Source organism: Streptomyces sp. NPDC003635, from assembly GCF_053587635.1.
The window spans coordinates 340,557-397,931 of the sequence record NZ_JBSFOK010000001.1; the positions used below are offsets into that span (position 1 = coordinate 340,557).

Sequence of the window (57,375 nt, forward strand, 5' to 3'; positions counted from 1 at the left end):
CGAGGGACCGCTCTACAACACCTCTCTCGTCTTCTCCCCCTCCGGTGAGCTCGCCGCCGCCTACCGCAAGATCCACCGCTTCGGCTTCGACAAGGGCGAGGCCGTACTGATGGGCGCCGGGCGCGAACTGGTGACGGTACGGCTGGCCGGGACGACCGTCGGCGTGGCCACCTGCTACGACCTCCGTTTCCCCGAACTCTTCCGCGGTCTCGTCGACGCCGGCGCCGAGACCTTCGTGATCCCGGCGGGCTGGCCGGAGCGCCGCCGGGCGCACTGGACGCTGCTGGCTCAGGCGCGGGCGGTGGAGAACCAGGCGTTCGTGCTCGCCTGTGGAACGGCCGGGACGCATGCGGGGGTTCCGCAGGCCGGTCACTCGATCGTGGTGGATCCATGGGGCGAGATCCTCGCCGAGGCGGGCCACGACGAGGAGATCCTGACGGTCGAGTTCGACCCGGGGAAGGTCGCGGCGACCCGGGAGCAGTTCCCGGCGCTGAAGGACCGAGTGCTCTGACCCGGGTTCCCTGAGCCGGTCCTTCGACAGGGTCAGTCCCCCTCCCGCTCCTTCTCCGCCAGGTGGATCACGCACACCGCCACCGCGATCAGCAGCGCCGGATCCGCGTCCTCCCGGACGACGTCCACGCCGTAGGTGTCCCGGACGTGCAGCCAGCGCCGGGAGACGACCGCGAGCAGTTCACCGTCGTACTCGACGGCGAACTCCCGGTCGAGGATCTTGCCGCTGACGTCCAGCTCGGTGCTGCCGTCGGCCAGCGCCACCCGGTAGTGGTTGCGCAGCAGCGACAGCCGCTTGCGGCGGATCGTGGCCAGCGGCTCGCCGTCCCGCTCGATCAGCATGGTGTCCCGCAGGGCGAGCATCTTCTGCCGGATGTCGATCAGGACCCGCCCCTGGCGGTCCTTCAGCTCGAAGGTGTCCCGCAGCCGCATGGCCTTGCCGTCGACGAGGAACACCTTGTTTCCCTGGTCGTCCTCGATCCAGTAGTCGTCACCGAAGCCGAGGAGCCGGTCGCGCACGAGGAATCTCATGACAGCAGGGGTTCCCCGGCGCGGGGCCCGAAACGCCGCCGGTAGGCCGACGGGCTGAGCCCGGTCTCCCGCCGCAGCCGCGCCCGCAGGTTCGCCGCGGTGCCGAGCCCGCTGCGCTCGGCGACGATCTCCAGCCGCTCCTCCCCGCGCTCGATCAGCCGGCACGCCAGCGCCACCCGCTCCCCGGTCAGCCAGGCCAGCGGGGTCGTGCCGAGCTGGGTCCGGAAGCGCCGGTGGAGCGTGGCGGGCGACACCGCGGCCCGCGCCGCCAGCTCCGCCACCGTCAGCGGCTCGGCCAGCCGCTCCTGCGCCCACGCCAGCAGCGGCCCCAGCGACTCGTCCGGCACCTCGGGCACCGGCCGCTCCACGAACTGCCGCTGCCCGCCGTCCCGGTGCGCGGCGAACACGAGGCGCCGGGAGACGGCGTTGGCGATCTCGGCGCCGTGGTCCCGGCGCAGGATGTGCAGCCCCAGGTCGAGCGCGGCCGCGCTGCCCGCGGCGGTCAGGATGTCGCCGTCGTCGACGAAGAGCACGTCCGGCTCCAGCCGCACCCGCGGATGCAGCTCCCGGAACGCCTCGGCCCACATCCAGTGCGTCGTGGCCCGCCGCCCGTCCAGCAGCCCGGCCTCGGCGAGCGCGAAGCTGCCGGTGCAGAAGCTCAGGATCCGCGCCCCGCGCGCGTGGGTGCGCCGGATGGCGTCGAGCACCGGCGCGGTACGCGGTACGACGTTGTCGGGCCGCCCGGGCACGACGAGCGTGTCGGCGCGATCGACGGCGTCGAGGCCCGCCGTACCCGTCATCGTGAAGAATCCGTGGTTCATCCGGACCTCCGGCACGGGCGTGCACAGCACCACCTCGTACAGCGGTCCCGGCAAGGCCAGTTCGGGCCGCGGCAGCCCGAACAACTCGGTGGCGACGCCCACCTCGAAGGGATTGGTGCCCTCGTCGACGACGACGGCCACCCGGTGCGGCCGCGCTTGCGGCTGAGAGGATCCTTGCGCCATGTGCGATTCCTAGCACTCGCCCGGGCTCCCCGTCACCCGCACGATGACGGCATGACCAACGAACCCGTCTCCCTGCCCGCGGCCCTCGCCTCCTTCACCGAGCGGTGGAGCCCCCGCATCGCCACCACGGTCAACGACTACGACGTCCGCGTGACCCATGTGGAGGGCGAACACCTCTGGCACGTCCACGAGCACACCGACGAGTTCTTCCTGGTCCTGGAGGGCGAACTCCACATCTCCCTGCGGGAACCGGCTGGCGAGCGCACGGTGGTCCTCCCCCCGCTCTCCGTCTTCACGGTCCCCCGGGGTGTCGAGCACAAGCCCTACGCCCCCGTCCCCACGGACATCCTCCTCCTGGAGCCCACCGGCACCTCAACGGTCGGCGACCGCCACGAGGACGTCCCGGACCACGTCGACGAAACGACCGGCCACGCGCTGACGTGACGGCCGGCGCGGGGTGGCACCCTTGATCCATGAGCGATTCCGCACCCCGCCGTGCCCGTGTCCGTGCCCCCGAGCTGGTCGGCAAGGGCGGCTGGCTGAACACCGGAGGCAAAGAGCTCACCCTCGCCGACCTGCGAGGTAAGTGCGTTGTTGTGGATTTTTGGACCTTTTGCTGCATCAACTGCCTGCACGTCATCGACGAACTGCGCTCCCTGGAGCAGCAGCACCTCGACACCGTCGTGGTCGTCGGGGTGCACTCGCCGAAGTTCGTGCACGAGGCCGAGCATCAGGCCGTCGTGGACGCGGTGGAGCGGTACGGGGTGGAGCATCCGGTGCTCGACGACCCGGAGCTGGCGACCTGGAAGCAGTACGCCGTGCGGGCCTGGCCGACGCTCGTCGTGATCGATCCGGAGGGGTACGTCGTCGCTCAGCACGCCGGTGAGGGGCATGTGCACGCTATCGAGCGGCTCGTCACCGAGCTGGAGGAGGAGCACGCGGCCAAGGGCACGCTCCGGCGGGGGGACGGCCCGTACGTGGCGCCCGAGCCGGAGCCGACCACGCTGCGGTTCCCCGGCAAGGCCGTGGTCCTGCCGTCCGGGAACATCCTGGTCAGTGACACCACGCGGCATCAGCTGGTGGAGCTGGCTCCCGACGGCGAGAGCGTCGTGCGGCGGGTCGGCCAGGGGGATCACCGGGGGGCGACGGACAGCACCTCGGTCCGCTCGCGGTTCAACGAGCCGCAGGGGCTCGCGCTGCTGCCCGACGGGTCCGTCGTCGTCGCCGACACGGTGAACCACATGCTCCGTCGCTTCGACCCGGAGTCGGGCCGGACCACCACCCTGGCGGGCACCGGTCACCAGTGGATGCAGGGCGACGCCACCTGCGGGCCCGGCCGGGAGGTGAACCTCTCCTCGCCCTGGGACGTGGCCTACTGGCACGGCAAGGTGTGGATCGCCATGGCCGGCGTCCACCAGCTGTGGACGTACGACCCGGAGGACCGGACCGTCGCCGTCGTCGCCGGCACCACCAACGAGGGCCTCGTCGACGGGCCCGCACCCGAGTCCTGGTTCGCGCAGCCCTCCGGGCTCGCCGCGACCGAGGACCGGCTCTGGGTCGCCGACTCCGAGACCAGCGCCCTGCGCTGGGTCGACCTCGACGGCGCCGTCCACACCGCCGTCGGCACCGGGCTCTTCGACTTCGGGCACCGCGACGGAGCAGCCGAACAGGCCCTGCTCCAGCACCCGTTGGGGGTCACCGCGCTACCCGACGGCTCGGTCGCCGTCAGTGACACCTACAACCACGCACTGCGCCGCTACGACCCGGCGACCGGTGAAGTGACCACCCTGGCCACGGACTTGCGCGAGCCCAGCGGCGCCGTGCTCGTCGGGGACGACATCGTCGTCGTCGAGTCGGCCCGGCATCGGCTGACCCGACTGCGGCTCCCCGAGGAGGCGGTCCGGGTGGCCGCCGTCGCCCATCGCACCCAGCGCGCCGCCACCGACGTCGCGCCGGGCGAGCTGAAGCTGGACGTGATCTTCCAGGCACCGCCCGGCCAGAAGCTGGACACCCGGTACGGCCCCTCGACCCGGCTGCTGGTCTCGTCCACCCCGCCCGAGCTGCTGCTGTCGGGGGAGGGCGCCGACCCGGAGCTGTCCCGGGTCCTGCGCCTCGCCCCGGGCGTCGAGCAGGGCGTTCTGCACATCTCGGCGATGGCCGCCTCCTGCGACGACGACCCCGAGAACGCGTACCCGGCCTGCCATGTCCACCAGCAGGACTGGGGCGTGCCGGTCCGGGTCACGGAGGGCGGCGCGGACCGCCTGCCGCTCGTGCTCGCCGGCATGGATCCTCAGGCGCCGTAGCCGCCGCCGTATCCGTCCCGCCGGTGGTGGCCGGTCTCGTCGATGACCTGAGTCGTCGTCGGCGGCGGCACGACCACCCGGCGGCGCCGGGCGATGCTGCTGAACGTGGTGACGCCGATCAGGCCGACGATCATCAGGATGACGCCGACCAGGTCGAGATTGATTCCTTCCATCTCCCAGTCGGTCGCGAACGTGAGAATGGCTCCCGCGGCGATGAGGATGATGCATCCGCCGAGGCCCATGACCTCGCCTCCCCAGTTGATGTGTCTGTGGGAGGCGGGTACCCGGGCCCGCGCGAACTACCCCTCCAGGAACGCCACCAGTGTGTTCGCCAGCAGGAACGGGTCCTCGGCGCCGCACAGTTCGCGAGCGCTGTGCATGGACAGGATCGCCACGCCGATGTCGACGGTCCGGATGCCGTGGCGGGCCGCGGTGATCGGGCCGATCGTGGTGCCGCAGGGCATGGCGTTGTGGGAGACGAAGGACTGGAAGGGCACCCCGGCGCGCTCGCAGGCGGCGGCGAACACGGCCCGGCCCGAACCGTCGGTCGCGTAGCGGTTGTTGACGTTGACCTTGAGGATGGGCCCGCCGTTGATCCGGGGGTGGTGCGTCGGGTCGTGCCGCTCCGCGTAGTTGGGGTGCACCGCGTGCCCGGTGTCGGAGGAGAGGCAGACGGTCCCGGCGAAGGCCCGGGCCTTGTCCTCGTACGAGCCTCCGCGCGCGAACACCGAGCGCTCCAGCACGCCGCCGAGCAGCGGTCCGTCGGCACCGGTGTCCGACTGGGAGCCGTTCTCCTCGTGGTCGAAGGCGGCGAGGACCGGGATGAAGTCAAGGTCGCCGCCGGAGACCGCTGTCAGCGCCGCCACCGCCGCGTGCACGGACAGGAGGTTGTCCATGCGCGGGCCCGCCAGCAGTTCGCGGTCGCGGCCGAGGTAGGCGGGCGGTTCGACGGAGTGGACCATCAGGTCCCAGCCGGTGACCTCGCCGACGGCGAGTCCGCTCTCCTCCTCCAGGAAGGCGATCAGGTCGCCGTCGCGTACGTCGTCGCCGAGTCCCCAGACCGGCTGGAGGTGGCGCTGCTTGTCGAGCTTGAGGCCCTCGGAGGAGACCGCGCGGTCGAGGTGGATGGCGAGTTGGGGGACGCGCAGCAGCGGGCGGTCGACGTTCACCAGCCGGGTCGAGCCGTCGCGCAGGGTCAGCCGGCCCGCGAGGCCGAGGTCGCGGTCGAGCCAGGAGTTGAGCAGGGGTCCGCCGTAGATCTCCACGGCCACCTGGCGCCAGCCGTGGGCGCCGGAGTCGGGCAGCGGCTTGACGCGCAGGTTGGGGGAGTCGGTGTGCGCGCCGATGATGCGGAACGGGGTGTGGGGAGCGGCGCCCTCGGGCACGAACCAGGCCACGATCGCGCCGCCGCGGACGACGTACTTGCCGCCGCTCGTCCCGTCCCAGGCGTCCGTCTCGGCGACCTGGCGGAACCCGGCCTTCTCCAGCCGCTCGGCGGTGTTCGCCACGGCGTGGTACGGCGACGGGCCGGCCGCCAGGAAGGTCATGAGGTCGTCGGTGTGGCCGCGGTCGAAGCGGGAGGGTTCGCTCATGGGGTTCACCTTAACGACGTACCAGGGCCCGCCCCCCGTTGATGAGGAGGCGGGCCCTGGTGACGAGTGGATCCGGGACTAGAAGGCGGCCTCGTCCAGCTCCATGAGGTCCAGGTCGACGCCCTGGGCGAGCTTGCGCGCGCCGGTGACGCCGGGCAGGACGTTGGCCGCGAAGAACTTCGCCGCCGCGATCTTGCCGGTGTAGAAGGCCCGGTCCTTGGCGGAGGCCGTCTCCAGCTTCTCGGCGGCCACGGCGGCGCCCTTGAGCAGCAGGTAGCCGACGACGACGTCACCGGAGGCCATCAGCAGGCGGGTGGTGTTGAGGCCGACCTTGTAGATGTTCTTGACGTCCTGCTCGGTGGCGGCGAGGTCGGTGAGCATCAGGCCGACGATGGCCTCGAGCTCGACGGCCGCCTTGGCGAGCTGCTCACGGGCGCCGGCCAGCTCCTCGCCGCCGGTGCCGAGCGCCAGGAACTTCTTGATGTCCTCGGCCAGGCCGTTCAGGGCCGCGCCCTGGTTGCGGACGATCTTCCGGAAGAAGAAGTCCTGGCCCTGGATGGCCGTGGTGCCCTCGTAGAGGGTGTCGATCTTGGCGTCCCGGATGTACTGCTCGATCGGGTACTCCTGCAGGAAGCCGGAGCCGCCGAAGGTCTGCAGCGACTGGGCGAGCTGCTCGTAGCCCTTCTCCGAGCCGTAGCCCTTGACGATCGGCAGGAGCAGGTCGTTGAGCGCGTGCTCGGCCTTGGCGTCCTCGCCGGCCGCCTCCTTGACCGCGATCGCGTCCTGGATCGAGGCCGTGTACAGCACCAGCGCGCGCATGCCCTCCGCGTACGCCTTCTGCGTCATCAGCGAGCGGCGCACGTCCGGGTGGTGGGTGATGGTGACCTTGGGCGCGGTCTTGTCCATGAAGTTCGCGAGGTCCGGACCCTGGACGCGCTCCTTGGCGTACTCCAGCGCGTTCAGGTAGCCCGTGGACAGCGTGGAGATCGCCTTCGTGCCGACCATCATGCGGGCGAACTCGATGATGCGGAACATCTGGCGGATGCCGTCGTGCTTGTCGCCGATCAGCCAGCCCTTGGCGGGGTGCTGGTCGCCGAAGGTCATCTCGCAGGTGTTGGAGGCCTTCAGGCCCATCTTGTGCTCGACGTTCGTCGCGTAGACGCCGTTGCGCTCGCCCAGCTCGCCGGTCTCGAAGTCGAAGAGGTACTTCGGGACCATGAACAGGGACAGGCCCTTGGTGCCGGGGCCGGCGCCCTCGGGACGCGCCAGCACGTAGTGAAGGATGTTCTCCTCCATGTCGTGCTCACCGGAGGTGATGAAGCGCTTCACGCCCTCGATGTGCCAGGAGCCGTCCTCCTGCTGGATCGCCTTGGTGCGACCGGCGCCGACGTCGGAGCCCGCGTCGGGCTCGGTCAGCACCATGGTGGAGCCCCAGGTCCGCTCGACGGCGATCTGGGCGATCTTCTTCTGGACGTCGTTGCCCTCGTCGAAGAGGATCCCGGCGAAGGCCGGACCGGAGGAGTACATCCACACGGCCGGGTTGGCGCCGAGGATCAGCTCCGCGTACGACCAGATCAGCGACGGGGGAGCGGTCGTGCCGCCGATCTCCTCCGGGAGGCCGAGCCGCCAGTACTCGGAGTCCATGAACGCCTTGTAGCTCTTCTTGAAGGACGCGGGGACCGGCGCGGTGTTGGTCTCCGGGTCGAAGACCGGAGGGTTGCGGTCGGCGTCCGCGAAGGACTCCGCGAGGTCGTTCTCCGCGAGGCGGGTCATCTCATCGAGGATGGATTTCGCGGTGTCGGTGTCCATCTCGGCGAAGGGCCCGGTGCCGTACAGCTTGTCGCGGCCGAGCACCTCGAAGAGGTTGAACTCGATGTCGCGGAGATTCGACTTGTAGTGCCCCATGGCGACGGCTCCGTAGAGAGATCGGCGAGGCACTGGATCCTCGCGCTAGTTCACGTACCAACAAGTAGCTACGATGATGCTACCCGTCGGTAATAAGCCGCAACCCCGTTCCGGGCATCTGTGACGGGTCACACCGGAACCACCAGCGTGGCGGTGTATCCGGCCTCCGGGCCGCCCTTCACGGCCGCCAGCTGCCGGTCGTGGCCATCGCTGAAAATGTTGTCCGTCTCGATCGAGAGTCGGCTGAGGTTGGACACACTCTCGCTGTAGCCGTCGGTTCTGTACACCGTTTCGCACACATCCCGGGGGAAGGCGAGCTGCGACGTGCTTGTGACGGCGGTGGCGGCCGTGGCGTCGGCGAGGCTGTCCCAGACCTCGAAGTGGATGTGCGGCCAGCGGCCCGGGTAGCAGCCGGGGAAGACGGTCCGGAAGGTGACCCGGCCCCTGTCGTCCGTCTCCTGCACGCCCCGCAGATAGTTCTCGTCCGTGATCCCTTCCGTGTACAGGGAGTAGCCGCCGTCCCGGTCGGCGTGCCAGACGTAGACGGCGGCGCCCCGCTTCGGCGTATCGCAGCCCGAGGCGGCGTCCACGACGGTGAGCCGGAGGGTCAGTGGGACGCCTTCGGCGGTGCCGCCCGCCGAGTCGCCGAAACTCCGGGTGATGTCGCCGCGGACGACTCCGCTCCTCTCGAGGACGTTCACGCCGTTGGAACCGTCACCGGGGAAGGGACCGGCGGTCTCCTCGGGGACGGGGGCGCACTCGGCGGACGCGCCGGAGGAGGCGGCGGAGGAGGGCGACGCGGCTGAGGTGTCGTCGTCGCCGGAGCAGCCCACCAGCGGAATCAGCCCCGCTCCCGCCATCAGCCGGATCATCCGGCGGCGGGCGAGGACGGGAAGGTCGTGGGAGAGTCCCCGGTCGTGCTCGGGGACCTCGTCGTGGTGGTGGCTCGGCATGACACGACGCTACGAGCGGTGGGGGCGGCGTAGCCAGGGCGTGGGCTTGTCAAGTGGCTGTCGGTTCGCCGGAGCGTCGGTACTAGGCTTGCGGTCATGTATGGATACGGCCAGCCCATGGACGGGGGCGCCGCACAGCAGGGGTACGCCCCGCCGCAGCAGCCCATGGGCGGCGGCTACGGCCAGCAGCCACCGCTCTATCCCGAGCCGTCCCCGCCCTCGCTCGCGGACGCGGTGCGGGCCTTCACCACCGGGCAGATGTCGGCGGAGGACTTCCAGCAGGTCTTCGCGACCTCGAAGGTGTACTGCCCGCGCGGCGACAACCCCGGGTTCCTGGCGCTGCACAACACCCAGCAGCCGGTGATCCCGATGTTCACCTCGCTCAAGGAGCTGCGCCGGTACGCGGGCAAGGAGTCCAAGTACTTCGTGATCACCGGATCCGAGGTGATCGACCTGCTCCCCACCGGCTACGGCTTCGTCCTGGACATGGAGGGCGAGCACCGCATGGTCTTCGACGCGAAGGCGGTCGAGCAGATGGTCGACTTCGCGATGCGGCGCATGTACGGCTGAGCAGGCCTCCACGGAGGTACGGCTGAGCAGGCCCGCACGGAGATATCCCCTCCCTCGTTGTCACAGTCATGCCATAAGGTGCCCCTTGGCAGCCGCGCCCCGCACGCGATCGCGTCCCCGCGACCCGCGTCCGGGCGCCGCGCGGCGCTCTCATCTCCCCGGCACCGCCGGGTTCTCTGTGGGGGTTCATCACTGTGCGCATGCGCAGCACTTCGGCCGCGACGGCGCTGGCGGTCCTGTTCAGCTCGGCGGCACTCACCGTCGTGACGGCCGCCCCGGCGTCGGCCGCTTCCGCCGTGCTCACCCAGCCCGTGGGCCTGGTCGCCGACGGCGCGCTCCAGCGCGTCTTCGTGGCGGACCAGGACAACGGACGGATCCTGGCCACCGACTACAGCGGCACCCTGGTCGACGTGAACGTCGGCTTCGGCCGCCCCAGCGACCTCGCGCTCTCGGACGACGGGCTCACCCTGTACGCGGTGCTGCCGACGACCCACGAGATCGTCGCCGTCGACGCGGCCACGCTCGAGGTCCGGACCCGCTACGACCTCGGCGCCGGAGTCGACCCGCGGGAGGCGGCCTTCGCCGGCGGCCGGCTGTGGTTCTCCTACCGGGTCACGGGAGACGACGGCTTCTTCCACGGCGAGCTGGGTGTCGTCGACCCCGTCGCAGCCGACGCGGCCACGGCGGTGAGCCTGGAGCAGCTCCCGGAGGGTGTCGCCCCGTACTACAACGCCGGTGTCCTCGACGCCGACCCGTCCTCGCCCGGCCTGCTCGCCTTCCACGACAGCGGCGACCGCTCGGGCGCGATCAACCTCCTCGACGTCTCCGGAGCCGCCCCGCAGGTGGTCGCCAAGACGGACAGCGACCGCTGGACCATGGACCTCGACCTCATGCCCGGCGCCTCCCAGGTGCTGTGGAACGGCTACCGGAAGCTGAACCACGCCAACGGCGCCTTCACCGAGGTCGCGGGTCTCACGGAGACCGGCTGGTCCGCCGACGTCTCCCCGGACGGCCTGATCGCCCAGGCCTACGACCGGCACGTCAACGTCTACAAGGCGGGCTCCGACAAGCCGGTGCGCCGCTTCGACGCCGGAACGTCCAGCATGGGCGAGGTGGCCTGGGCCCCGGACTCCTCCCGGGTGTTCGCCCTGGCCGGCAACTCGGACAACACGTACACGCTGAAGGCGTTCACCGGCCCCGCGCTCAGCGTGCCGGCCCTCACGGTCAACGCGCCCGCCTCGGCGACCCGTGCCAAGCCGCTCACCGTGACCGGCAAGCTCACGGCGAACGTGCCCTTCACCGCCGGGACGACGCTCGCCGTCACCCGCACCGACCTGGAGAGCCCGAACGGCAAGGCGCTGCCCTCCGTCACGGTGAAGGCGGACGGCACCTACTCCTTCACCAACACCCCGCCGGCCGGCGGCAAGGTGAAGTACACGGTGAGGTACGCGGGCGACGCCACGCACACCGCGGTCAGCGCCTCGGACACCGTCGAGGTCTCCCGTGCCTCCACCTCGCTCAGTCTGAACAACAACGGCAAGGTGTACTCGTACGGCGCCGACGTGAAGTTCACGGCGCACCTGGGGACGACGTACAAGAACCGCTCGGTCGAGATCTGGGCCAACCCCTACGGCTCGGACAAGCCCAACAAGCTGATCAAGAGCGGCACGGTCAACTCCGACGGCAACATCGCCGCCTGGGTGGACATGACCCGGGACACCACCGTCACGGCGGTGTTCAAGGGGGACGCCCGCTACAAGCCGAAGACGGTGAAGGTCACCGCGGGCGCCCGGGTCAAGGTCTCCACCGCCGTCGCCAAGCACTACAAGACGGCGAAGATCGGCTCGACCACGTACTACTGGTTCCACAAGAGCACCGACCCGCTGCTCACCACCTCGATGAGCTACTACCCGGGCCGCATGCAGCGCTTCGACCTGCAGTTCTGGTACCAGGGCTCGTGGTACGCGCTGGACTCGGAGTACTTCGCGCTCGGCACCAGCGGCAAGTCTGCCGTGACCCTGGAGGCGCCCGGCGAGTCGGGCATCCGGGTGCGGATGCGGTCCGCCTACATCAACGGCTCGTCCGGTGACAACGTGAACTCGACGACGTACGGATCCTGGAAGTACCTGTACTTCAGCAACTGAGCGGCCGACTCGGACGAAGCCCGGAGGGAATGCCCTTCGGGCTTTCTCCGTTGTGGGGTGGCAGGAAGTTCAATGCTCAACTAAACTGGACGCACAAGGAGGTACCGACATGCCTGCAGTGACCGTCGAGAACCCGCTGACGCTGCCCCGTGTCGCCGCGCCCGCGGAGGCCGTGGCCCGTCCCGTGCTCGCCGTCACGACCGCGCCGAGCGGTTTCGAGGGCGAGGGCTTCCCGGTGCGCCGGGCGTTCGCCGGGATCAATTACCGCCATCTGGACCCCTTCATCATGATGGACCAGATGGGCGAGGTGGAGTACGCGCCGGGCGAGCCCAAGGGCACCCCCTGGCACCCCCACCGTGGCTTCGAGACCGTCACCTACATCATCGACGGGATCTTCGACCACCAGGACTCCAACGGCGGCGGTGGCACCATCACCAACGGCGACACCCAGTGGATGACGGCCGGCTCGGGCCTGCTCCACATCGAGGCGCCGCCGGAGTCGCTGGTCATGTCCGGCGGCCTCTTCCACGGCCTGCAGCTGTGGGTGAACCTGCCGGCCAAGGACAAGATGATGCCTCCGCGCTACCAGGACATCCGCGGCGGCAGCGTGCAGCTGCTCAGCACGCCCGACGGCGGCGCCCTGCTGCGGGTCATCGCCGGTGAGCTGGACGGACACGCCGGTCCCGGCATCACCCACACCCCGATCACGATGGTGCACGCCACCGTGGCGCCGGGCGCCGAGGTAACCCTGCCCTGGCGCGAGGACTTCAACGGCCTCGCCTACGTCCTGGCGGGGCGCGGCTCCGTCGGCGCGGAGCGGCGGCCGATCCAGCTCGGGCAGACCGCCGTCTTCGGCGCGGGGGGCTCGCTGACCGTCCGGGCGGACGAGAAGCAGGACTCCCACACCCCGGACCTGGAGGTCGTCCTGCTGGGCGGCCGGCCGATCCGGGAGCCGATGGCGCACTACGGCCCCTTCGTGATGAACACCCGCGAGGAGCTCCAGCAGGCCTTCGAGGACTTCCAGAAGGGCCGGCTCGGCACGATCCCGGCCGTCCACGGAATGACCGAGAGCGGGCCGCAGGCCTGAGCACCGGCGCCCCGAGGTGGCGCTGACACTCCGTCACCCGGGTGGGCCCGCCGAGGGGTGGGCCCACCCGGCGCGTGATCGAGTGGGAGGGTGGAGGCCCCCCGACAGCTGCTCCCCGAACCCGTGCGCCGGGTCGGTGCCTGGTGTGCCGTGATCCTGCTGGCCGCGGGGGTCGTGTACGTCGGCATCCGGCTCGCCGACGAGTTCCGCACCGCCGTCGTGCCCGTGCTGCTCGCGCTGCTCGGCACCGCCCTGCTCGGCCCCTTCCACCGGCGGCTGGTCAAGGCCGGGATGCACCGGTCCCTCTCCGCCGCGCTCACCTGCGTCGCCGTCGTGGCCGTGGTCGGCGGGGCCGTGTACATCGTCGTGGCCGCGCTGATCGACACCGGCGACCAGATCGTCGCCTCCCTCAGGACCGCGGCCGAGGATCTCGCCGACCACTTCGGGGCGGCCGGCACCTCGCTGGACGACCTCGCCTCCAACTCCAAGGAGTTGCTCACCAAGTTCGGCGGCACCGCCGCCTCGGGTGTCATCAGCGGGGTCAGCGTCGTCGGCGAGACCATCGCCATGGCCGTACTGGCGCTGCTGCTCGTCTTCTTCTTCCTGCGCGACTCCGACCGGGCCGCGGACACCCTGCGCTCGATGGTGCCGCGCGGGTCCGCCGACACCGTGGTGGCGATGGCGCGTCGGGCCTTCGAGGCGGTCGAGGGGTTCATGCGGGGGACCACCTTCATCGCGTTCATCGACGCGTTCTGCATCACCCTCGGCCTGCTGATCCTGGACGTGCCGGGCGCCGTCGGGCTCGGCGCCCTGGTCTTCGTCGCCGCCTACATCCCCTACCTCGGCGCCTTCATCTCCGGCGCGGTCGCCGTGCTGGTCGCCCTCGCCGACCGGGGTTTCGTGATCGCCCTGTGGGTACTGGGAATCGTCCTGGCGGTCCAGCTCCTGGAGGGGCACGTCCTGCAGCCGATGATCCAGAGCCGCACCGTGCAGATGCATCCCGCGGTGGTGATGGTGGCGATCACCGCCGGTGCCTCGGTGGCCGGCATCCTCGGCATGCTGCTGTCGGTCCCGCTGACGGCGGCGGCCTTCGGCGTCGTCCAGGAGCTGCGCACGCGCTACACGCCACCCGAGCCGTCCGATTCCGGAAAGGAAGCCGTATGAGCATCAGCCCGGCCGACGCCGTCGAGGCCGCGTTCCGCTTCTACCGGTCGCAGGACCGTGAGTCGGCGTTCCCGCTCTACGCCGACGACTTCACCTTCACCAGCCCCCAGGACGACCACATCGACAAGGCCGCCTTCTTCGAGCGGTGCTTTCCCACGGCCGACCGGATGCGCGAGCAGCGGATGCTGCATCTGACGCAGGCCGACCCGGAGGTCGTCCTCGCGCACTACGAGTACGTGCTGACCACCGGTGAGCGGTACCGCAACGTCGAGGCGATCACCGTCCGCGACGGCCTCATCCGGGAGGTCCGGGTGTACTTCGGCGGCCGGGCCTGAGATCTACGGGCCCGCGCCGTCCGACTCCGTCAGCTCGAACCAGATGCTCTTGCCCCGGCCCCGCGGATCCACCCCCCAGGTGTCCGCGAGCAGCTCGATCAGCATCAGGCCCCGGCCGGATGAGGCCAGTTCGCCGGGGCGGCGCTTGTGCGGGAGGTCGTCGCTGGTGTCGGTGACCTCCACCCGCATCCGGCGGGTGCCGGGCTCGCCGCGCACCTCGGTCAGCAGCAGGGCGTCGGCGTCGGTGTGGACCAGGACGTTGGTCAGGGTCTCGGAGAGCAGCAGCACCGCGGAGTCGACCTGGTCGGCGGAGGACCAGTCGTGCAGCAGCTCCCGCAGCTGCTGCCGGGCCACCGCGACCAGCTCGGGCTCGTCCTGCGCCACCGTCAGCATCGAGCGGCGCACGACGGGCCGGACGGCCACCGGCTCCCCGCAGCCGCAGCCCTCTTCCTCTCGGCGCAGCAGCAGTACCGCTATGTCGTCCTCGCGCCGGTCGGCCAGCGGGCCCGTGGTGTGGTGCGAGGAGGGCCCGTGCACCGCCTGGACCAGGGCGTCGGCCAGCTCCTCCAGTTCGCCCTCGTGGTCCTCCAGGATCGAGCGGAGCCGCTTCCAGCCGGTCTCCAGGTCGTGGCCGCCGGTCTCGATCAGACCGTCGGTGCACAGCAGCATCGTCTCGCCCGGCTCCATGGTGATCCTGGTCGTCGGATAGTCCGCGTCCGGATCGATGCCGAGCGGCAGGCCGCCCGCCGTCGGCCGGGTCAGCACCGTCCCGTCCGCCATCCGGACCGCCGGGTCCGGATGCCCGGCGCGGGCGATGTCCAGGGTCGCCGAGGCGGGGTCGACCTCGACGTACAGGCAGGTCGCGAAGCGCAGGTCGTCGGGGGTGTGGTCGGTCATGCCGTGCAGGAAGCGGGAGGCCCGGGAGAGCACGGCGTCCGGGCGGTGGCCCTCGGAGGCGTAGGCGCGCAGGGCGATCCGCAGCTGGCCCATCAGCCCGGCGGCCCGCACGTCATGGCCCTGGACGTCCCCGATGACCAGGGCGAACCGGCCTCCCGGCAGCGGGATCATGTCGTACCAGTCACCGCCGACCTGGAGGCCGCCGCCGGTCGGCACATAGCGGGCGGCGACGCTCATGCCGGGTATCTCCCGCCTGCCGAGCGTGGGCAGCATCGAGCGCTGGAGCCCGTCGGTGAGCTCCCGCTGCGTCTCCGCGGCCCCGGCCCGGGACAGCGCCTGCGCCAGCATCCGGGCCACCGTCGTCAGCACCGAGCGCTCGTCCGGGGTGAACGCCACCGGATAGGTGAAGGCCGCCATCCAGGCGCCCATCGTGCGTCCGGCCACCGTCAGCGGCAGGAACGCCCACGAGCGGCGGCCGAAGTGCTCCGCGAGCGGCCAGGTCACCGGGTAGCGGGAGCGGTACTGCTCCGGGGTGGAGATGTAGACGGCCCGGCCGGTGCGGACGACCTCGGCGGCCGGATAGTCGGTCTGCAGGGACATGTGCGTGAAGGGGGCCTCGTCCCCGGGCTGCTGCCCGTGGTGGCCGATGATCGTCAGCCGGTCCGCCTCCACCCCGAACACCGCGAGCCCGTCCGGCGAGAACCCCGGCATCGACAGCCCGGCCGCGACCCGCAGCACCTCCGCCGTGGACCGCGCCTCCGCCAGCGCCCGGCCGGCGTCCAGCAGGAACGCCTCCCGCGAGCGCCGCCAGTCCCCGGTCACCGCGCGCCGCCCGGCCGGGGTGCCCGGTTCGGGCTCGGTGACCTCCTGAAGGGTGCCGATCACCTCGTAGGCCCGTTTGTCCGGGTCGAAGGAGGGCTTGAAACGGGCGCGGGTGACCCGGACGACCTCGCCCCGCTCGTCCATGATCCGCACCCGTACCTCGCCGAGCGTGCCCTCGGCGACGGCGAGCTGGATCACACCGGTGATCTCGTTCCAGTCGACGGGGTGCAGCCGGGCGCGCACCTGGGCCTCCCGGAGCGTGGCCCGCTCCCCGGGCAGCCCGAGCAGCCGGGCGGTCCCGGCGTCGGCCGTGACCAGCCCGGTGGCGGTGGACCAGTGCCATTGGCCCGTCGCCAGGGCGGCGAGAACCTCCCCCGCGGCGGGCAGGGGCTCACCAGTGCGCATTGACCCACTCTAAGAAGAGGTGATCGGGGGCTGCCACCGAGAGCGCCACCGGTCCGCCCCGGCAAATGGTGGGGAGCCGAGCGTGAGGTGGCCGGTACCCTTGGGAGGTCCGGGCACCGGGCCCCGGAGATTCCCGATCCGCGAAGACTGGATGAACGACGATGCATCGGTACAGGTCCCACACCTGCGGCGAGCTCCGCGCCTCTGACGTCGAGAGCGACGTCCGGCTGAGTGGCTGGCTGCACAATCGGCGCGACCTGGGCGGCATCCTCTTCATCGATCTGCGCGACCACTACGGCATCACGCAGCTCGTCGCCCGCCCCGGCACCGCCGCCTACGAGGCCCTGGACAAGCTGTCCAAGGAGTCCACGGTCCGGGTGGACGGCAAGGTTGTTTCACGTGGGACCGAGAACGTGAACCCCGACCTGCCCACCGGCGAGATCGAGGTCGAGGTCGGCGAGGTCGAGCTGCTCGGCGCGGCCGCCCCGCTGCCGTTCACGATCAACACCGAGGACGGAGTCAACGAGGAGCGGCGTCTCGAGTACCGCTTCCTGGACCTGCGCCGCGAGCGGATGCACAAGAACATCATGCTGCGGTCGGCGGTGATCGCCTCGATCCGCTCGAAGATGGTCGCCCTCGGCTTCAACGAGATGGCGACCCCGATCCTGTCGGCGACCTCCCCCGAGGGCGCCCGCGACTTCGTGGTCCCCTCCCGCCTGAACCCGGGCAAGTTCTACGCCCTCCCCCAGGCGCCGCAGCAGTTCAAGCAGCTGCTGATGATCTCCGGCTTCGACCGGTACTTCCAGATCGCGCCCTGCTTCCGCGACGAGGACGCCCGCGCCGACCGTTCGCCGGGCGAGTTCTACCAGCTCGACGTCGAGATGAGCTTCGTCGAGCAGGAGGACGTCTTCCAGCCGATCGAGAAGCTCATGACGGAGCTGTTCGAGGAGTTCGGAGGCGGCCGTCACGTGACGTCCCCCTTCCCGCGGATCCCGTTCCGCGAGGCGATGCTGAAGTACGGCTCCGACAAGCCGGACCTGCGGGCCCAGCTGGAGCTCGTCGACATCACCGACGTCTTCGAGGGCTCGGAGTTCAAGGCCTTCGCGGGCAAGCACGTGCGGGCGCTGGCGGTGCCGGACGTCTCCGCGCAGCCCCGGAAGTTCTTCGACCAGCTCGGCGACTTCGCCGTCTCGCTGGGCGCGAAGGGCCTGGCGTGGGTGCGGGTGGCCGAGGACGGCTCGCTGACCGGCCCGATCGCGAAGTTCCTGACCGAGGAGAACGTCGCCGAGCTGACCAAGCGCCTGTCGCTGTCGGCCGGTCACGCCGTGTTCTTCGGCGCGGGCGAGTTCGAAGAGGTCTCGAAGATCATGGGCGCGGTGCGGGTGGAAGCCGCCAAGCGCGCCGGGCACTTCGAGGAGAACGTCTTCCGGTTCTGCTGGATCGTCGACTTCCCGATGTACGAGAAGGACGAGGACACCGGGAAGATCGACTTCTCGCACAACCCGTTCTCGATGCCGCAGGGCGGTCTGGAGGCCCTGGAGACCCAGGACCCGCTGGACATCCTGGGCTGGCAGTACGACATCGTCTGCAACGGCGTCGAGCTGTCCTCCGGCGCGATCCGGAACCACGAGCCGGAGATCATGCTCAAGGCCTTCGAGATCGCGGGCTACGACCGGGACACCGTCGAGGAGCAGTTCGCGGGCATGCTGCGCGCCTTCCGCTTCGGCGCCCCGCCGCACGGCGGCATCGCCCCGGGCGTGGACCGCATCGTGATGCTCCTCGCCGACGAGCCGAACATCCGCGAGACGATCGCCTTCCCGCTCAACGGCAACGCCCAGGACCTGATGATGGGCGCGCCGACGGAGCTGGACGAGGCGCGGCTGAAGGAGCTGCACCTGACGGTGCGCAAGCCGCAGCCGAAGTAGTGAGCAGCTGAGCAGAAGGGCCCGGAACCGAACTCCTCGGTTCCGGGCCCTTCGGTGTCGCCGAGGAGTCGGTCCTGGCCTCGGCCGAGGTGGCACCTCACCCCTCGGCGCCGGCGTCAGATCACCCAGAGCAGCCCGTCGCCGCCGAGCAGTGTGCCGTTGCTCTGGGGGAGACCGACCGAGGGCCCGGTGAAGACGCGGCTGCCGGTGCCGGTGGGCCGGGAAGCTCCGCCGGGCAGGACGAAGACCGCGCCGGTGGCGTCGTTCTCCTCGGGGGCCCCGACGAACAGCTCCGGCCTGCCGTCCTTGTTCACGTCCCCGGCGGACACCGTGGTGCCGAAGAAGTCGCCGGGCTCGGAGGTGCTCGGGACGCCCGAGCTGTCCTGGGTGAAGGTGTACGCGCCGGTGCCCAGGGCGCCCGAGGAGCGGCCGGGGATCACGGTGACCGCGCCGGCCCCCTGGACGCTGCCGACGTCCTCGTAGGGCGCGCCGACCACGATGTCCGCGAGGCCGTCCCGGTTGAGGTCCGCCACCGTCAGACCACCGCCGAACGCGTCGTTCTTCTCGCTCGCGCCGGGCACGCCCGCGGTGTCCTGGGTGAGCTGGACAGGCTTGGTGTCGCCGGAGATACCGGTGGCGGAGCCGTACCAGACCAGGACCCGGCCGCCCTTCGCGCCGTCCGTGCCCTCGACCGCGGGCTCGTCCGGGTCGCCGGCCACGAGGTCGTCGTAGCCGTCGCCGTTGACGTCGCCGGTGGCGGCGATCAGGCCGTTGCCCGCGAGCTCCGTACCCGACGCGAACGTCGTGTAGAGGCGGCCGCCGGTCAGGTCGCCGTCCCGGGCCGTGACGACGGCCGGGGCGGGCAGCCCGTCGCCGTCGAAGTCGCCGAGGGTGACGGACTCCAGGGAGCCGGTGTCCATGTTCAGCATGGCGACGCCGAAGGTGCCGGTGCGCGAGAAGGGGCCCGTGAAGTGCACGGAGGCGTCGTAACCGGCCGCCGCCACCCAGGTCTTGGACGCCGCGCCGAGGCTCAGCGCCGCGATGTCCTGTCCGTACTGGTGCGGGGAGCCGGACGGCGACGGCAGATCCGTCCCGCTCGTCAACCCGCTGCTGCCGCCCCACAGCACGGTCACCGCGCCGGAGTCCGTCCCTTTGGAGGTGTCCTCGTACGGGGATCCCACCACCAGGTCGGCGTAGCCGTCCCGGTTCAGGTCGGCCGTGGCGGTGGCGGCCCCGAACCGGTCGTACGCCTCCGCCGTGCCCGGCACCCCGGAGGTGTTCTGCGTGATCGTCCTGCGGTTGCTCGCGCTCAGCCCCGACTTCGAGCCGTACAGCACGATCACCGCGCCGGCGGCCGCCTTGCCCGACACGTTCGCCCCCGGCGCGGGCAGCACGGCGTCCTTGTAGCCGTCGCCGTTGAAGTCCCCCGGCACCGCGCCGTGCACGGCCTGCGCGGGGCTCAGCGTGCCCATCGTGAGCCCCGCCGCCAGCAACGCGGCCATACCCCATCTGCGCATCTGAACTTCCCTTCTAGGAAAGGAGCTTGTAGCCGCCGAAACCGGTCGCGATCTTCACGCGTCCGCCGAACGAGCCCTTGCCGTCTCCGCTGTTGCGCCACAGGTAGCCGCTCGTGTCGCGGGAGACGAGGTCCGGCCTGCCGTCGTCGGTGATGTCGCCGACGCCCACGACCGTGTTGTAGGAGGCACCCCAGTCGGAGAAGACCTTCACCCGGGCCGCGAAGGTGCCGTCGCCCTTGCCGTCGTAGCGGTAGAGGGTGTTCGCCTTGTCCTGGGCGAGGAGGTCGGGCCTGCCGTCCCCGGTGATGTCGCCGACGCCCACGATCTTCTTGTACGTCTTCCAGTTGTCGTAGAGCTTCACGCGGGCGGAGAGCTTGCCCGTGCTGGTGCCCGTGTACAGGTAGACGGTGCCGGTCGAGGCGTTGCGGACCAGCAGGTCCGGGCGGCCGTCGCCGGTCAGATCGCCCGGGGAGGTCAGGACGTCGTACTGGGTCCAGCCGCTCGACGCCAGCGTCGTGTACGACGTCGACGGCTTCACCGTCGCGCCGCAGCCCGGCTTGTACAGGCGCAGGGCGCCACTGCTGTAGCGGACCAGGACGTCGTTGCAGCGGTCGCCGCTCAGGTCTCCGAACGGGATCGCCTTGACGGTGGTCGACCAGCCCGTGCCGGTGGTCTTCTCGCCGAACTTGCCCGTGCCCGTGCCGGAGTGCCAGGTGAGGCCGCCGGAGGAGTTGAGGGTGAGCAGGTCGCCGCGGCCGTCGGTGCCGTCGGGGCTGGTGAAGTCGTGCCGGACCGGGGCGCCGCGCTGCAGGAAGACCTCGCCGCTGGTCACCGTGGTCGCCGCGGAGCCGCCGAGACCGGTCGCCTTGAGGGTCCAGGTCGTCCAGCCGTTGGGGAAGCGTGCCCCGCCCGCCGTCAGACCGTTCCAGGACGCCGACACGTCGGTCCTGGTCGCGCCGCCGGTGATCGTGCGGGTGGCCTTGCCGTTCGCGCCGCTCTGGACGGAGGTGAAGGTCAGGGACCAGGAGGTGACCGGGCGGGACACCTGCCAGGTGCCCTGCCAGGGCGCCGACGTCGAGGGTTCCGCGTAGCTCTCGGTCTCCGCCCGGAACACCGTCACGGCCGACGGGGTGACGCCGGTGGTGACGACCTGGGTGCGCTCGTAGGCGTCGAACCAGGCGACCAGGCCCGTGTACTCGTCCACGGTCCAGCGGTGGCGGCGGTCGACGGCGACGCCGCTGTCGGGGAGGTGGGAGGCGATCACCCGGGTGGTGCCGGTGGCCGCCTCGGTCAGGACCAGGGTCGCGGCCTCGTGGTCGTGGCGGACCGTGAAGCCGTCGCCGAGCAGCACGTCACCCGGGGCGACCGCCTTCGCCGTACCGGCCTTGGTGTCGTACACGCCCGCAGAGGTCGATCCGCAGGCCCAGTACACCCAGCGGCCCGCCGCCTGCAGCTCGCTCGGCACACAGGCGAGGCCCGGCACGGTCACCGTGGCGAGGGTCTTCTGGCTGGTGAGGCTGTACGAGGTCAGCTTGCCGACGGTGGTGGTGGCGCTCCACAGGGTGGGGCCGTTCAGGGCGGCGGCCCGCGCCGACCGCTTCAGCTGCTGCCCCTGGCCGAACTCGCCGACGTACTGGGTGGAGCCGGAGTTGTAGACGGCGTAGTCGTCGGAGACGTCGACGATGCTGCCGCCTCCGGTGCCGAACTCCAGGTCGCTGGCGACGACGGCGTTGATCCGGTCCGCCTTCTCCAGGCCGCTGCCGCCCTCGTCGCCGTCGTAGAACGTGCTGAGGTAGACGTCGTCCGGCTCGCTGCCGGTGTTGCCCCACAGCGGGATGCAGGTGGTGCTGCCCGCCGTCGGGCAGACCGCGGTGGACGACAACTGGGCGCTGTCCACGGCGGCGGACGCGCTCAGTTCGGTGGAGCCGTTCGTGGTCAGGGAACGCAGGGTCGTGTACCGGCCGGAGTCGACGACACGCAGGCTGCCCCGGCTGAGCGAGATGCCCCGCTTGGCCTTCTCCGTACCCGGGACCTGGGACAGCTTCTCCAGAGCCGGGGTGCCGTCCGCGGCCTGGGTCACCCGCTGGAGCCACCAGTCGTCGGCGCCGGTGCCACCGGTGACGAGGGCGCCGCCGGAGGCGGGGAGCGCGTAGTCACCCTTCGACAGCAGCGTCCGCGTGGAGCCGTCGGTGAGCGACAGGGCGACGACCTCGAGGCCGGACGGCAGCACGAGCCAGTCGCCGACCAGGACCGGATCGCCGTTGATCTCGTCGGGATACGGCAGCGTGACGACCTGCTCCGGGGCGGAGAGGTCGGCACGCGACTTCAGGTGCAGTTCGTGGGTACTGGCGTCGTACCAGCCGACCCGGTCCGCGCTCATCACGTAGTCGTCGGCGTCCGCGGCGAAGATCTCGGTGTTCACGGCCGAGTCGACGTCGATGTAGTCGATGCCGCCGTTGTGCGTCCACAGCACGCCCTTGGAGTCCGCGGCGACGATCTCCTTGTCCTGGATGTTCGTCGTCTCACCGGTCACCTTGCGGGTGCGCTGGGCACCGTCGACGAAGTCGATCAGGGAGTAGCTCGTGACGATCGTGCCGCCGGCCAGGGCCCGGTAGTTGCCGTGACTGGAACCGGTCCAGGTCACGGCCTTGGAGGTGGCCGTCGCCGGGTCCCAGAGGCTGACGGACGAGGCACTCAGCGCCGACGGCAGGGCGACCAGGTCGGTGTCCGACCCGTACCAGGCCGTGCGGCACTCGCAGGTGTCGGTCGGGGTGTAGACACCGCCGTCGGCCTTCCTGACGGTGGCCGCGTCACCGGTCGCGTAGTCCGTCCACAGCAGCCCCGCCAAGCCGGCCGCTTGGTGCAGATAGCCGCTCTCGCCCGCGACGAACGGGCGGTCCTCGCGCGGAGTGGCGGAGCTGGGGTCACTGAGCGCGATCCTGGTGGTGGCGGCCTCGGCCGCCTCCGCGGTGTCGCCGCCGTCCGCCAGGACGACCACGGACGTGGCCGCGACGGCGACCACGAGTGAGGAGACGGCGGCGGCCAGACCGCCCCGTCTCAGGGCGTGTCTGCCCACGTGAGGTTCCCTCCCCAGCGAGGGCCCCCGCCCTCGCACAAGTGGCCGGATGCTACCAGCGGTTGATCAACGTCGAGGCATCGGGCGTCAGCCCTTGTCGCCGGCCCCGGAGAGCTTGCGGCTGCGGCGGCGCAGGGCCGGGCCGAGGCGGACCAGGACCCGCTTCTCGATGCCCGCCAGACGCCGCTCCATGGCGGCGAGCTGCTTGCGCGTGGCCTCCAGCTGCCTGACCGCGGCGTCGAGCCGTTCGGCCGTGCCCGCCGCGCGCTTCTCGGCGGCGGTCAGCTTCGCGCGCAGGTCGCTGTTCTGCTTGGTGACCGTCGCGAGCTTCGTCGTGAGCTTGGTCTCGGACACGGTGATCCGCTCCCGCAGCCGGCTCATCCGGTAGCGCGTCTGGCCGTCCTCCGTGCCGTCCCAGACCTGCATCGAGGCGGGCAGGTCCAGGGAGGCGACCCGGGCTTCGTAGGCGGCACCGCCGTCGCCGTGCTGGTAGGCGTTGTCCAGGCCGTTGCGGGTGAGGAACGCGGTGATGCGCTCGAACCGCTCGCCGTGGCCCTTGATCATCGCCGACCAGTCGGCGGCCTCGTACAGGTCACGCGGGTCGGTCTCGGCGGACAGTCCGGAGAGCTGGCGGTGCGGGATGTCGAAGTAGCGGCACAGCTCCAGGGTGCGCGAGTCGTGGGTGAGGACGACGGCGGGGGTGCCGGCCAGCAGGGCGGCGATGTTGCCGTGGATGCGGGTGCCATAGGCGAAGTCGTAGCCGCGCAGCTCGTCGATCCAGGTCGCCGGGTCCAGCGGCATGCGCACCTTGTTCTCGCGCAGCAGGGGGTGGCTGAGCTGGAGCGGGAAGGCGTCCTCGAAGCCGGACTCGGGCGTGGTGTCGCCCCACAGCAGCAGCTCGGCGTCGACGAGGTTCTGCGCGTAGTAGGTCAGGTTCGGGTAGTGCGCGTGGGCGTACTGGGCGATGCCGGATATGGGGCCGACGGGTATGGCGTTCGGCGACAGGTTGATCGCGAGGCGCGAGTCGGCGGTGATCTCCGTGGCGCGGATCGCCGGGAAGGTGTCGCCGTACAGGAACATCGACGGGCAGCCCATGATGTCGACGCTGTCGGCCGGGGCGCCGTGGTCCCGCAGATAGCGGGCGGTGAGCTCGCCGCGGACGCCGATGGAGGCCGACCGGTCGAGGACGGCCTTCAGGAAGCGCTTGACGGAGGCTTCCATCGGCTTGAGCTCGGCGGTGGCGTAGTCGTCGGTGGTCTGGGCGCCGCAGCCGAAGACGACCACCGGGATGGTCAGCTGCTCGATCAGCGTGGAGAGCCGGTCCAGCGAGGCCTGGAACTGCGGGCGGAAGGCGTTGGCGAGGGGGACGACGAAGACGTCGTACTGCTCGTTGATCTCCGCCGCCCGTTCCGCGGAGTGGTTGGTGCGGATGCCGTTTGACGTCACCTCGGTGTCCGGGGTGGTCAGCATCTTGTGGGCGGAGTCGCTGAAGAGCAGGTTGCCGGTGTTCGTCCCGATGAGGTCCTGGTGGATGAACTCGGTCGGAGTGGCGACGCGGAAGGGGCTCTTCCCGGATCTGATCAGGATGCGCTTCACGGCAGTCCTCGGTGCTGATGCGTCGCGCGTTCCGCGAGCGGTGACAGGAGTAAGCGCACACTATATGCAAGTAAATGAATAGTGAAGGAGTTGTCACCGCCCGCTGAACAGCGGACCGCTAGCGCGCCACGTACTGCGTCAGGATCGCCTGGACCTCGTAGATGTCGACGCCCTTGGTGAAGGTCTTGGTGATCGGCAGCTGCGTGCCGGAGACCCAGATCTTCAGTTCGGCGTCGAGGTCGAAGGTGCCCGCCGTCTCCACCGCGAAGTGGGTGATGCTGCGGTAGGGGATGGAGTGGTACTCCGTCTTCTTGCCGGTGATGCCCTGCTTGTCGACCAGGATCAGGCGGCGGTCGGTGAACAGGATGGTGTCGCGGATCAGCAGGTAGGCGGTGTGCACGGTCTCCCCCTGACCGAGCAGCTTGGCGTAGTCCTGCGCGGCCTGCGCCGGGTCGATCGGGTGTGCGTTGCCGAAAAGAGCCATGAGAGGACCCCCCACTCGAATGTCACGCGGCCTGAGCCGGCCGCGTGATCATGGCCAGATATATCTGGTGAACGGGGGGTCCGAGAAGGGCTGTTACGCGGCTGTGTCCCCGCCGAAGCGCTCCTTGTACGTCTCCAGGTCCTCGTCCGTCAGCTTGGCGAACAGGACCGGCGGGACGGTGAAGGCGGTGCCGGCCGGGACGGAGGTCAGGGACCTCGCCTCGTCCGCCGAGACCCAGGTCGCGGTGTCGTCGGTGAGCGCGAAGGACTGGCGCATGGCGGCGGAGGTCGACGGGATGAACGGCTCCGAGACGACCGCGTACAGGTGGATCAGGTTCATCGCCGTACGGAGGGTCAGGGCGGCGCCCTCCTGGTTCGTCTTGATCTCCAGCCAGGGGGCCTTCTCCTCCAGGTAGGAGTTGCCCGCGGACCACAGCGCGCGCAGGGCCGCCGCGGCCTTGCGGAACTGGAGGGCCTCCATGTGCTCCTCGTACTCGGCGAGGAGGCGCGCGATCTCCTCGCCCAGACGGGCCTCCGCCTCGCCGGGCTCGCCGCCCGCCGGGACCTCCTCGCCGAAGCGCTTCTTGGAGAAGGACAGGACGCGATTGACGAAGTTGCCCAGGGTGTCGGCCAGATCCTTGTTCACCGTCGCCGTGAAGTGCTCCCAGGTGAAGGAGGAGTCGTCCGACTCGGGGGCGTTGGCGATCAGGAAGTAGCGCCAGTAGTCCGCCGGGAGGATCTCCAGGGCCTGGTCGGTGAAGACGCCCCGCTTCTGCGAGGTGGAGAACTTGCCGCCGTAGTACGTCAGCCAGTTGAAGGCCTTGACGTAGTCGACCTTCTTCCACGGCTCGCGCACGCCGAGCTGGGTCGCGGGGAACATGACGGTGTGGAAGGGGACGTTGTCCTTCGCCATGAACTCCGTGTAGCGGACGTCCTGGTCGACGTCGTACCACCACGCCTTCCAGTCCCGGTTCTCCGGGTCCTGGTCCGACCACTCCTTCGTCGCGCCGATGTACTCGATCGGGGCGTCGAACCAGACGTAGAAGACCTTGCCCTCCGCCGCCAGCTCCGGCCAGGTGTCGGCCGGGACCGGGACGCCCCAGTCGAGGTCACGGGTGATGGCGCGGTCGTGCAGGCCCTCGGTGAGCCACTTGTGGGCGATGGAGGAGGCCAGGTGCGGCCACTGCTGGTCGTGGCGGGCGACCCATTCGCGGACCTCGTTCTCCAGCTTGGACTGGAGGAGGAAGAGGTGCTTGGTCTCACGGACCTCGAGGTCGGTGGAGCCGGAGATCGCCGAGCGCGGGTTGATCAGGTCGGTGGGGTCGAGCACCCGGGTGCAGTTCTCGCACTGGTCGCCGCGGGCCTTGTCGTAGCCGCAGTGGGGGCAGGTGCCCTCGACGTAGCGGTCCGGCAGGAAACGGCCGTCGGCCGGGCTGTACACCTGGCGGATGGCCCGCTCCTCGATGAAGCCGTTCTCCTGGAGCTTGCGGGCGAAGTGCTGGGTGATCTCGACGTTCTGCTCGCTGGAGCTGCGGCCGAAGTAGTCGAAGGCCAGCGCGAAGCCGTCGTAGACCGCCTTCTGGGCGTCGTGCGCCTGGGCGCAGAACTCCGCCACCGGGATGCCCCGCTCCTTCGCGGCCAGCTCGGCGGGGGTGCCGTGCTCGTCGGTGGCGCAGATGTAGAGGACGTCGTGGCCGCGCTGGCGGAGGTACCGGGAGTACACGTCCGCCGGGAGCATGGACCCCACCATGTTGCCCAGGTGCTTGATCCCGTTGATGTACGGAAGGGCGCTGGTGATGAGGTGTCGAGCCATGGCTTGGCTGCTCCCGGGTCGGTTGTTTTTCGAACCTTGAAATCGTAGCCGACATGGGTGGGCCGCCCGCTTCCCGTTTTAAGGGGTGGGAAGGGGCGGCCTCGGCGGTGCGGATGCTTCTGGGTGACGGGCTACCGGCTACGGGCGCCAGTTCTCCAGTACGCCCGTGTAGAGCTCGGTGTCGGTGAGCTCGCGGGGGGTGGGGCCGGCGTGGAAGAAGGACGTGTTGTCGGTCTTCAGTTTGCGGAGGTAGTCGAAGGCCTTGTTGTCGTGCTCGCCGAAGGCGACGAAGGCGAAGTGGATGTTCGGGTGGTTCTTCGCGGCGTCGGTGAGGGCCTGGGTGGCGGGGGTCTTCGCGTCCGGGGCGCCGTCGGTCTGGAAGATCACGAGGGCGGGGGTGCCGGCGGGGGTGTTCTTGTGGTGCTGTGTGACGACTTCCTCGACGGCTACGTGGTAGCTGGTACGGCCCATGCGGCCGAGGCTCGCGTGGGTGTCGTCGATCTTGTTCTCGTGGTCGGTGAGGGTGAGCTCGGTGGTGCCGTCGAGCTCGGTGGAGAAGAAGGTGACGTGGACGGTGGCGTCGTCGTCGAGGTGGGCCGCGAGGGCGAGGGTCTGCTCGGCGAGGGCCTGGGCGGAGCCGTCCTTGTAGTACGGGCGCATGCTCGCGGAGCGGTCGAGCACGAGGTAGGTCTTGGCGCGGGTGCCGGTGAGGTTGTTCTTCTTGAGCGGGCCGGCGGCCGCGCGGTAGGCGGTGGCCAGGCCGGGGGCCCGGCTCTTCAGTCGGGCGAGGGTCGTGGCGGGCGTACGGGTTTCGGCGTCGGCGTCGGTATCGGTGTCGGCTTCGCCTTCGGCCGAGTCGCTCCCACCCGCACCACCCGTGCCGCTTTCGTGGTCGGCTGCGGCAGCGACCTGCGGGGCGTCCTCACCGTCGGAGGCCGCGGGCTCGGGGGAGGCGGGGGCGGCGTCCTCGTCGTCGGCTGCGGCAGCGACCTGCGGGGCGTCCTCACCGTCGGCGGCCGCGGGCTCTTCGGTCACCGGCTCGGGCTCCACGACCGGCTCGGCCTCGGCCACCGGCTCAGACTCCGCCGCCACCACGGGCTCCGGCTCCTCCACCACCGGTTCCGCGGCAGGTTCAGCCGCCGCCTCGGGCGCCGTCTCCGCCTCTACGACGGGCTCGGCCTCGGGCTCCACGACCGGCTCGGCCTCCACCGCAGCGACCGGCTCCGGCTCAGCCTCCGCGACCGGCTCCGGCTCCGAATCCGGCTCAGCCTTCTCCTCCAGCGCCGACTCGGACTCGCTCACCGGCTCGGCCTCGGCCTTCGCGACGGGCTCGGCCTTCGCCTTAGCGACGGGCTCGACCTCAGCCTCCACGATCGGCTCAGCCTCGGTCTTAGCGACCGGCTCTGCCTCGGCCTTAGTGACGGGCTCGGCCTCCACGACCGGCTCTGCCTCCGCCTTTGCGACGGGCTCTGCCTCGGCCTCAGCGACGGGCTCGGCCTCCACGACCGGCTCTGCCTCCGCCTTCGCGACGGGCTCGGCCTTCGCCTTAGCGACGGGCTCGACCTCGGCCTCCACGATCGGCTCAGCCTCGGCCTCAGCGACCGGCTCAGCCTCGGCCTCAGCGACCGGCTCAGCCTCCGCCTTCGCGACCGGCTCAGCCTCCGCCTTCGCGACCGGCTCGGTCTTCTCCTCCGTCACCGGGTCCGGTTCCGACTGCTTCGGGACCGTTACGTTGTCGAAGGCTGCTGATACCAGTTCGTGTTCGGAGTCCGTCGACTGACGGGGTTCCGGGACCTGGGGGCGGTCGGTCTGGGCCTCGGGCGTGGTCGTGACCTCTGCCCTGGGCGTCGTGTCCGCACCCTCTGCCTCGGGCGTGCGGCCCTTACGGCCGCGGCCGAACGCGTTCCGCAGGAGAGTGAGAATGCCCATGTGCGCAACCCTTCGCATGAGTTGTAGCCCGTCAATCCCTGGCCAGGACGGACACGTAAGGTTAGCCGCCCCCGGCCGTGATCTTCGGCAGGGATGCCCTGACGGTCGGCCCTCCGCTCAACTCGGTTTCCGATACCTCCAGTTCACCCTTCGTTCATGACGCGTCCCCGTTTTCGCACAGACGCCCCCCTACCGTCCGTCAGGCTGGATCCAAGGGGAAGCAAGGGGAGAACAAAGTGCGCATTCCGCTGCCGCTCATCAGAACGTCGAACGATTCGCATCCCGGTGGGCGTTCCGCCATGACCTGCCGTTTCCGGTGTGGCGACGCCTGTTTCCACGAGGTGCCCAATACCACCACCAACCCGTACGTCGGCGACATCATCGCCGGCGCCCTGAGCCGCCGTAGCGTGATGCGCGCCGCCGCCGTGGTGACCGCCGCGGCCGCCGCCGGCACCGCCGCCACCGTCGCCGCCGCCCCGCAGGCCCAGGCCGCGCCCGCCACCTCGACCAAGCACTCCAGCCGCGGTGCCCGCGGTCTGCGCTTCACGGCCGTGGCCCCCAACACCACCGACGCCGTCACCGTGCCCGAGGGCTACGGCCAGAACGTCGTCATCCGCTGGGGTGAGCCCATCCTGCGCGGCGCCCCCGCCTTCGACCCGGAGAACCAGACGGCGAAGGCGCAGGCCCTGCAGTTCGGCTACAACTGCGACTTCCTCGCCCTGCTGCCCCTCCCCGGTGAGTACAACCGGCAGATCCTCGTCGCCAACCACGAGTACACCGACGAGATCCTGATGTTCCGCGGCTACGACGCCGCCAACCCCACCCGCGAGCAGGTCGAGATCGCCTGGGCCGCCCACGGGCTCTCCGCCGTCGTGGTGGAGGGGAACAAGAAGAACGGCCAGCTCCGGCCCGTGCCGCGGCACCCGCTCAACCGCCGCGTCACCGCCACCACCGAGTTCCGGATCACCGGCCCGGCCGCCGGTTCCGACCTGCTGAAGACCTCCGCCGACCCGACCGGGACCAAGGCGCTCGGCACCCTCAACAACTGCGCCGGCGGCACCACCCCGTGGGGCACCACGCTGCACGGCGAGGAGAACTTCAACCAGTACTTCGCCAACTCCAGCCGCGCCACGGACAAGCGGTACGGCATCGGCACCGGCGCCACCGAGCGCAAGTGGGAGCTCTTCGACAAGCGCTTCGACGTCGCCCAGGAGCCCAACGAGGTGCACCGCTTCGGCTACGTCGTCGAGCTCGACCCGTACGACCCGCACTCCACGCCCCGCAAGCACACCGCGCTCGGCCGCTTCAAGCACGAGGGCGCGACCGTGCGGCTCACCGGCGACGGCCGTCCCGTCGTCTACTCCGGTGACGACGAGCGCTTCGACTACTTCTACAAGTTCGTCGGCAGCAAGCGGATGAAGAAGGGGTCGTCCCGGGCCGTGCGCGAGCACAACCTCTCGCTGCTCGACGAGGGCACCCTCTACGTCGCCAAGCTCACCGGCGACTCCCCCGCGATCGAGATCGACGGCACGGGCAAGCTCCCCGCCGACGGTGAGTTCGACGGCTCCGGTGAGTGGATCCCGCTGGCCACCGCCACCGCCAAGGGCGCGGTCAGCCATGTCGAGGGCATGACCGCCGAGGAGGTCTTCGTCTTCACGCGTCTCGCCGGTGACAAGGTGGGCGCCACCAAGATGGACCGTCCCGAGGACGTCGAGCCCAACCCGCACACCGGCAAGGTGTACGTCGCCCTCACCAACAACTCCAACCGCGGCATCGGCACCAACGCCAAGGCGGACGAGGCCAACCCGCGCAACGCCAACAAGCACGGCCAGGTCCTGGAGCTGACCGAGCGCTGGAACTGCGCCGACAGCACCAGGTTCGCCTGGAGCCTGTTCCTGGTCGCCGGTGACCCGAACGACCCGGCCACCTACTTCGCGGGCTTCCCGAAGGACCAGGTCAGCCCGATCTCCTGCCCCGACAACGTGGCCTTCGACCCGCACGGCAACCTGTGGATCTCCACGGACGGCGCGCAGCTCGGTTCGCACGACGGTCTCTTCGGTGTCGCTACGCGCGGTGACCGGCGCGGTGAGCTGAAGCAGTTCCTGACCGTGCCGCGGGGCGCGGAGACCTGCGGCCCGATCGTCCAGGACCGGCGGGTGCTGGTCGCCGTGCAGCACCCGGGTGAGATCACGGGTGCGACGGTGGAGAAGCCGGAGAGCACGTGGCCCGACGGGCCCGGCACGTACGTCCGGCCGGCCGTGGTCGCCGTGTGGCGCAAGGACGGCCGCGACATCGGCGTCTGAGCACTGCTGTGACCCGACCCACCCGAGTTCGCCTTCGAGCTCGGGTGGGTCGGCAGTGGGTTCAGCGGGGGGAGGTTATGGCCCTCGCCGCCGCCACCTCCTGGCGCAGAGGCTCCAGGACGCTTCCCGACGGGCCCGTCAGGTCCGTGCGGACCGCGTACAGGACGTCCACCTGGCGCAGGCCGTCCGACAGCTCCCTCAGTTGGAGGGCCACCTGGTCGATCTCGGCCTGGGTGGGCGGTGCCGAGCCGTGTTTGACGCGGACCCTCGCCGCCGTCGTCGCGTCCACGATGCGTTCGACCGCCACGACCAGCGGCCACCACGCCGCCGCTCGGCGGCCCGTGGGCGGCGGCTCGGTCAGCGCGCGCTGGAATTCCGTGCGGATGACGGACAGGTCGCGGTACAGGCGGCGGCGCATCCGCGCGCGGGCCGGGGGATCCACCGCGTGCGCGCCGAACGCGCCCTCCACATAGCGCGCGGTGTCCCGCACCGCGTCGGACAGTCGGTCGCCGACCCTCGTGTGCCAGCTCTCCGGCCACAGCAGATACCCGGCGATCAGCGCGATCGCGCAGCCCATCAGCGAGTCCACCAGCCGGGGCAGGAGCAGGTCGGTGCCCTGGTGGTTCAGTACGTCGGACAGGAGCAGGATCACCGGGGTGATGGCGGCGGTCTGGTAGCCGTACCCGCGCGGGGTGAGGGCCGGGATCAGCGGGGCGAGCAGCAGCATCACCGGCACGTCCCACCAGCCGCGCGGCACCTGGGAGAGGACCGCCGCCGCGACGACCAGGCCCGCGACCGTGCCGAGCGCGCGCAGCAGGGCGCGGGAGAAGACCGAGCCGAAGTCGGGCTTCATCACGAAGGTGATGGTCAGGGCGACCCAGTAGGAGCGGGGGACCGGGATGATCGACACCAGGACCTGGGCCACGCCGATGCACAGGGCGAGGCGCAGGCCGTAGCGCCAGGAGGCGGCGGAGAGGGTGACGTTGCGGGCGGCGCGCGCGGCGCGGACGCCGAGGGCGGCGGGTCGGCCGAGGCGGTCGTCGATGCCGCGCGGGTCGACGTCCGGGGCGGCGACGACATCGGCGGCGTGCCGCAGGGCGTGGTCGACGGCGCGGGCGGTCTCGGTGGTCGGGACGGGGAGCTTCAGGCCGGTCGGGCCGGTGTACCCGGTCTCCACGGCCTGCGCGAGATGCCGTACCGCGACCGGGAGTTCGGGCGGCAGGGGCCGGCCGCTCAGGTGGGCGGCGGGGGCGGCCTCGACGACCGGGATGACCGCGTTCAACTGGGCGAGCAGCCGGGTCAGTTCGGGGCTGCGGCCGTGGTGGCGGGTGCGGCGGGCGAGGACGAGGTCGTACGACTGGTTCAGGGACTGCGTGACCGTGTGGCGGACGTCGTCGTAGGTCTCGGGGCGTCCGGTCGCCGCCAGCAGATCGGCGACCGCGCGGTAGGTGTCGGCCACCGCCGTGCGTTCGGGGACCCCTCCGCGCAGGGGCCAGGCCAGCAGGGCGAGGAGCAGGACGAGCAGCCCGCCGCCGGACACCAGCAGCGGGGCCACCCACCACGCGCCGGGCATCGGCAGGCCCGCGCCGACCACGCTGTTCAGCAGCAGGAGCAGGCCGGACACGGAGGCCACCGCGCCGATCGTCGAGATCATCCCGGAGACCAGCGCGACGCCGGTCACCACGGCGACCGCGACCCATCCGTGCCCGAACACCAGCGAGCCGAGCGTGATCCCGACGGCGCCGAAGAGCTGCGGTACGGCGATGTTGAGGATCCGCATCCGGTAGGCGTCGGCGGTGTCCCCGATCACGCCGGACAGGGCTCCCATGGAGGCGAGCGCCCCGTACTCGGGCTCGTCGACCGCGAGCCCCACGGCGAGCGGCAGTGCCATCGCGACGGCGGCCCGCGCCACGGCCGCCCAGTTGACCGGGGCGGCCTGCGCCCGGAGGTTCCGGACCAGCCAGTCGGGAGGGGTGAGGCCGATGGGGAACTCGCGGGACATGCCGCCATTATGGGCGGCCGGATCAGCGGGATCCGTGGAGTGTGACGTCCGCGACGACCGCTCTGTGGTCGGTGTCCGACAGGTCCAGGAAGCGGGTCTCGCGGGCCGAGAAGTGCCTCGACAGCAGGACGTGGTCGATCTGGACGCCCGGGGTCGGGGTGGTGCGGGACGGCCAGGTCGGGGTGCGGGCGTGGTCCGTGAGGCGGGCCGCGTCCCGCAGGCCCGTGTCCAGGATGCGGCGGAAGGACGCGTGATCCTGGGAGGCGTTGAAGTCGCCCGCGAGGATGGTCGGGGCCGCGGCGGAGGCCCTCGCGTAGGTCCGCAGCGCCGCCAGCTCCTCGCGCCAGACGTCCACCTGGCCCGGCAGCGGCGGCATGGGGTGTGCCAGCTGGAGTCGTACGGCGTGACCCCGCACGTCCGCCACCGCGCCGGGCATGCCCATCGTGCCGGGGACGCCGGCGGTGCCCCGGAGCCGAAAGCGGCTGAGGATCAGCGAACCCTTGGAGCCGGACCCCGGGACCGCCGACCGGTGGGGGAGATCCAGCGCTTCCGTCAACCGCCGCACGCAGGTGTGCTCGCACTCGGAGACGAACACGACGTCCGGCCTCTCCCGGCGTACGGCGGCCACCAGCGCCTCCGTCCCCTGCCCGAACTCGACGTTCGACGTCAGCACCCGCAAGGACGCCACGGGGGGACCCGAGGGCCCGCCCGTCCTGCCGTACGGCTCCAGGAACCACGCCAGCAGGCCGAGCACCAGCACCCCCCACACCAGCCCGGCCCACCACCGCGCGAGCAGCGCGCACGCCAGGGCGAGGCCCACCGGTGCCACCAGCCACGGCAGGAACGCCAGCAGTTGGGGCACCGGCGTGATCCCGTCCGTGTTCGCGATCCGGCACCCGATCACCACGCTCGCCCCGGCGCACAACAACCCCGCGCACCAGGCCGGAAACCGTCGCACGCCCTCCCCCAACTCCCCGCCCCCTTCGCCCCTAAGGACGGGACGCCGCGACGGAAGGTTGCCGTCGCCGCGTGAGCAGCCAGGTTCCCAGGGCCACCAGGAGGCCGACCGCCACCAGCAGCCACGACACCGTGCGCAGGGTCGCGGTCAGGGCGTCGTAGACCGCGCCCGCCGCCGGACGGTGGACGTCGTCGGGCAGGTCGGCGAGGGTCAGTCGGCGTCCGGCGGCGACCGCGAGGCCCAGGAAGGCACCGCCCAGTGCCGTGCCCAGCGCGGTCGCGGTGACCGCCCGCCCGCGGCAGGCGGCGACGGCGATCCCGGCGGCGGCGAGCACGGCGGCCGTGACGGGCAGCCAGAACCCGGCGATCTCCAGGGCGTGGAACCCGCGCCGCAGTTCCTCCAGTTCACCGGCGGGCAGCACCGCAACCTCCGTGTGCTCGACGGGGATCCGGCTCGCGAGCGGCATGTGGTCGGCCTCCAGGCGGGCCTTCACCTCGGCGGCGACCGGGGCCAGGTCCACCCGTACCTCGCCTCCGTCGCCGTCCCGCACGGCCCGCAGGACCGCGTCGTGGACGGCCCGGTTGCCCGCGTCCCAGGCGGTGCGGAAGGCGTCGGTGCCGGTGAAGGACCGCACCGCCTCGCGCACGAAGGACCGCAGCGGTTCGTCCGCGTCCGTCTCCCGCACGATTCCGTCACCCACCGTGTCCGCGACCGCGTCCCGCACGGCCGGGTCGGCGGCCAGCGGTGCCATCGCGGTGACGTAGCGGCCGGTGTCGGCGAGGCCGTACGACGCCCAGGCCGCCAGGGCGCCGAACGGCACCAGGAGGCAGGCCAGCGCGATCAGCGCGGCCGAGAGGGCGTTCCGCAGGCGGGAGGGCACCCCTCCAGGCAAGACGGGCCCGGTCCGGCGGGCCACCGCTCACGGCCGGATGGCCGACAGGCCCGCACCCCTTGGGGGAACTGGCCTCCCGGCTCTCCGGTGGAGGGTTCACCCGAACGGGTGTTTCCTGGTGCTGGGGAGAAGGAGGCGATCATGCGCACCACTCCGGCTCTGCGGACCCTGGCCTTGGCCCTGCTCACCGGCGGCTCCCTGATCGCCGCCACAGCCACCGCCACGGCGACCGCACCGACCCTCGCGCCCGAGAGCGCCCCGTCGACGTTCTCCGCGGGACGCGGCGGCCATCCGATCTGGGGCACGGTCATTTCCCACACGAAACTCAACGTCAGGGCGGCGCCGACCACGCACTCGCCCGTCGTCACCTGGCTCGCGCCGGGCAGCCAGGACCGCGTGGACTGCAAGGTCCGCGGCCAGAGCGTCAACGGCAATCCGCACTGGTACTGGCTGAAGGGCGCCCAGGGCTGGGCGGCCGCCGCCTTCGTCGACACCGGCGGGGCCCATGTGCCGAACTGCTCGGACCCCTGTCCGGAGTGGAAGAACGGGTCCTGGACCAACTGGGACGAGCCGTTCACCAACGACTCCTGGAGCATGTCCGGTTCCGGTTCGTGGAGCGCGTCCGGCTCGTGGAGCTGGAGCGCCTCCGGATCGTCGTCCAGCGGGTCCGCGTCCGTGTCGTCGGCCGGCGCGTGGAGCTGGCTGGGCGGCTGGTGAGGGGAAGGTGAGGGAGCGCGTGGGCCCCGGCATCGCTGCCGGGGCCCACGCGTGTGTGCCGGACGGAGGAGGGGTCAGCGGGGAAGGGGATTCCCCTCGGCGTCCTCGTGGGTGTAGTAGCGGTAGAAGAACACCGCGAAGATGGCCGCCGTGATCAGCAGGCTCATCGTCACCGAGCGCAGGACGCTCGCGCCGGACTGGCTGTAGAGGAAGCCGAAGGCGGCGCCGGCGAAGGCGGACTTCGTCAGCGAGTGCAGTTCCCGCTTCAGCTTGGGTGCCAGTTGGGCCACGGCGATGCACAGCACCATGAACACGATCGCGGTGACGAAGCCGAACAGGATGTTCCAGCCGGTGATCTCGCCGCCGTCGCGCCGGTTGGCCGCGGCCCAGTAGCCGTACACGAGTCCGAGGACGACCGGGATCACGATCCGTCCCCTTCGGTGCGTGCGCTCGCTGAAGATGTCGGGTGAAACGGTCACCTTGGGCATCCGGCTGCCGGGTTTGGGTGCCGCGTGAGCCATGGGAGCACCTCCTCCTTCAGGTCTCTGACGCCCCCGACATCAAGGGCACACCCGGGGCGGGGGGCCTGGCAAGTCGAAGATGCGGGGCTCATGCCGCCGTGTTTCGCTGGCGACATGAGCGGTGGGCGCGGACTGACACCGGTGAGCGGCCGCCCCGCCCGGCGCCTGACGGTCCGGGCCCCCGGTGACGTGGTCCAGCGCCATCAGATGCTGCGGGTGGGGGGCCGGAGCGTGGCCTGGGTGCCGCCGCTGCTGCTGCTCATCGGGATCGTGGTGACCGACTGGAACACGGCGCAGGACTTCCGGATCATCTCCTGGCTGGTGCTCGTCCCCGGTATCGCGGCCGCGCTGTGCGGGGTGTGGGGGACGGCCGCGTTCGCGGTGCTGTCGACGTCCGTCTACTCCGTGGCGGACAGCACCTGGCCCGGCGAGTTCCAGGTCGGCCTGCCCGACCTGCTGCTCTCCGCGATCGGCGGGGCCCTCGCCACGCTGGCCTGCGCGGTCCGGGTGCGCGGCGAGCGGCGCATGCTGCACATGCGGGACGTCACCGACACCATCCGCCGTACCGTGCTGCGGCCGCTGCCCACACACTGGGGCGGTCTCGACCACGCCGGCGTGTATCTCACCGCCGACGTCGAGGCGGCCGTCGGCGGCGACTTCTACGACATCCAGCCGGGCCCGCACGGCACCCGGGTCCTCGTCGGCGACGTCCAGGGCAAGGGCCTCGGAGCGGTGGAGGCCGCCGCCGCGCTGCTCGGCACGTTCCGTGAGTGCGGATACCACGAGCCGGATCTCGCCACGGTGGCCGCGCACCTGGAGATCCGCATGACCCGGCACGCGGCCCACACCACCGCCCTCGGCCGCGACGACGGCGACCGCTTCGCCACCGCCGTCCTGCTGGGCTTCCCCGCCGACGACCCCGGCACCCTGGAGTCGGTCGTCTTCGGCCACGAGCCGCCCCTGGTGATCGGCCCCGCGGGGGTACGGCAGCTGCCGCCCGGCGAAGCGCTCCCCCTGGGCCTCGGCGAACTCACCGGCAGCTCGGGCCCGCCCAGGGTGCTGCGCTCCCCTCGGCCCCGGTGAGACGGTGCTGCTGACCACCGACGGCGTGACCGAGGCCCGCGACGGCGCCGGCGCCTTCTACCCGCTCACCGAGGAGGTCGCCGAGGCCGTCGCCGAGGACCCCCGACTGGCCGAGCCGCGCCGCCTGGTCGACTACGTCCGGGACGGCACCCTGCGCCACTGCGGCGGACGGCTCGCCGACGACACGACGGTGTACGCGGTGCGCCGGGCGGAGTGAGCCGATGACGGCCCCCGAGCGGGGTGAATCGGACCTTTGCGCTCCTGAGGCCCCCCTTTGCAGCCGCAGCGGTTACGGTGCTGCCGTACGTGATCGACGGGGGATGGGGAGGGACCGATGCCCGGAACCGTGCTGCTGCTCGCCGCCTCACCGGCGGGCAAGGGCTGTCTGGTGGACGCGGCGTCCGTGCTCCCCGTCCTCGCCGCGGTACCGCCCGCGGTGCTGGCCGGGGCGGACACGGCGAACGTCGTCGAACTCGCCGACCCCCTCGAACCCCAGGCCGTCCTGACCCGGCTGCGCGCCGCCGCGGCGGCCCCGGGACCGCTCACCGTCTTCGTCACCGGCCAGCTCCAACTGGACCGCAGACAACGGCTGGCGCACCTGGCGCTGGCCCGCACGACCCCGGCCACGGTCCGCTACACGGCCCTGCCGTGGCACTGGGTCCGGGAGGAGCTGCGGCTGCGCGCACCGGGCACGACGACGCTGCTGCTGGACCTGCACGCGGACCCGGAGACCTGGGAGCTGCTGCGCACCCGACCGCTGGAGTCGGGGCACAACATCGCCGTTTACGGTCGCATCGCCCCGCCGCCGGGGCGGCGGGCGGTGGCGGTGCCGTCGTACATGAAGGCGGTGGCGACGATCCTGCGCAGCGGACGGCGGCCGGAGTTGGGGGAGTTGCATCAGCAGGCGCTCGCGCGGCTCGGGAGCGAGGGTCACCGCGACCTCGTGCTCGGGACCGCGCACACGGATCCGCACTCGGCCATCACCGCCGCCGTCCAGGCCGGTCGGCACGGTGACGCCGACGCGCTCGCCGCCCGGCACGAGCAGGCCGCCGCACAGGCATACGGCCCGGGCTCGGCGCAGGCGCTGCACTGGGCCGAGGTCCGGGCCGATCTGGCGATGTTCGCCGGGGACGCCGAGCGCAGCTGCCGGGGCTGGCTGCACGTGGCGACCGCGCGGCTGGCCGCCGGGCAGTCGGCGGCCGATCCGGACGTGGAGTCCGCGGTGGACCGGGCGCACCACCAGTGGGGGTGCGTCAGTGACCCGGCGCGGGCCCGTGAACTGGGACCGGCGCTGGCCGAGTTGAGGGCCCGGGTGCCGGGGCGCCGGGACGGCGCGCTGGACCACGTCCAGCAGCGCCTCAGCTCCCTGACCTCGCTCAGCTCGTGAAGGTGAAGTACTTCCAGGTCCCGTAGGTGGTGGTGTTCACGCTGTCGCCCGAGCCGCTGATGTAGGAGTTGCGCACCCGGAAGCGGTAGCCGGTCGGCGGGGTGCCGGTGAGCTTGACGGCGGACCGCCCGGAGGCGTCGAGCTTGAAGTACTCGGCGTAGGTGGTCTGCCAGACGCCACCGGAGTAGACCTGGATCTGGAGCTTCTGTGTGCGGCCCCCGTACGGCGGCAGGGCCGCCGTGATCACCGGGTCCTTGGCCACGTTGAAGTAGTGGTAGGTGTGGCCCCAGTTGTACTTCGTCTTGTAGTGGCCGCTGACCGTCGTGGAGATCGACACCTTGGCGCCGACCGAGCTCTCCACCGACCGCGGCTTGTAGCGCGAGTCACCCGCGAACTTGGCCGTGAGCTTCGTCTTGCGCTTGAGGTCCACGACGACCGACAGGTTGCCGTCGGAGTTGACGGTGCCGCTCTTCACCAGCGTGTTGGGCTTGTCCGAGCCGTAGGGGTTGGCCCAGATCTCGACCTTGCGGTTCTTGTACGTCGTGCCCAGGTGCGCGGTGAACTTCACGTCGGCGCCGTACGAGTACACCTTGCCGTTGTTGTTCAGCGTCAGGGTGGGCGTGGCGCGGGAGACCTCGACCGAGTCCGAGGTGCTCGCGGCCGTGTGGTCCGCGTCGCCCGCGTACTTCACCGTGTACGTGACCTTGCCGCCGGCCGGCGGGGTGTCGGTGAAGCTGAACCTGCCTCCGCTGCCGAGGGACTTGGTGCCCAGCGACTTGCCGTCCGGCGACTCCATGTCGGTGCGCGTGACGGTGACCGGGGTGCCGGCGGGCAGGGCCAGGCCGGAGGTGAGGGTGCCGTTCACGGTGAGGGACTTGGCGCGGGTGGCGGTCGCCGGGGCGTCGACCTTCAGCGTCGAGGCGTACTTGCGCGGCTCGTCGACCACCCGGAACTCGGGCGTGTAGTACGTGTCGGTGATGACGAGCAGCTTGGCGCCGTCGGCCGACCAGTTCGTGGTGTGGCCGCCCCAGGGCATCCAGTCGTGCGACAGGTTGCGCACGTTGACCGGCAGGCTCGGGTCGGTGGGGAAGACGTAGGTGTCGCCGACGTCGTCGGTGTCGAGGACCGTGGCCGCGACCGTGCCGTCCGGGGCGACGGTGACCGTCTGCGGCTCGGAGGGGACCGGGTAGGTGCGGACCTGCGCCAGGTCGGAGAGCCGGTACTCGGTGAGCGCGCGGGTGCCGGGCCCGGCGACGACGACGTTCTGCCCGTCCGGCGTGAGGGCGGCGTCGTTGTAGAAGCCGCCCTTCTCGGCGGAGAGGCGGATCACCGGGGTGCCGGAGGAGATGTCGTAGACGACAACCGGCGCGGAGCTGATGTGGTGGTCCAGGGCGAGCAGCGTGCCCGGGTTGTCGGGGTCGGCGAGGAGCAGCGGCGGGCCGGAGAAGTTGTGGCCCGCGAGGTCCAGCGTCACCGTCGGCGTCTCGGCGGTCAGGTCGACCATGCCGAGCCCGGAGTCCCACTGGTCGCCGTAGCCGAACCACAGCCGTCCGTCGGCGACGACGAGTTGCGACGGGATGGTGTTCGCGCCGGTGGGGTACTCGGCCGTCTGCGTCAGCGTCGCCGTGTCGAAGGCGACGATCTTGTCGGCGCCGTACACCGCCGCGTACAGCGTGCTGTCGTCCGGGCTGAGCGCGATGTCCCGGACCTGGGGCAGCCCGGCGAGCGTGCCGAGGGTCCTGCCCGTGGTGTCGGTGACGGCGATCCGGTCGGTGGACCGGTCGCTGATGAACACCCGCTGGTGGGTGCCGTCCACGACCATGTCGGTCGCGTCCTCGAGCACGCCGAGGGGACGGCTGGAGTCGGCGGCGGCCGGTACGGCGGCCAGCGCGGCCGAGCTGATGAGGACCGCGAGGGTGGTGGCGGCCGTGGTGAGAGTGCGTCTGCGCACGCTGATTCGAACCCCCCGGAACGAAAAGGATGTGGGCCGCCACGGGCGGGCCCTCGGCAGGGGGGCCGGGCCCCGATGTGTGGGGCTGGTGCGCCGCGTGTGGCGGGTGAGCGAAGACTAAGTCATGCCACTGACAAAAAGGAGAGGGCCCCCGACACCAGCGTCCGCACCCCGGTCGGCACGGTGGCCAGGTCGGGCGCGAAGTGCGGGCTGTGGTTGCTCGGCACCGACTCCGACCGCCCCAGCAGATCGTCTCCCTGCGCCGCCTCCCAGGCCGCGGGCGGGGTGCTCGTCACGAACCAGTAGGAGTACGGCACCTTGCCGTCGGCAAGGTGCGAGAAGTCCTCGCTGCCCATCGCCGGGCCCGGGTCGAAGACGGCGTCGGCGCCGAACTCCGCGCGGTGCGCCGCGGCGACCCGCCGGTCCGTCTCCCCGTCGTTGACGGTCACCGGGAAGGAACTCCCCACCGTCACCTCCGGCTCTCGCGGACACCCCGCGGCCATGCACTCCCCGGCCGCCATCCGCCGGATCGCGGCGATCATCCGGTCCCGCACACCCTCCGACTGCGTGCGCAGGTTCAGCGACATCCGGGCCGTGGAGGGGATGACGTTGGCCGCCGTCCCCGCCTCGATCCGCCCCACGGTCAGGACGGCCTGCTCCCGCGCGGCCAGCTCCCTGCTGACGACCGTCTGCAACCGCGTGACGAGGAAGGCGGCCGTCACCACGGGATCCACGGTCGCCTCGGGCCGCGAGCCGTGCCCGCCCCGCCCGTACACCGTGATCTCGACATCCGTCGTAGCCGACATGATCAGCCCTGGTACATGGGCGACGCGCCCCACCGGCCCCGGCGCCACGTGCTGCCCGAGCAGGACGTCCGGCCGGGGGAACCGGTCGTAGAGCCCGTCCGCGACCATGGCCGCCGCGCCGCCGCCGACCTCCTCGGCGGGCTGCCCCACCACCAGCAGCGTCCCCGACCAGTCGGCCCGCCGGGCGGCCAGCTCCTCGGCGGCGCCCACCAGCCAGGTGACATGCATGTCGTGCCCGCACGCGTGCATGACGCCGGGCACGGTGGAGGCGTACGGCAGCCCGGTCTCCTCCTGCACCGGCAGTGCGTCCATGTCGGCCCTGAGCAGGACGGTCGGCCCGTCACCGTTGCGCAGCAGCCCGACGACTCCGGTACGGCCGATGCCTTCCGTGGTCTCGAACCCGGCCGCCGCCAGCCGCGCCGCGAGCCGGGTCGCCGTGCGGTGTTCCTGGAAGGAGAGTTCGGGGTGCTGGTGCAGATCCCGGTAGAAGTCCTCGAGGTCGGAGGTCATGCGGTCAGGGTATTTGGAGATTTCCCCCACGGCACTGTAATGGCGTCGTTACTCTCGGCTACATGGTGCACATTCGCGAACTGGATCCGAGTGCCTCCCCACTGGACTATTTCGGCTACGAGTTGCGCAGGAAGAGGGAGGAGGCGGGCCTGACCCAGAAGGAACTCGGCGACGTCATCTTCTGCACGGGTTCCTTGATCGGTCAGATCGAGACGACGCTGAAGGTGCCGACGCGGGAGTTCGCGGAACGGGCGGACGCGGCGCTGATGACGGACGGGCACTTTTCGCGCCTGATCGGCCTGGTCCTACGGTGCCAGTTGCCGACCTGGTTCCAGCCGTACGCCGAGATGGAGGCGAAAGCGACGTACATCAGCACGTACCAGGCGCAGATGGTGTACGGCCTTCTCCAGACCAAGGCTTACGCGCGTGCCGTGCTGGCCACCGGTATGCCGGAGAAGCTCGACGAGCTGGTCGGCGCGAGGCTGGAGCGGCAGCGCCTCCTGGCACGGGAACAGCCACCGCTGGCCTGGGTGATTCTGGACGAGGCGGCCCTGCGCAGGCCCATCGGCAGCCGCCAGATCATGCGGGAACAGCTCGGCCACCTGCTGAGCTTCCGCGACTGCAGGTGGGTGCGCATCCAGATGCTGGCGTTCGAGGCGGGTGAACACGCCAGCCTGATCGGCTCGTTCAACACCCTGCGCTTCGACGACCACCCCGACATCGTGTACACCGAGGACCTGATCTCCGGGCACATGACGGCCAACCCCGCCACTGTGAAGGAAGCGTCCCTTCGTTACGCTCATTTGCAGGCGTCGGCTCTCTCCGTGGAGCAGTCGGCGGCACTGATCACTCGCGTGATGGAGGAGCAGTATGGACCTGGACCCGAACAGCACGCGGTGGCGTAAGTCCTCGTACAGCGGCAACACCGGCGGTGATTGCGTCGAGGTCGCCGACCTCTCCCCCCGCATAGCCGTCCGCGACTCCAAGAACCCCAGCGCCGGAATGCTCGCCCTCTCCCCCGCGTCCTACTCCGCCTTCATCAGGCACGTCGCCCTGGGGTCCTGAACCGTCTCCGTCGCCCTCGCCGGGCCCGCGTTCGCTGCCAGGATCAGCGCGGCCACCGCCACCACCGCGGCGGCGATTCCTCGGACGTAACGCTCGGCTGTGCTGGTGCGGTCGAGCACGGCTACCTCGCAACCGGTCTGTTGACGCGATGTATTAAGCGGGCTCGGTAATCAGGCTTAATTCCCGGTTTAACCTAGGGGCTGTCGGAGTCGAACGGCAAGAGGCACTAGGGGAGTTGGGCCATGTCGGAGCGCGACGACCCGGTGACCATCGGGCGCAGGGTGCAGCAGTGGCGGTTCGAGCGTGGGCTGACGCAGAAACAGCTGGCCGAGCCCGCCTACACGCCCGCCTACATCTCCACCCTGGAGGCCGGCCGCGTCCGGGCCTCCGACGAGGCGCTCCGGCACATCGCCGAACGGCTCGGCGTGGCGTACGACGAGCTGATCACCGGCCGTTCGGCCCGGCTCGCGACCGAGCTGCGACTGCAACTCACCGGCGCGCAAAGGACGTTGGCGACCGGTGCCACCGAGGCCGCGGCCGAGGCCTTCACGGCCGTCCTCGCGGAGGCCGACACTTACGGGCTGGTCGAGGAGCGGGTCGCCGCGCTGCTCGGGCTCGGGGAGTGCGGGATCGACACCGGGGACCTGGCCGCCGCCCTGAGCTCCTTCGAGCAGGCCGAGGCGGCCCTCGCGGGTCAGCCGCTGCCCGTACGGGTCCCGGCCCTGCGCGGTCGTGCCCTCGCCCACTACCTGGCCGGTGAACTCCGGTACGCGGTCTACCTGCTGGAGTCCACCCTCGACGAGCTGAACCGTGGCGGGCTGCACGATCCGGACGCGCTGCTGCTGCTCTACGCGAGTGTCATCGGGCCGTACATGGACCTGGGCGCCCACGCCCGTGCCGCCCAGGCCGCCGAGCTGGCCCTCGCGCTCGCCCCGCAGGCGGGGGATCCGGCGCTGGTGGCCCGGATGCACCGGTCCGTCGCCCGCACCCTGCTCGCCGAGGGCCGGATCGCCGAGGCCGACGCCTCCCTGGCGAAGGCCGCCGAGCTGTACCGGGGCCTTCAGATCCGGACCGAGCTCGCCCACTGCCACTGGATGCGCGGCTATGTCTGCGCGCAGAACGGCGAGCTGGACCGGGCCGAGGCCGAGCTGCGGGAGGCGAGGGCCATGCTCTCCGCCAAGCGGGCCGCCCTGTACACCAGCCAGGTCGCCGTCGAACTGGCCGACGTGCTGCACCGGCGCGGCAAGTCCGAGGAGGCCGCCGCCCTCCTGCGCGAGGTACTGACCGACCTCAGCCCCGAACGCGGCGCCCTGCACGCCGCCGCCGCCCACCGGCTGCTCGGCATCATCGCCGAGGACGCCCGGGACACCGAGGCCGCCGAGGAGCACTACGTCCGCGCCCTGAGCCTGCTGGAGCGGGCCGGGGCCGCCGGTGACCTGGCCGACCTGTGCCGGCTGCTGGGCGATCTGCTGCGCCGTACGGGGAGGGTGGAAGCCGCCCTCGACGCGTACCGGACGGGTCTCGGCCACCGTACGGCCCCCGGCACCACCACCCTCGGACCCGCACCCGCACAGCCCCCGCTGTGATCATCCACAGCCGGTGCGGTTAGCTTCTCGCCGAGCACATCGAGAACCGGGACAGGCGCGTGGCGAATCAACGGACAGTGGTCTACGGCGGCCTGCGCGCCCTCGTGTACCTCGTGGTCGGCGGTGCCGCGCTGCTCGCCGTCGCGACGGTCGCGGCCGTGCTCGGGCCGGTCCTCGCGCTCGACCTGTACACCCCGCCCGTGGCCGCCTGGTGGACGGTGTTCACCGCCATCGCCGTCCAGGCCGTGCCGTTCCTGCTGCTCGGCACGATCGTGTCGGCGGCGATCGGCGCCTTCGTGCCGCAGCGGGTGTTCACCAAGCTGCTCCCGCGCAACCCGGCGCTCGCCGTGCCCGTCGCCGGAGCGGCCGGGGTCGTCCTGCCCGGCTGCGAGTGCGCGTCCGTGCCGGTGGCCGACAGCCTGATGCGGCGGGGTGTCGCCCCGGCGGCGGCGCTGGCCTTCCTGCTCTCCGCGCCCGCGATCAACCCGGTGGTCCTGATCGCCACCTCCGTCGCCTTTCCCGGGCAGCCCCAGATGGTGTTCGGGCGGCTGCTCGCCTCGCTGGTCACGGCGGTCGTGATGGGCTGGCTGTGGGTCCGGTTCGGCCGCGAGGAGTGGCTGCGGCGGCCCGCGCGCCGCGCCCCCGAGTCCGCTTCCGGGCTGCGCGCCTTCACCGCCGGGCTCCAGCACGACTTCCTGCACGCGGGCGGATTCCTGGTGGTGGGCGCGGCAGCGGCGGCCACCTTCGACATCGTCGTACCGCGCTCGCTGCTCGACGTCCCCGGCTGGGCGTCCGTGCTGCTCCTCGCGCTGCTCGCCGTGGTGCTGTGCGTGTGCAGCGAGGCGGACGCCTTCGTGGCCGCCTCGCTCAGCGGCTTCTCGCCCACCGCGCGGCTCGCGTTCATGGTGGTGGGGCCGATGGTCGACCTGAAACTGATCGCCCTGCAGACCGGGACCTTCGGGCGGGCCTTCGCGGTCCGGTTCTCGGCGGCGACCTGGGTGGTCGCGGTGGTCTCCAGCGTGCTGGTGGGGTGGTGGCTGCTGTGAGGCGGTACGGACCCGCTGTCCTGTTGCTGCTCGTCGGGGGCGCGATCCTGCGGATCTCGCTCTTCAGCGAGCTGTATCTGCGGTACGTGCAACCCGGGTTGCGGCCGTATCTGGTCGTGTCGGGTGCGGTGCTGGTGGTGCTGGGGCTGGTGGCGGCGGTGGGGAGCCGGGGCGGTCCGGGCCACCATCCCCGGGTGGCCTGGCTGCTCACCCTCCCCGCCCTCGCCCTGCTGCTGTTCCCACCACCCGCCCTCGGCTCCTACAGCGCCGGACGGGAGGCCGCCGAGCGGGCGGCCCAGGGCGTCGGGACCTTCCCGGCGCTGCCCTCGGCGGACCCGGTGGAGCTGACGCTCGGGGAGTTCACCTCCCGGGCGATCTACGACAGCGAGCGCTCACTGAAGGGCCGGACGGTCCGGATGACGGGGTTCGTCACGCACGACGCCGACGGGAGCTGGTACCTCACCCGGCTGCTGGTGTCGTGCTGCGCCGCCGACGCCACGACCGCCAGGGTCGAGATCCGGGGCGCGGACGCCCCGCCCGACGACACCTGGGTCACGGTCACCGGCACCTGGCACCCCGAGGGCACGCTCGGCTCCGACGAAGCCTGGCCGCCGGTCCTGGAAGCGGAGTCGGTGCGGCGGGTGGGGCAGCCGGCGAACCCGTACGAGAAGCGGTGAGGGCCGGGGGAGGGCGGTTTCGCACCCTGGGGCACGGGTAGTCGGGCGGTCCGGGGAACGGAGGCATCGCAGAGTCGCGGAACCCGGGGAACCTGAGCACCACACGGAAGGTGTGAGGAGGCGGGTGATGTGCGGCCCGGGGACGACCACCGTGGTGCCGCCGACGGTCCGGGCACGGGTCCCGGTGAGATCCCGCGCCGGTTGTGCGCCGTCGCGGTCGAACTGCTGCCGGTGACCGGGGCGAGTGTCTCGTTGCACGACGACGACATGCCGGTCCAGTTGTGCGCGAGCGACGCGCGGGCCGCGTACGCGACGGACATCCAGGCCACGCTGGGCGACGGGCCCTGTCAGAGCGCGGCGCGCAGCAGACGGCCCGTGCTCGCCTGCGACCTCACGGAGGGGCGGGACGCGGAACGCTGGCCGGTCTTCGCCGAGGAGGCCGCCGAGATCGGGGTGCGGGCGACGTACTCGCTGCCGCTCGGCGACGACGTGGTGTGCGTGGGCACGCTCGACCTCTACCGGGACACCCCGGGTGAGCTGACCGCCGACGAACTGCGGACGGCACGGGCGCTGGCCGGAGCGCTGACGATAGCGCTGGCGGAACTGACCCACGGGGCCGGGGACGCGGCGCTGGACCAGACCGGCTGGCTGGGCGGCCTGGCCACCGAACAGGACACCGTCTACCAGGCCATCGGCATGATCATGGCCCAGCTCGGTGTCGGCGCGCACGAGGCGCTGGCGCTCCTCCGCGCCCGCGCCTTCGCCCAGAGCCGCACCGCGGCGGAGGTGGCGCGGGACGTGGTGGAACACCGGCTGCGCATCTCGGGGACCTGACGCACCCGGGGGCTCACCGGGAGGCGGGTGTTCAGTGATCCGGACCCAATGGTTCCCTGTGTGGCGAAATGGTGTGGAGGCGTGAACTCCGCGTGCGTTCCCGCAGGTTGACACGGCATCCGGAGCGCGACCACCATGGGCCTCGCGCTGTGGCACATGTGACCAATGAGCCCAGTGCTTCTTCGACCACCACCCCGGCCCGGCACGGCCCCGCCGTCGCTGCGCGCTGCCCGCCTGCCGTCGCCCGGGTTCTGCTCACGTCAAGATGGGGAACCGCATGTCCATAGCGAGACGTGTCATCGCGCGACGCCTGCTGGGGACGGGCGCCGCGTCGCTCGCCCTGTGCGCCGCCACCGTCGCCGCCGCCTCCGGCGCCCACGCCACCGGTACTCCGGGCGGCGACGGCTGGAAGTCGGGCGGCCAGTACCAGCCGGGCACCGGGGCCGGCACCGAGACCGCCACCGACCGGTGCCAGTTCTCGCTCGACGGCGCGCACTTCTACGACTCCGTCAAGGTCGACGACCAGAGCCTGAAGGTCACCGACGACGGCAAGGTCCACCTCACGGTCCGCGCCGCCGCCGACGCCACGACCTGCACCGCCTCGCTCGCCTCCTACCTGGCCCACGGCCCGACCTTCGCCACCTCGGGCGAGCAGGTCTTCGTCGACTTCGACACGGTCACGGTCAAGCCCGGCCAGACGGACACCCTCGACATCGCGGTGCCGGACGCCGGCTGCTTCGCGCAGGTCGACCTCTACCGCGGCGCGGTGAAGTTCGACGGCAAGCTCGACGCCAATGACGGCTTCGAGCACGGTGAGGTGCCCATCGGCCCGGACCGTCCGGTGATCAAGGACAAGCTGATCGCGGCCTGGAACGGCGGCGCGAAGGACTGCACGACCGTCCCCGAGTCGACGCCCCCGGCCACGCCGAGCCCCTCCGCGCCCACCGAGTCCGCCCCGGCTTCGGAGCCCCCGGCGAGCCAGACCCCGGCCACGGAGCCCCCCTCGGAGTCCGCCCCCACCCCGACCCCGGACTCCACCACTCCGCCGGCCCCCTCCCCGAACGGCGGAGGCGGTGACGACCTCGCGGAGACCGGCGCCGACAGCAGCACCCTGCCGATCACCATCGGCGCGGCGGTACTCCTCGGCGGCGGCGCCGCGATCGTGCTGGCCACCCGCAGGCGGCGCTCGACCCGCGCGTAGCGTGCGGTAGTTCGCGGCGGAAGGGCGGGCCCGGCCCGCCCTTTTCCCGCTGCGGGCGGTTAGGCTCGCGGGCATGGCCCTGATCATCACGGACGTGGACCGCTTCGAGGCCGCCCGGCCGCGGCTGGAGGCCATCGCCTACCGGCTGCTCGGCTCGGCGAGCGAGGCGGAGGACGCCGTGCAGGAGACGTATCTGCGCTGGCAGGCGGCCGACGTCGAGCGGATCGAGGTGCCCGAGGCCTGGCTGACCAAGGTCCTCACCAACTTCTGCCTCAACCAGCTCACTTCGGCTCGCGCCCGCCGTGAGACCTACGTGGGCCAATGGCTCCCCGAGCCGCTGCTCGCCGGGGACCGGATGCTCGGCCCGGCCGACACGGCCGAACAGCGCGAGTCGGTGTCGTACGCCGTCCTCGTCCTGCTGGAGCGGCTGTCGCCGGGCGAGCGGGCGGTGTACGTGTTGCGGGAGGCCTTCGACTACCCGCACCGGGAGATCGCCGAGATCCTGGAGATCTCCGAGGCCGCCAGCCAGCAGACCTTCCACCGGGCCAAGAAGCACGTGGCCGCGGGGAAGGCGCGCACCGAGATCGACGAGGCCGCCGCCCGCGCCGTCGTCGAGGAGTTCCTGGCCGCGGCGACCAGCGGCCGTACCGAACCGCTCGTCCGGCTGCTCACCGAGGGCGCCGTCGCGGTCGGCGACGGCGGCGGCAAGGTCCCGGCGCGGGCGAGGGCGTTCGAGGGCGCGCAAGCGGTCGCCACGTTCCTGCGCGGCCTGTTCAAGCCCAGCGCGGCCAAGCGGGCCATCGTCGGCGGCACGTCCGAGATCTACGCCACGACCGCCAACGGCGAGCCCGCCTTCGTGGCGGTGGTGGACGGCCGGGTCGTCGCCATCACCTGCCTGGAGGTCACGGCGGAGGGCATCGTGGCGGTCCGCAGTCAGGTCAACCCGGACAAGCTCGTCCGCGCGACCGAGCGGTGGGCCGCCGCGGGCCACGAGGGCGCCCCGCTGTGCACCATCTGATCCCGCTGTGCACCGTCTGACCCCCGTGATGACCATGTGACGCAGGACACACTCCGCTCCTGTCAGGAAACGTCGGGCTGCCCGGTTCAAGGGACGACACCGCGCAGAACGCAGCGGCGGATCCCGCGCAGACAGGAGCAGGCCCATGCAGCACCGCATCGTCGTCCTCGGAGCCGGCTACACCGGAGCCGTCGTGGCCGGCCGCCTCGCCCGGCGGCTGCGCCGCGAGGACGCCACCATCACCCTCGTCAACGCCGAGCCCGACTTCGTCGAGCGCGTCCGGATGCACCAGCTCGCGACCGGCCAGGACCTCAAGGCCCGGCCGCTCGACGAGATGTTCGCGGGCACCGGCGTGGAACTGAGGCTCGCGCGGGTCGCCTCGGTGGACGTCGACCGCAGGACGGTCGCGGTCGACACCGGGGAGACCCTGGCGTACGACACCCTCGTCTACGCCCTCGGCAGCGGCTGGAACGACCAGGCCGTCCCCGGCGTCCGCGAGCACGCCCACGAGATCGCGAGCCGCCCGGGCGCCCTCCGCCTGCGCGAGCGCCTGGCCGCGCTGGGCGCCGGACAGTCGGTGCTGGTGGTCGGCGGCGGCCTGACGGGCGTCGAGGCCGCGACCGAGATCGCCGAGGCCCGCCCGGACCTCGACGTCTCCCTCGCCGCCCGCGGCTCCTTCGGCGACTGGCTCTCCGAGAAGGGCCGCGCCCACCTGCTGACGGTGACGGACCGGCTCGGCATCACGGTCCACGAGCACACGGCGGTCACCGACGTGGCGGCGGACGGGGTGACGACGGCGGACGGCCGGGCGGTGCCCGCCGACGTCACCGTCTGGACCACCGGCTTCGCCGTCCACCCGATCGCGCGGGCCACCACCCTGGAGGTCACCGACCGCGGCCAGATCGTCGTCGACGCCACCATGCGCTCGGTCTTGCACCCGGACGTGTACGCCGTGGGCGACGCGGCGATGGCCATGGGCCCCGGCGACAAGCCCCTGCGCATGTCCTGCGCCTCGGGCGTTCCCATGGCCTGGCAGGCCGCCGACGCCCTCGCCGCCCGCCTCACCGGCACCAAGGTCCCGGGCGGCTCCATCCGCTACTACCAGCAGTGCGTCTCGCTCGGCCGCAAGGAGGGCCTGATCCAGTTCGTCACCGCCGACGACCAGGCGGTCGAGCGCGCCCTGACGGGCCGTCTGGCCGCCCGCTACAAGGAGCTGATCTGCAAGGGCGCGGCCTGGAGCGTGGCCAACCCGACGGTGGGCCTGCCGACCCGGCGCCGCCGGGTCGTACCGCGCGGGACCGGGACCCGGGAGCAGGTGGACGCGGTGGTCTAGTCGCCCTCCACGGCCGACAGCCACAGCTTCACGTAGCGCTCGACGTCGACGTCCAACGCCACGTCCACCAGCTGCAGTTCGCGCTCGCCGTGGTGGATCTCCGCCTCCCCGGGCCGCGCTCGCCGGTCGACGACCGTCTGGCCCCGAGTGGGGCCGGGGGCGAGGGAGACCTCGACCGGGAGGAGGCGGGTGGTGATGCCGCCGGGGTCGACGACCGCGCAGACCGCGCCCGCGTCGCCGAGTCCGCCGGACGGGTCGTCGCCGTCGGGGTCGGGCGCGGAGGGCCGGTGGGCGAGGAGTTCACCGGCCAGCCGCAGCCGCGACTCCGAACTCGCCCGCAGCCGCTGCACGTCCGCCGCCGGGACCAGCACCCGCTGGAACACGTCGAGGCCGTACATCGTGATCGGCACCCCGGCGGTGAGCAGGATCGCCGCGGCCTCGGGGTCGTGCCACACGTTGAACTCGGCCACCGGAGTCGCGTTCCCGGTCTCCACCGCCCCGCCCATGAACACGATCCGCTCGATGTTCGGGACCACCTCGGGGTGCGTCCGCAGCAGCAGCGCGATGTTCGTCAGCGGCGCGGTCGGGACGAGGGTGACCGGCCGTGGCGAGGCCAGGATCTCGCGGCGCAGCAGCGTCACCGCGTCCACGTCCACCGGGCGCCGGGTCGGCGCGGGCAGCCCCAGGTCTCCCATCCCGTCCCGGCCGTGGACATGGGAGGCGGTACGCACCGGCTCGATCAGCGGCCGCTCGGCACCCCGGGCGACCGGGATGTCCCCGGCCCCGGCCACCTCCAGCACGGTGAGCGTGTTGCGGACGACGCCCTCGACATCGGTGTTCCCGGCGACACAGGTCACCGCGCGCACGTCGAGCCCGGGATGCCGTACGGCGAAGAGCAGGGCCAGGGCGTCGTCGACGCCGGTGTCGCAGTCGATGATCACCGGAATGGGCTGACCGCTCACGAGCACTCCTCGGACGTCGCGTCGTCTCTGTGGGACCGACCTTACGCAGCCGCCCACAGTTCGGCCCCACGAGCCCGCACACACGCGCCGATCCGCTCCAGCAGCTCGTTCACGGCCACCGCGGTGGGTCGGCGGCCGTCCCGCAGACGTACGGCCACCAGGTCGCCCGCGGCCTCCCGCCCGCCGATCACCGCCTGGTACGGCACCAGCCGCGCCGCCCGGATCCGGGCACCCAGGCTGCCGTCGGCGGCCAGCTCGGCCCGGAGCCCGGCCGCCCGGGCCCGTCGTACGACCTCGGCGGCCTGCTCCACCTGGGCATCCGCCACCGGCAGCACCGCGAGCTGCACGGGGGCGAGCCAGGCGGGGAAGGCGCCGCCGTGCTGTTCGACGAGGTGCGCGACCGCTCGCTCCACGCTGCCGATGACGCTGCGGTGGACCATGACCGGGCGGTGCTCGGCGCCGTCGGGGCCGATGTAGTGCAGATCGAAGCGCTCGGGCTGGTGGAAGTCGATCTGGACGGTGGACAGGGTGGACTCGCGGCCCGCCGGGTCGGCGATCTGCACGTCGATCTTGGGGCCGTAGAAGGCGGCCTCGCCCTCGACGGCCTCGTACGCGACGCCGTCCAGCACCTTCTCGAGCAGTGCGGTCGCCCGGCGCCACAGGTCCGGGTCGGCCACGTACTTGCCGCCCTCGCCGGGGAGCGAGAGCCGGTACCGGGCGGCGCGGATGCCGAGGTCGGCGTAGGCCTTCCGGATCATGCCGAGCGCCGCGCGGGCCTCCTCGGCCGCCTGTTCCAGGGTGCAGAAGATGTGCGCGTCGTTGAGCTGGATGGCCCGCACCCGGGTGAGCCCGCCGAGCACCCCGGACGGCTCCGAGCGGTACATGCCGCCCAACTCGGCCATCCGCAAGGGCAGTTCTCGGTAACTGTGGGAGCGGGAGCGGTAGATGAGGGCGTGGTGCGGGCAGAGGCTGGGGCGCAGGACGACCTCCTCCGCGCCCAGCTTCATGGGCGGGAACATGTCCTCGCTGTAGTGGGACCAGTGCCCGGAGATCTCGTACAGCTCCCGTTTGCCGAGGGCGGGCGAGTACACGTGCCGGTACCCGGCGGCGCGCTCCGCCTCCCGGACGTACTCCTCCAGCTCGTGCCGGACGACGGCGCCGTCGGGCAGCCAGTACGGCAGGCCGGCGCCCATCAGGGGGTCGGTGTCGAAGAGGCCGAGCTCGCGGCCGAGGCGGCGGTGGTCGTGCATGGCGTACTCCCTCGCTGTGGGGGCGAGGGAACGGGGGAGGGATGACAAAAGCCCCGGGGCCGCTCGCCCCGGGGCTTGTCGATCGCTGGTCAGGTGTCAGCGCGCCGGGACTCGGTCCGGCGTCGTCGTCAGGGACATCGGGGCGCGCTGCATGGGGCGACGGTAGCCAGCAGGCGGGCGGCGGGTCCACCGACTTTCCACCGGGGCGGTCCGCTCACCCGGACGGACCGGCGCGCTGGTGGACGGGCCTGGGCGGTGGTGCCTTGGGAGGACGCAGGTTCGATCATGAGCGCTCTCGCAGGAGGTCTCCCGATGCCCCGACCCCCGGTTCGTCTCCTCGCCGCCCCGGCGCTCGCCCTGGGCGCCCTGCTGACGGCGACCGCCTGCGGCGCGGGCGATACGGGAGCGGCGGCCAAGTCCTCCTCCAGCGCCTCCCCCTCCCCGGCACGGACCAGCGCCGCCCCCTCCCCGGCCGCCGCCCCGGCGCTCACCGAGGCCCAGGCCCAGGCGGCCCTGATCACCGAGACCGACCTGGGCGAACCCTGGTCGGCCACCCAGGGCGCCGCCACCTGGCGGGACGGCATGCTCAAGGCGAGCACGGAGAAGCCGGACTGCCGACGGCTCCTCGACGCGCTCTACACCGAGGAGTTCTTCGGCCCGGATGCCCGCACGCGCGCCGTGACCGGCCTCGACGACGACTGGGACGGAGCGCAGATGCGCTATCAGGTCGTGACGCATCCGCCGAAGGAGGTGGACCGCACCCTGGACTGGCTGCGGTCGCTGCCGGAGAAGTGCGGCGAGTTCACGGCGGTGACGGCGACCGGGACGCTGGAGCGCGCCGCGGTCTGGGAGACGGAACTGCCGGAGGTGGGGGACGCCCGCCAGGGCCTGCGCATCGCGCTGTCCGACGGCGAGGAGAACACGCTCACCGTGGACCTCGCCGCGGTCCGGGTCGGTGCCGACGCGATCGTCCTCACCAATGGCGGCCTCGGCGACGTACCGGCCGAATGGACCTGGGCGGCGACGGATCTGGGGGCCCAGCGGCTGGTCGAGGTGCGCAAGCAGGGGCGCGCGCAGGTATGAGGGACGCGGGGGCGCGAGCCGCGAGCGCTCGGTGGTTCCGCGTTCACCCACCGGGCATTCTGGACAGGTTCTCCTGTGTCGTCCCGGTTCGTAGGGAAGATCCGGGCAGATCCGTATCGCAGAGGAGCCCGCGTGACCGCTCGCCCCACCGCGCCCGACCTCTCCAGCAAGGACCCGAACTGGTGGCGGCAGGCCGTCGTCTACCAGGTCTATCCCCGCAGCTTCGCCGATGCCGACGGTGACGGGCTCGGGGACATCCGGGGGGTCACCGAGCGGCTGGCGCACCTGGCCGCGCTGGGCGTCGACGCCCTGTGGCTCAGCCCCTTCTACCCCTCCGAACTGGCCGACGGCGGGTACGACGTCGCCGACTACCGGGACGTCGACCCGCGCCTCGGCACCCTCGCCGACTTCGACGCCATGGTGACCGAGGCCCACCGCCTCGGGCTCAAGGTCATGGTCGACATCGTGCCCAACCACACCTCCCACCGGCACGCCTGGTTCCAGGAGGCCCTCGCGGCCGGGCCGGGTTCGGCGGCCCGGGAGCGGTACGTGTTCCGGGACGGGCGCGGGGCGCACGGTGAACTCCCGCCCACCGACTGGCAGTCCGTGTTCGGCGGCAGCGCCTGGCGGCGGGTGCCCGACGGCCAGTGGTACCTGCACCTGTTCGCACCCGAGCAGCCCGACCTGAACTGGGCCCACGACGAGGTCCGCGCCGACTTCCGCGCCACCCTGCGCTTCTGGGCCGACCGAGGCGTGGACGGTTTCCGCGTGGACGTCGCCCACGCCCTCGCCAAGGACCTCGACGAACCGCTGCGCGACCTGGGTGAGTCGGCGTTGAGCGGGGAGGACGCCCTGGCCGGCACGGCCCCCGGCACGCACCCCTTCTACGACCGCGACGAGGTCCACGAGATCTACCGCGACTGGCGCAAGATCCTCGACTCCTACTCCCCGCCCCGCATGGCCGTCGCCGAGGCCTGGGTCCCGGGCGCCCGCCGGGTCCTCTACGCCCGCCCCGACGAGCTGGGCCAGGCCTTCAACTTCGAGTACCTGCAAGCCCACTGGGACGCGGCGCAGCTGCGGAACGTCATCAGCGCGTCCCTCACCCAGGCCCACGCCGCCGGTGCCTCCGCGACCTGGGTGCTCTCCAACCACGACGTCGTCCGGCACGCGTCCCGGCTGATGCTGCCGCCGGGGACGGACGAGAACGCCTGGCTGCTCTCCGGCGGTCGGGCTCCCCGGGTGGACCGGGAGGCGGGGCTGCGGCGGGCCCGGGCCGCCACGCTGCTGATGCTCGCGCTGCCCGGCTCCTCGTACGTCTACCAGGGCGAGGAACTGGGCCTCCCCGAGGTCGCCGACCTCCCCGTACAGGTGCTCCAGGATCCGATCTGGGAACAGACGGGACGGGTGCGCAAGGGGCGCGACGGCTGCCGGGTGCCGCTGCCGTGGACGGTGGGCGGTCCCTCGTACGGCTTCGGCGTGGGCGGGGCATGGCTGCCCCAGCCGGAGTGGTTCGGCGGCCTGTCCGTCGAGGCGCAGGACGGGGTCGAGGGGTCCACTCTGGAGCTGTACCGCCGCGCGCTGCGGCTGCGCCGGAAGCTGCTGGAGGGGGAGAGCCTGACCTGGGCCGACGAAGCCCCGGAGGGCGTGCTGCACTTCACCCGCTCGGACGGCTGGCGGTGCGTGTCCAACCTGTCCGGCGGTCCGGTGCCGCTGCCCGCCGGCGAAGTCGTCATCAGCAGCGGGCCGTTGGCGGCGGACGGCCGGCTCGGGCCGGACACGACCGTGTGGCTCACCTGAGCCGTACGGCCGAACCGGGAGGTCTCAGGAGCGGGGGGCCGGGAGAATCGCGGGTGGGTGTTCGAACCCCTGGGTCCGGGAGGCGCTGTGCCGGTGACGAGGTGGGTCGGTGGAGGCATCGCCCTCTGTGGGCTCGTGCTTGTGCTCTCGGGGACGACGGCCTCGGCACGAAGTGAGGGCGAGCTGTGGGGCGCCGCCGTCATCGAGCCGGGGCGGGAGGGGGTCGTCGAGATCGCCGGGTACGAGGGACCCGGGCTCGGCAACGGGTCCACCCTCATCCTGGTGGCCCCTCGGTCCGCCCGCGTCACCGGCACGCCCCTCGACGGTGAGGGGTATCGCGGTGCCGTTCCGGACGGCGGGCGCCTTGGGTCGTACACCTTTCTCGGGGGTTCCGAGAAGCAGTCGTGGAGCGGGCGGGGCTTCCCGTTCGTGCTGGCGGTGCCCGTGGACGCCGTGCCCGGCACCCGGCTGAGCGGATGCGCGACGGTGCTCGCGGACGCCGAGGGCGCGCCCCGGGACCGGGGCACCTGCGAGGTCACCGTCGGCCTGCCCGCGCCGACGCTGCTGCGGCCCCCGGCGGGCGTACCGCTCGGCACGCGCCCGGAGTCGTCCGGGACCGCCTACCCCGGCGCGCAGGTCAGCGTGCGGGACGCCCTGGAGAACGAGGTCTGTTCCACGACCGCCGCCGCCGACGGAACCTGGTCCTGCGTTCCGGCCCTCCCCCTCACGCCGGGCCCCGGCCTGCTCCGGGCGACGGCCACCCTGAACGGTGTCTCCGCCATGAGCGAGCAGATCGTCGTGACGGTCGACGGGCCGCCGCCCGCCACCGCCGCCGACAGCACCGCGACGTCTGTCCCACCGCCGGACGGCATCAACGGGCCCTGAGCCTCATTCCACCAGCGCCATCTCCCGGGCCGTGTTGTTCAGGCGCCTGCCGCCGTCCTCCGTGCACGTCACGATGTCCTCGATCCGGACCCCGAACCGGCCCGGCAGATAGACCCCCGGCTCGATCGAGAAGCACATCCCCGGGACCAGCGGCAGCTCCTCGCCCGCCACCAGGTACGGCGGCTCGTGCGTGGTCACGCCGATGCCGTGGCCCGTGCGGTGCACGAAGTACTCGCCGTACCCGGCGGCCTCGATCACCGTCCGGGCCGTCCGGTCGATCTCCTGGCAGGCCACTCCGGGGCGCACCGCCTCGAAAGCGGCCTGCTGGGCCGCCCGCACGAGGTCGTGGACCCGGCGTTCCTCGTCCGTGGGGGTGCCGACGTGGACCGTGCGGGTGGTGTCGGAGCCGTAGCCGTCGCGCAGGCCGCCGAAGTCCAGGACGACCATGTCGCCCCGCTGGATGACCCGGGCGCCGGCCTCGTGGTGCGGGTCGGCGCCGTTCGGGCCGGATCCGACCACCGTGAAGTCGACCTGGGAGTGTCCGTGCTCGCGCAGGAGACGGGCCAGGTCGGCGGCCACGTCTCGCTCGCGGCGGCCGGAGAAGCGGACGGAGAGGATCTCCTCGTACACGGTGTCCGCCGCCGCGCCCGCCGCCGCGAGGCGGGCCACCTCGTGCTCGTCCTTCACCGCCCGGAGCATCGGCAGCACGGTCGTCAGGGCGCGGTAGGTGGTGAGCGGCAGTGCCTCCTGCAGGCCCAGCAGGTGCAGGGCCCAGGTGGAGTCGGAGACGCCGTAGCGGCCGTGCGGGCGCAGCAGGCCGGCCGCCGCCGCGTACGGGTCCTGACCGTCCCGCCAGTCCGACAGGCGCAGCGCGCCCGCGCCGGGGGCGGCCTCGGCGTCGGGGCGTTCCAGGGCCGGGACCAGCATGCGGGGCTCGGACTCGGGGG

The 57,375-nt window shown here is 71.8% G+C and carries 46 protein-coding genes and 1 pseudogene (2 of these 47 running past the window's edge); 25 read left to right on the top strand and 22 right to left on the bottom strand.

Features of this window, described 5'->3' with window-relative positions; genetic code table 11:
• A protein-coding gene (locus ACWDRW_RS01605; RefSeq protein WP_451718472.1) for a carbon-nitrogen family hydrolase crosses the window boundary here: on the top strand, nt 1-511 show its 3' portion. It extends 287 nt beyond the left edge of the window; only the last 511 of its 798 coding nucleotides appear in the window; its start codon lies off the left edge, out of view; its stop codon occupies nt 509-511.
• Nucleotides 512-543: 32 nt separating this feature from the next.
• Here the strand turns inward: ACWDRW_RS01605 and ACWDRW_RS01610 are convergent, their stop codons facing one another.
• Together ACWDRW_RS01610 and ACWDRW_RS01615 are read right to left on the bottom strand one after the other, a co-directional pair.
• A complete protein-coding gene (locus ACWDRW_RS01610; protein ID WP_451718475.1) occupies nt 544-1,041 on the bottom strand; it encodes an LURP-one-related/scramblase family protein in 498 nt (165 codons plus the stop codon).
• On the bottom strand, nt 1,038-2,045 hold the full coding sequence (locus tag ACWDRW_RS01615; protein WP_451718476.1) for a GlxA family transcriptional regulator: 1,008 nt from the start codon (nt 2,043-2,045) through the stop codon (nt 1,038-1,040). The genes ACWDRW_RS01610 and ACWDRW_RS01615 overlap by 4 nt, the downstream gene beginning before the upstream one ends.
• Before the next feature lie 51 nt (nt 2,046-2,096).
• On the opposite strand from ACWDRW_RS01615, the gene ACWDRW_RS01620 reads away from it, so the two are divergent.
• Nucleotides 2,097-2,489 carry a cupin domain-containing protein gene (locus tag ACWDRW_RS01620; RefSeq protein WP_451718479.1) on the top strand — a complete coding sequence of 131 codons (393 nt, stop codon included), beginning with the start codon at nt 2,097-2,099 and terminating at the stop codon, nt 2,487-2,489.
• Nucleotides 2,490-2,518: 29 nt separating this feature from the next.
• On the top strand, nt 2,519-4,348 hold the full coding sequence (locus ACWDRW_RS01625; RefSeq protein ID WP_451718481.1) for an NHL domain-containing thioredoxin family protein: 1,830 nt from the start codon (nt 2,519-2,521) through the stop codon (nt 4,346-4,348).
• Here the strand turns inward: ACWDRW_RS01625 and ACWDRW_RS01630 are convergent.
• The 4 genes from ACWDRW_RS01630 to ACWDRW_RS01645 all read right to left on the bottom strand — a co-directional run bounded on the left by ACWDRW_RS01630 (nt 4,336) and on the right by ACWDRW_RS01645 (nt 8,798).
• The gene (locus ACWDRW_RS01630; protein WP_451718484.1) at nt 4,336-4,590 is read right to left on the bottom strand and encodes a DUF6458 family protein; all 255 of its coding nucleotides are present in this window, start codon (nt 4,588-4,590) and stop codon (nt 4,336-4,338) included. The genes ACWDRW_RS01625 and ACWDRW_RS01630 overlap by 13 nt on opposite strands.
• Before the next feature lie 57 nt (nt 4,591-4,647).
• Nucleotides 4,648-5,940 (bottom strand): M18 family aminopeptidase, encoded by a 1,293-nt coding sequence (locus ACWDRW_RS01635; RefSeq protein WP_451718487.1) that lies wholly within the window; start codon nt 5,938-5,940, stop codon nt 4,648-4,650.
• A gap of 78 nt (nt 5,941-6,018) precedes the next feature.
• Nucleotides 6,019-7,845 carry an acyl-CoA dehydrogenase gene (locus tag ACWDRW_RS01640; protein WP_451718489.1) on the bottom strand — a complete coding sequence of 609 codons (1,827 nt, stop codon included), beginning with the start codon at nt 7,843-7,845 and terminating at the stop codon, nt 6,019-6,021.
• A 128-nt stretch (nt 7,846-7,973) separates the two neighbouring features.
• Nucleotides 7,974-8,798 carry a dioxygenase family protein gene (locus ACWDRW_RS01645; RefSeq protein WP_451718491.1) on the bottom strand — a complete coding sequence of 275 codons (825 nt, stop codon included), beginning with the start codon at nt 8,796-8,798 and terminating at the stop codon, nt 7,974-7,976.
• Nucleotides 8,799-8,894: 96 nt separating this feature from the next.
• Here ACWDRW_RS01645 and ACWDRW_RS01650 point away from each other — a divergent pair, with 96 nt between their 5' ends.
• The 5 genes from ACWDRW_RS01650 to ACWDRW_RS01670 all read left to right on the top strand — a co-directional run bounded on the left by ACWDRW_RS01650 (nt 8,895) and on the right by ACWDRW_RS01670 (nt 14,098).
• The gene (locus tag ACWDRW_RS01650; RefSeq protein ID WP_451718494.1) at nt 8,895-9,368 is read left to right on the top strand and encodes an SseB family protein; all 474 of its coding nucleotides are present in this window, start codon (nt 8,895-8,897) and stop codon (nt 9,366-9,368) included.
• 200 nt (nt 9,369-9,568) lie between these two features.
• Nucleotides 9,569-11,512: a YncE family protein gene (locus ACWDRW_RS01655; protein WP_451718497.1), complete on the top strand. Its 1,944-nt coding sequence runs from the start codon at nt 9,569-9,571 to the stop codon at nt 11,510-11,512.
• A gap of 109 nt (nt 11,513-11,621) precedes the next feature.
• Nucleotides 11,622-12,599: a pirin family protein gene (locus ACWDRW_RS01660; RefSeq protein ID WP_451718499.1), complete on the top strand. Its 978-nt coding sequence runs from the start codon at nt 11,622-11,624 to the stop codon at nt 12,597-12,599.
• 90 nt (nt 12,600-12,689) lie between these two features.
• On the top strand, nt 12,690-13,763 hold the full coding sequence (locus ACWDRW_RS01665) for an AI-2E family transporter (protein WP_451718502.1): 1,074 nt from the start codon (nt 12,690-12,692) through the stop codon (nt 13,761-13,763).
• On the top strand, nt 13,760-14,098 hold the full coding sequence (locus tag ACWDRW_RS01670; protein WP_451718505.1) for a nuclear transport factor 2 family protein: 339 nt from the start codon (nt 13,760-13,762) through the stop codon (nt 14,096-14,098). Before ACWDRW_RS01665 ends, ACWDRW_RS01670 begins: the two co-directional genes overlap by 4 nt.
• Before the next feature lie 3 nt (nt 14,099-14,101).
• Here ACWDRW_RS01670 and ACWDRW_RS01675 read toward each other — a convergent pair whose 3' ends face one another.
• Nucleotides 14,102-16,222 (bottom strand): SpoIIE family protein phosphatase, encoded by a 2,121-nt coding sequence (locus tag ACWDRW_RS01675; protein WP_451718508.1) that lies wholly within the window; start codon nt 16,220-16,222, stop codon nt 14,102-14,104.
• A gap of 161 nt (nt 16,223-16,383) precedes the next feature.
• On the opposite strand from ACWDRW_RS01675, the gene aspS reads away from it, so the two are divergent.
• Nucleotides 16,384-18,147 carry an aspartate--tRNA ligase gene (gene aspS, locus ACWDRW_RS01680; RefSeq protein WP_451718511.1) on the top strand — a complete coding sequence of 588 codons (1,764 nt, stop codon included), beginning with the start codon at nt 16,384-16,386 and terminating at the stop codon, nt 18,145-18,147.
• Between the two features lie 116 nt (nt 18,148-18,263).
• On the opposite strand, the gene ACWDRW_RS01685 is transcribed toward aspS, so the two are convergent.
• From ACWDRW_RS01685 to ACWDRW_RS01710, 6 genes are all read right to left on the bottom strand, one after another.
• The gene (locus ACWDRW_RS01685; protein ID WP_451718514.1) at nt 18,264-19,664 is read right to left on the bottom strand and encodes a VCBS repeat-containing protein; all 1,401 of its coding nucleotides are present in this window, start codon (nt 19,662-19,664) and stop codon (nt 18,264-18,266) included.
• A 13-nt stretch (nt 19,665-19,677) separates the two neighbouring features.
• Complete coding sequence (locus tag ACWDRW_RS01690; RefSeq protein ID WP_451718517.1) at nt 19,678-22,740, bottom strand: FG-GAP repeat domain-containing protein; 3,063 nt, start codon at nt 22,738-22,740, stop codon at nt 19,678-19,680.
• A gap of 87 nt (nt 22,741-22,827) precedes the next feature.
• On the bottom strand, nt 22,828-24,336 hold the full coding sequence (locus ACWDRW_RS01695) for a polysaccharide pyruvyl transferase family protein (protein WP_451718520.1): 1,509 nt from the start codon (nt 24,334-24,336) through the stop codon (nt 22,828-22,830).
• Nucleotides 24,337-24,454: 118 nt separating this feature from the next.
• Nucleotides 24,455-24,820, bottom strand: a complete 366-nt coding sequence (locus tag ACWDRW_RS01700; RefSeq protein WP_269660554.1) for a PH domain-containing protein — start codon at nt 24,818-24,820, stop codon at nt 24,455-24,457.
• A 93-nt stretch (nt 24,821-24,913) separates the two neighbouring features.
• Complete coding sequence (metG, locus tag ACWDRW_RS01705; RefSeq protein ID WP_451718524.1) at nt 24,914-26,632, bottom strand: methionine--tRNA ligase; 1,719 nt, start codon at nt 26,630-26,632, stop codon at nt 24,914-24,916.
• Between the two features lie 138 nt (nt 26,633-26,770).
• Complete coding sequence (locus ACWDRW_RS01710; protein WP_451718526.1) at nt 26,771-28,561, bottom strand: VWA domain-containing protein; 1,791 nt, start codon at nt 28,559-28,561, stop codon at nt 26,771-26,773.
• A 236-nt stretch (nt 28,562-28,797) separates the two neighbouring features.
• Between ACWDRW_RS01710 and ACWDRW_RS01715 the strand changes: the two genes are divergently transcribed.
• Entirely contained in the window at nt 28,798-30,864 is a 2,067-nt protein-coding gene (locus ACWDRW_RS01715) for a PhoX family protein (protein WP_451718528.1), read from the top strand.
• Between the two features lie 61 nt (nt 30,865-30,925).
• Here ACWDRW_RS01715 and ACWDRW_RS01720 read toward each other — a convergent pair whose 3' ends face one another.
• The 3 genes from ACWDRW_RS01720 to ACWDRW_RS01730 are packed head-to-tail and all read right to left on the bottom strand — an operon-like array spanning nt 30,926 to nt 34,704.
• Nucleotides 30,926-32,866 carry an FUSC family protein gene (locus ACWDRW_RS01720; protein ID WP_451718530.1) on the bottom strand — a complete coding sequence of 647 codons (1,941 nt, stop codon included), beginning with the start codon at nt 32,864-32,866 and terminating at the stop codon, nt 30,926-30,928.
• A gap of 22 nt (nt 32,867-32,888) precedes the next feature.
• Nucleotides 32,889-33,824 carry an endonuclease/exonuclease/phosphatase family protein gene (locus ACWDRW_RS01725; protein WP_451718532.1) on the bottom strand — a complete coding sequence of 312 codons (936 nt, stop codon included), beginning with the start codon at nt 33,822-33,824 and terminating at the stop codon, nt 32,889-32,891.
• A gap of 31 nt (nt 33,825-33,855) precedes the next feature.
• Nucleotides 33,856-34,704, bottom strand: a complete 849-nt coding sequence (locus ACWDRW_RS01730) for a hypothetical protein (RefSeq protein WP_451718535.1) — start codon at nt 34,702-34,704, stop codon at nt 33,856-33,858.
• A 153-nt stretch (nt 34,705-34,857) separates the two neighbouring features.
• On the opposite strand from ACWDRW_RS01730, the gene ACWDRW_RS01735 reads away from it, so the two are divergent.
• On the top strand, nt 34,858-35,433 hold the full coding sequence (locus ACWDRW_RS01735; protein WP_451718538.1) for an SH3 domain-containing protein: 576 nt from the start codon (nt 34,858-34,860) through the stop codon (nt 35,431-35,433).
• A 74-nt stretch (nt 35,434-35,507) separates the two neighbouring features.
• On the opposite strand, the gene ACWDRW_RS01740 is transcribed toward ACWDRW_RS01735, so the two are convergent.
• Complete coding sequence (locus ACWDRW_RS01740; RefSeq protein ID WP_451718541.1) at nt 35,508-35,954, bottom strand: hypothetical protein; 447 nt, start codon at nt 35,952-35,954, stop codon at nt 35,508-35,510.
• Between the two features lie 114 nt (nt 35,955-36,068).
• Between ACWDRW_RS01740 and ACWDRW_RS01745 the strand changes: the two are divergent.
• Together ACWDRW_RS01745 and ACWDRW_RS01750 are read left to right on the top strand one after the other, a co-directional pair.
• Nucleotides 36,069-37,254: pseudogene (locus ACWDRW_RS01745) on the top strand (PP2C family protein-serine/threonine phosphatase).
• A gap of 117 nt (nt 37,255-37,371) precedes the next feature.
• Nucleotides 37,372-38,424, top strand: coding sequence for a hypothetical protein (locus ACWDRW_RS01750; protein WP_451718543.1), 1,053 nt, complete (start codon nt 37,372-37,374; stop codon nt 38,422-38,424).
• On the opposite strand, the gene ACWDRW_RS01755 is transcribed toward ACWDRW_RS01750, so the two are convergent.
• On the bottom strand, nt 38,414-40,375 hold the full coding sequence (locus ACWDRW_RS01755) for a YncE family protein (RefSeq protein WP_451718545.1): 1,962 nt from the start codon (nt 40,373-40,375) through the stop codon (nt 38,414-38,416). The two genes, ACWDRW_RS01750 and ACWDRW_RS01755, sit on opposite strands and share 11 nt — an antisense overlap.
• 122 nt (nt 40,376-40,497) lie before the next feature.
• The gene (locus ACWDRW_RS01760) at nt 40,498-41,691 is read right to left on the bottom strand and encodes an amidohydrolase (protein WP_451718548.1); all 1,194 of its coding nucleotides are present in this window, start codon (nt 41,689-41,691) and stop codon (nt 40,498-40,500) included.
• Between the two features lie 62 nt (nt 41,692-41,753).
• Between ACWDRW_RS01760 and ACWDRW_RS01765 the strand changes: the two genes are divergently transcribed.
• From ACWDRW_RS01765 to ACWDRW_RS01805, 9 genes are all read left to right on the top strand, one after another.
• Nucleotides 41,754-42,596: a helix-turn-helix domain-containing protein gene (locus ACWDRW_RS01765; RefSeq protein WP_451718550.1), complete on the top strand. Its 843-nt coding sequence runs from the start codon at nt 41,754-41,756 to the stop codon at nt 42,594-42,596.
• Nucleotides 42,562-42,756 (top strand): DUF397 domain-containing protein, encoded by a 195-nt coding sequence (locus ACWDRW_RS01770; RefSeq protein ID WP_451718553.1) that lies wholly within the window; start codon nt 42,562-42,564, stop codon nt 42,754-42,756. Before ACWDRW_RS01765 ends, ACWDRW_RS01770 begins: the two co-directional genes overlap by 35 nt.
• Nucleotides 42,757-42,998: 242 nt before the next feature.
• On the top strand, nt 42,999-44,342 hold the full coding sequence (locus tag ACWDRW_RS01775) for a tetratricopeptide repeat protein (protein WP_451718555.1): 1,344 nt from the start codon (nt 42,999-43,001) through the stop codon (nt 44,340-44,342).
• Nucleotides 44,343-44,401: 59 nt separating this feature from the next.
• Entirely contained in the window at nt 44,402-45,388 is a 987-nt protein-coding gene (locus ACWDRW_RS01780) for a permease (protein ID WP_451718558.1), read from the top strand.
• Nucleotides 45,385-46,065 carry a TIGR03943 family putative permease subunit gene (locus ACWDRW_RS01785; protein ID WP_451718561.1) on the top strand — a complete coding sequence of 227 codons (681 nt, stop codon included), beginning with the start codon at nt 45,385-45,387 and terminating at the stop codon, nt 46,063-46,065. Before ACWDRW_RS01780 ends, ACWDRW_RS01785 begins: the two co-directional genes overlap by 4 nt.
• A 129-nt stretch (nt 46,066-46,194) precedes the next feature.
• Nucleotides 46,195-46,899: a GAF and ANTAR domain-containing protein gene (locus ACWDRW_RS01790; protein ID WP_451718564.1), complete on the top strand. Its 705-nt coding sequence runs from the start codon at nt 46,195-46,197 to the stop codon at nt 46,897-46,899.
• Between the two features lie 277 nt (nt 46,900-47,176).
• Complete coding sequence (locus tag ACWDRW_RS01795) at nt 47,177-48,100, top strand: LAETG motif-containing sortase-dependent surface protein (protein WP_451718567.1); 924 nt, start codon at nt 47,177-47,179, stop codon at nt 48,098-48,100.
• Nucleotides 48,101-48,173: 73 nt separating this feature from the next.
• On the top strand, nt 48,174-49,118 hold the full coding sequence (gene sigJ / locus ACWDRW_RS01800; RefSeq protein WP_451718569.1) for an RNA polymerase sigma factor SigJ: 945 nt from the start codon (nt 48,174-48,176) through the stop codon (nt 49,116-49,118).
• 145 nt (nt 49,119-49,263) lie between these two features.
• Nucleotides 49,264-50,451 carry an NAD(P)/FAD-dependent oxidoreductase gene (locus ACWDRW_RS01805; protein WP_451718572.1) on the top strand — a complete coding sequence of 396 codons (1,188 nt, stop codon included), beginning with the start codon at nt 49,264-49,266 and terminating at the stop codon, nt 50,449-50,451.
• On the opposite strand, the gene ACWDRW_RS01810 is transcribed toward ACWDRW_RS01805, so the two are convergent.
• Both ACWDRW_RS01810 and thrS read right to left on the bottom strand, forming a co-directional pair.
• On the bottom strand, nt 50,448-51,413 hold the full coding sequence (locus ACWDRW_RS01810) for a nucleoside hydrolase (RefSeq protein ID WP_451718574.1): 966 nt from the start codon (nt 51,411-51,413) through the stop codon (nt 50,448-50,450). The two genes, ACWDRW_RS01805 and ACWDRW_RS01810, sit on opposite strands and share 4 nt — an antisense overlap.
• Nucleotides 51,414-51,454: 41 nt before the next feature.
• Nucleotides 51,455-52,711, bottom strand: a complete 1,257-nt coding sequence (thrS, locus tag ACWDRW_RS01815) for a threonine--tRNA ligase (RefSeq protein WP_451718577.1) — start codon at nt 52,709-52,711, stop codon at nt 51,455-51,457.
• A gap of 264 nt (nt 52,712-52,975) precedes the next feature.
• Between thrS and ACWDRW_RS01820 the strand changes: the two genes are divergently transcribed.
• From ACWDRW_RS01820 to ACWDRW_RS01830, 3 genes are all read left to right on the top strand, one after another.
• Nucleotides 52,976-53,746, top strand: a complete 771-nt coding sequence (locus ACWDRW_RS01820; RefSeq protein WP_451718580.1) for a hypothetical protein — start codon at nt 52,976-52,978, stop codon at nt 53,744-53,746.
• A gap of 132 nt (nt 53,747-53,878) precedes the next feature.
• Nucleotides 53,879-55,543, top strand: a complete 1,665-nt coding sequence (locus tag ACWDRW_RS01825) for a glycoside hydrolase family 13 protein (protein ID WP_451718583.1) — start codon at nt 53,879-53,881, stop codon at nt 55,541-55,543.
• A gap of 135 nt (nt 55,544-55,678) precedes the next feature.
• Nucleotides 55,679-56,428 (top strand): carboxypeptidase regulatory-like domain-containing protein, encoded by a 750-nt coding sequence (locus ACWDRW_RS01830; RefSeq protein ID WP_451718585.1) that lies wholly within the window; start codon nt 55,679-55,681, stop codon nt 56,426-56,428.
• A 3-nt stretch (nt 56,429-56,431) separates the two neighbouring features.
• Here the strand turns inward: ACWDRW_RS01830 and ACWDRW_RS01835 are convergent, their stop codons facing one another.
• Nucleotides 56,432-57,375, bottom strand: the 3' portion of a protein-coding gene (locus ACWDRW_RS01835; RefSeq protein WP_451718588.1) for an aminopeptidase P family protein. The gene runs 181 nt beyond the window's last position; only the last 944 of its 1,125 coding nucleotides appear in the window; the start codon falls outside the window, past its right edge; its stop codon occupies nt 56,432-56,434.

Excerpts from the sequence above, each read along its gene's own strand:
- ACWDRW_RS01610 (WP_451718475.1), bottom strand. The coding sequence starts at position 1,041 with ATGAGATTCCTCGTGCGCGACCGGCTCCTCGGCTTCGGTGACGACTAC.
- ACWDRW_RS01615 (WP_451718476.1), bottom strand. The coding sequence starts at position 2,045 with ATGGCGCAAGGATCCTCTCAGCCGCAAGCGCGGCCGCACCGGGTGGCC.
- ACWDRW_RS01620 (WP_451718479.1), top strand. The coding sequence starts at position 2,097 with ATGACCAACGAACCCGTCTCCCTGCCCGCGGCCCTCGCCTCCTTCACC.
- ACWDRW_RS01625 (WP_451718481.1), top strand. The coding sequence starts at position 2,519 with ATGAGCGATTCCGCACCCCGCCGTGCCCGTGTCCGTGCCCCCGAGCTG.
- ACWDRW_RS01630 (WP_451718484.1), bottom strand. The coding sequence starts at position 4,590 with ATGGGCCTCGGCGGATGCATCATCCTCATCGCCGCGGGAGCCATTCTC.
- ACWDRW_RS01635 (WP_451718487.1), bottom strand. The coding sequence starts at position 5,940 with ATGAGCGAACCCTCCCGCTTCGACCGCGGCCACACCGACGACCTCATG.
- ACWDRW_RS01640 (WP_451718489.1), bottom strand. The coding sequence starts at position 7,845 with ATGGGGCACTACAAGTCGAATCTCCGCGACATCGAGTTCAACCTCTTC.
- ACWDRW_RS01645 (WP_451718491.1), bottom strand. The coding sequence starts at position 8,798 with ATGCCGAGCCACCACCACGACGAGGTCCCCGAGCACGACCGGGGACTC.
- ACWDRW_RS01650 (WP_451718494.1), top strand. The coding sequence starts at position 8,895 with ATGTATGGATACGGCCAGCCCATGGACGGGGGCGCCGCACAGCAGGGG.
- ACWDRW_RS01655 (WP_451718497.1), top strand. The coding sequence starts at position 9,569 with ATGCGCAGCACTTCGGCCGCGACGGCGCTGGCGGTCCTGTTCAGCTCG.
- ACWDRW_RS01660 (WP_451718499.1), top strand. The coding sequence starts at position 11,622 with ATGCCTGCAGTGACCGTCGAGAACCCGCTGACGCTGCCCCGTGTCGCC.
- ACWDRW_RS01670 (WP_451718505.1), top strand. The coding sequence starts at position 13,760 with ATGAGCATCAGCCCGGCCGACGCCGTCGAGGCCGCGTTCCGCTTCTAC.
- ACWDRW_RS01675 (WP_451718508.1), bottom strand. The coding sequence starts at position 16,222 with ATGCGCACTGGTGAGCCCCTGCCCGCCGCGGGGGAGGTTCTCGCCGCC.
- aspS (WP_451718511.1), top strand. The coding sequence starts at position 16,384 with ATGCATCGGTACAGGTCCCACACCTGCGGCGAGCTCCGCGCCTCTGAC.
- ACWDRW_RS01685 (WP_451718514.1), bottom strand. The coding sequence starts at position 19,664 with ATGCGCAGATGGGGTATGGCCGCGTTGCTGGCGGCGGGGCTCACGATG.
- ACWDRW_RS01700 (WP_269660554.1), bottom strand. The coding sequence starts at position 24,820 with ATGGCTCTTTTCGGCAACGCACACCCGATCGACCCGGCGCAGGCCGCG.
- metG (WP_451718524.1), bottom strand. The coding sequence starts at position 26,632 with ATGGCTCGACACCTCATCACCAGCGCCCTTCCGTACATCAACGGGATC.
- ACWDRW_RS01710 (WP_451718526.1), bottom strand. The coding sequence starts at position 28,561 with ATGGGCATTCTCACTCTCCTGCGGAACGCGTTCGGCCGCGGCCGTAAG.
- ACWDRW_RS01720 (WP_451718530.1), bottom strand. The coding sequence starts at position 32,866 with ATGTCCCGCGAGTTCCCCATCGGCCTCACCCCTCCCGACTGGCTGGTC.
- ACWDRW_RS01735 (WP_451718538.1), top strand. The coding sequence starts at position 34,858 with ATGCGCACCACTCCGGCTCTGCGGACCCTGGCCTTGGCCCTGCTCACC.
- ACWDRW_RS01740 (WP_451718541.1), bottom strand. The coding sequence starts at position 35,954 with ATGGCTCACGCGGCACCCAAACCCGGCAGCCGGATGCCCAAGGTGACC.
- ACWDRW_RS01750 (WP_451718543.1), top strand. The coding sequence starts at position 37,372 with ATGCCCGGAACCGTGCTGCTGCTCGCCGCCTCACCGGCGGGCAAGGGC.
- ACWDRW_RS01760 (WP_451718548.1), bottom strand. The coding sequence starts at position 41,691 with ATGACCTCCGACCTCGAGGACTTCTACCGGGATCTGCACCAGCACCCC.
- ACWDRW_RS01765 (WP_451718550.1), top strand. The coding sequence starts at position 41,754 with ATGGTGCACATTCGCGAACTGGATCCGAGTGCCTCCCCACTGGACTAT.
- ACWDRW_RS01770 (WP_451718553.1), top strand. The coding sequence starts at position 42,562 with ATGGACCTGGACCCGAACAGCACGCGGTGGCGTAAGTCCTCGTACAGC.
- ACWDRW_RS01775 (WP_451718555.1), top strand. The coding sequence starts at position 42,999 with ATGTCGGAGCGCGACGACCCGGTGACCATCGGGCGCAGGGTGCAGCAG.
- ACWDRW_RS01795 (WP_451718567.1), top strand. The coding sequence starts at position 47,177 with ATGTCCATAGCGAGACGTGTCATCGCGCGACGCCTGCTGGGGACGGGC.
- sigJ (WP_451718569.1), top strand. The coding sequence starts at position 48,174 with ATGGCCCTGATCATCACGGACGTGGACCGCTTCGAGGCCGCCCGGCCG.
- ACWDRW_RS01805 (WP_451718572.1), top strand. The coding sequence starts at position 49,264 with ATGCAGCACCGCATCGTCGTCCTCGGAGCCGGCTACACCGGAGCCGTC.
- ACWDRW_RS01820 (WP_451718580.1), top strand. The coding sequence starts at position 52,976 with ATGCCCCGACCCCCGGTTCGTCTCCTCGCCGCCCCGGCGCTCGCCCTG.